The organism is Azospirillum sp. UENF 312511, assembly GCF_058780635.1.
This window is the reverse complement of record NZ_JBSNCG010000002.1, coordinates 396,739-453,760: the sequence shown is the minus strand read 5'-3', so window position 1 is coordinate 453,760 and position 57,022 is coordinate 396,739. Positions and strand designations below refer to the sequence as shown.

The 57,022-nt window shown below is 69.6% G+C and carries 47 protein-coding genes and 1 riboswitch (2 of these 48 running past the window's edge); of the genes, 17 read left to right on the top strand and 30 right to left on the bottom strand.

Annotated features, from left to right (window positions below):
• The 8 genes from ACWPN7_RS10445 to ACWPN7_RS10410 form a co-directional block, all read right to left on the bottom strand.
• Positions 1-1,198, bottom strand: partial view of a nucleobase:cation symporter-2 family protein gene (locus tag ACWPN7_RS10445; RefSeq protein ID WP_459197324.1) — the 5' portion only. Its footprint begins 164 nt before the window's first position; only the first 1,198 of its 1,362 coding nucleotides appear in the window; its start codon is at positions 1,196-1,198; its stop codon lies off the left edge, out of view.
• 296 nt (positions 1,199-1,494) lie between these two features.
• Positions 1,495-2,739, bottom strand: coding sequence for a threonine ammonia-lyase (locus tag ACWPN7_RS10440; RefSeq protein ID WP_149649434.1), 1,245 nt, complete (start codon positions 2,737-2,739; stop codon positions 1,495-1,497).
• A gap of 16 nt (positions 2,740-2,755) precedes the next feature.
• Positions 2,756-3,562 (bottom strand): carbon-nitrogen hydrolase family protein, encoded by an 807-nt coding sequence (locus ACWPN7_RS10435; RefSeq protein WP_040138109.1) that lies wholly within the window; start codon positions 3,560-3,562, stop codon positions 2,756-2,758.
• A gap of 4 nt (positions 3,563-3,566) precedes the next feature.
• The gene (speB, locus tag ACWPN7_RS10430; protein WP_459197323.1) at positions 3,567-4,622 is read right to left on the bottom strand and encodes an agmatinase; all 1,056 of its coding nucleotides are present in this window, start codon (positions 4,620-4,622) and stop codon (positions 3,567-3,569) included.
• Positions 4,623-4,673: 51 nt separating this feature from the next.
• Complete coding sequence (locus tag ACWPN7_RS10425) at positions 4,674-5,474, bottom strand: ABC transporter permease (RefSeq protein WP_014199844.1); 801 nt, start codon at positions 5,472-5,474, stop codon at positions 4,674-4,676.
• Positions 5,474-6,328, bottom strand: a complete 855-nt coding sequence (locus tag ACWPN7_RS10420; RefSeq protein WP_456522636.1) for an ABC transporter permease — start codon at positions 6,326-6,328, stop codon at positions 5,474-5,476. The genes ACWPN7_RS10425 and ACWPN7_RS10420 overlap by 1 nt, the downstream gene beginning before the upstream one ends.
• Positions 6,325-7,386 carry an ABC transporter ATP-binding protein gene (locus ACWPN7_RS10415; protein WP_040138103.1) on the bottom strand — a complete coding sequence of 354 codons (1,062 nt, stop codon included), beginning with the start codon at positions 7,384-7,386 and terminating at the stop codon, positions 6,325-6,327. The genes ACWPN7_RS10420 and ACWPN7_RS10415 overlap by 4 nt, the downstream gene beginning before the upstream one ends.
• A 178-nt stretch (positions 7,387-7,564) precedes the next feature.
• A complete protein-coding gene (locus ACWPN7_RS10410) occupies positions 7,565-8,686 on the bottom strand; it encodes an ABC transporter substrate-binding protein (protein WP_492273270.1) in 1,122 nt (373 codons plus the stop codon).
• 184 nt (positions 8,687-8,870) lie between these two features.
• On the opposite strand from ACWPN7_RS10410, the gene ACWPN7_RS10405 reads away from it, so the two are divergent.
• The 3 genes from ACWPN7_RS10405 (at position 8,871) to ACWPN7_RS10395 (ending at position 10,470) form a co-directional block, all read left to right on the top strand.
• On the top strand, positions 8,871-9,806 hold the full coding sequence (locus ACWPN7_RS10405; protein WP_456530726.1) for a LysR family transcriptional regulator: 936 nt from the start codon (positions 8,871-8,873) through the stop codon (positions 9,804-9,806).
• 98 nt (positions 9,807-9,904) lie between these two features.
• Positions 9,905-10,285: a hypothetical protein gene (locus ACWPN7_RS10400; RefSeq protein WP_459197322.1), complete on the top strand. Its 381-nt coding sequence runs from the start codon at positions 9,905-9,907 to the stop codon at positions 10,283-10,285.
• A gap of 8 nt (positions 10,286-10,293) precedes the next feature.
• Positions 10,294-10,470, top strand: a complete 177-nt coding sequence (locus ACWPN7_RS10395; protein WP_282184623.1) for a helix-turn-helix transcriptional regulator — start codon at positions 10,294-10,296, stop codon at positions 10,468-10,470.
• A 31-nt stretch (positions 10,471-10,501) separates the two neighbouring features.
• On the opposite strand, the gene cysE is transcribed toward ACWPN7_RS10395, so the two are convergent.
• Positions 10,502-11,386: a serine O-acetyltransferase gene (gene cysE / locus ACWPN7_RS10390; protein ID WP_137107179.1), complete on the bottom strand. Its 885-nt coding sequence runs from the start codon at positions 11,384-11,386 to the stop codon at positions 10,502-10,504.
• A gap of 339 nt (positions 11,387-11,725) precedes the next feature.
• Here cysE and ACWPN7_RS10385 point away from each other — a divergent pair, with 339 nt between their 5' ends.
• The gene (locus ACWPN7_RS10385) at positions 11,726-12,487 is read left to right on the top strand and encodes a transglycosylase domain-containing protein (RefSeq protein ID WP_247891553.1); all 762 of its coding nucleotides are present in this window, start codon (positions 11,726-11,728) and stop codon (positions 12,485-12,487) included.
• Between the two features lie 205 nt (positions 12,488-12,692).
• Here the strand turns inward: ACWPN7_RS10385 and ACWPN7_RS10380 are convergent, their stop codons facing one another.
• The gene (locus ACWPN7_RS10380; protein ID WP_459197321.1) at positions 12,693-13,241 is read right to left on the bottom strand and encodes an RNA polymerase sigma factor; all 549 of its coding nucleotides are present in this window, start codon (positions 13,239-13,241) and stop codon (positions 12,693-12,695) included.
• 204 nt (positions 13,242-13,445) lie between these two features.
• On the opposite strand from ACWPN7_RS10380, the gene ACWPN7_RS10375 reads away from it, so the two are divergent.
• Both ACWPN7_RS10375 and ACWPN7_RS10370 read left to right on the top strand, forming a co-directional pair.
• A complete protein-coding gene (locus ACWPN7_RS10375; protein WP_459197320.1) occupies positions 13,446-14,492 on the top strand; it encodes a FecR family protein in 1,047 nt (348 codons plus the stop codon).
• Between the two features lie 127 nt (positions 14,493-14,619).
• Positions 14,620-16,911 (top strand): TonB-dependent receptor, encoded by a 2,292-nt coding sequence (locus tag ACWPN7_RS10370; RefSeq protein WP_459197319.1) that lies wholly within the window; start codon positions 14,620-14,622, stop codon positions 16,909-16,911.
• Here ACWPN7_RS10370 and ACWPN7_RS10365 read toward each other — a convergent pair.
• The 8 genes from ACWPN7_RS10365 to ACWPN7_RS10330 all read right to left on the bottom strand — a co-directional run bounded on the left by ACWPN7_RS10365 (position 16,863) and on the right by ACWPN7_RS10330 (position 32,088).
• On the bottom strand, positions 16,863-18,413 hold the full coding sequence (locus ACWPN7_RS10365; protein WP_200475837.1) for a tetratricopeptide repeat protein: 1,551 nt from the start codon (positions 18,411-18,413) through the stop codon (positions 16,863-16,865). The two genes, ACWPN7_RS10370 and ACWPN7_RS10365, sit on opposite strands and share 49 nt — an antisense overlap.
• Positions 18,414-18,513: 100 nt before the next feature.
• Positions 18,514-20,805 (bottom strand): ATP-binding protein, encoded by a 2,292-nt coding sequence (locus ACWPN7_RS10360; RefSeq protein ID WP_459197318.1) that lies wholly within the window; start codon positions 20,803-20,805, stop codon positions 18,514-18,516.
• 185 nt (positions 20,806-20,990) lie between these two features.
• Complete coding sequence (locus tag ACWPN7_RS10355; RefSeq protein WP_459197317.1) at positions 20,991-22,829, bottom strand: PTS fructose-like transporter subunit IIB; 1,839 nt, start codon at positions 22,827-22,829, stop codon at positions 20,991-20,993.
• 26 nt (positions 22,830-22,855) lie between these two features.
• The gene (gene pfkB, locus ACWPN7_RS10350) at positions 22,856-23,827 is read right to left on the bottom strand and encodes a 1-phosphofructokinase (protein WP_459197316.1); all 972 of its coding nucleotides are present in this window, start codon (positions 23,825-23,827) and stop codon (positions 22,856-22,858) included.
• Positions 23,824-26,331: a phosphoenolpyruvate--protein phosphotransferase gene (gene ptsP, locus ACWPN7_RS10345; protein WP_459197315.1), complete on the bottom strand. Its 2,508-nt coding sequence runs from the start codon at positions 26,329-26,331 to the stop codon at positions 23,824-23,826. The genes pfkB and ptsP overlap by 4 nt, the downstream gene beginning before the upstream one ends.
• A gap of 67 nt (positions 26,332-26,398) precedes the next feature.
• Positions 26,399-29,305 (bottom strand): PAS domain S-box protein, encoded by a 2,907-nt coding sequence (locus ACWPN7_RS10340; RefSeq protein WP_459197314.1) that lies wholly within the window; start codon positions 29,303-29,305, stop codon positions 26,399-26,401.
• Between the two features lie 16 nt (positions 29,306-29,321).
• Positions 29,322-29,804, bottom strand: coding sequence for a response regulator (locus ACWPN7_RS10335; RefSeq protein WP_040138079.1), 483 nt, complete (start codon positions 29,802-29,804; stop codon positions 29,322-29,324).
• Positions 29,797-32,088 carry an ATP-binding protein gene (locus tag ACWPN7_RS10330; protein ID WP_459197313.1) on the bottom strand — a complete coding sequence of 764 codons (2,292 nt, stop codon included), beginning with the start codon at positions 32,086-32,088 and terminating at the stop codon, positions 29,797-29,799. Before ACWPN7_RS10330 ends, ACWPN7_RS10335 begins: the two co-directional genes overlap by 8 nt.
• A gap of 371 nt (positions 32,089-32,459) precedes the next feature.
• Here ACWPN7_RS10330 and ACWPN7_RS10325 point away from each other — a divergent pair, with 371 nt between their 5' ends.
• The 5 genes from ACWPN7_RS10325 (at position 32,460) to ACWPN7_RS10305 (ending at position 36,836) form a co-directional block, all read left to right on the top strand.
• Complete coding sequence (locus ACWPN7_RS10325) at positions 32,460-33,167, top strand: Crp/Fnr family transcriptional regulator (protein ID WP_459197312.1); 708 nt, start codon at positions 32,460-32,462, stop codon at positions 33,165-33,167.
• Positions 33,168-33,337: 170 nt separating this feature from the next.
• Positions 33,338-34,816: a cytochrome c oxidase accessory protein CcoG gene (gene ccoG, locus ACWPN7_RS10320; RefSeq protein WP_459197311.1), complete on the top strand. Its 1,479-nt coding sequence runs from the start codon at positions 33,338-33,340 to the stop codon at positions 34,814-34,816.
• 247 nt (positions 34,817-35,063) lie between these two features.
• Complete coding sequence (locus tag ACWPN7_RS10315; RefSeq protein WP_456530682.1) at positions 35,064-35,918, top strand: glycosyltransferase; 855 nt, start codon at positions 35,064-35,066, stop codon at positions 35,916-35,918.
• A 77-nt stretch (positions 35,919-35,995) separates the two neighbouring features.
• Positions 35,996-36,580: a GH12 family glycosyl hydrolase domain-containing protein gene (locus ACWPN7_RS10310; protein WP_492273269.1), complete on the top strand. Its 585-nt coding sequence runs from the start codon at positions 35,996-35,998 to the stop codon at positions 36,578-36,580.
• Between the two features lie 130 nt (positions 36,581-36,710).
• Entirely contained in the window at positions 36,711-36,836 is a 126-nt protein-coding gene (locus ACWPN7_RS10305) for a hypothetical protein (protein WP_492273268.1), read from the top strand.
• Between the two features lie 46 nt (positions 36,837-36,882).
• Here the strand turns inward: ACWPN7_RS10305 and fbaA are convergent, their stop codons facing one another.
• Positions 36,883-37,962 (bottom strand): class II fructose-bisphosphate aldolase, encoded by a 1,080-nt coding sequence (gene fbaA / locus ACWPN7_RS10300; protein ID WP_040138070.1) that lies wholly within the window; start codon positions 37,960-37,962, stop codon positions 36,883-36,885.
• A gap of 229 nt (positions 37,963-38,191) precedes the next feature.
• Here fbaA and ACWPN7_RS10295 point away from each other — a divergent pair, with 229 nt between their 5' ends.
• From ACWPN7_RS10295 to ccoG (ACWPN7_RS10280), 4 genes are all read left to right on the top strand, one after another.
• Positions 38,192-39,064 (top strand): SMP-30/gluconolactonase/LRE family protein, encoded by an 873-nt coding sequence (locus ACWPN7_RS10295; RefSeq protein ID WP_459197310.1) that lies wholly within the window; start codon positions 38,192-38,194, stop codon positions 39,062-39,064.
• A gap of 296 nt (positions 39,065-39,360) precedes the next feature.
• A complete protein-coding gene (ppc, locus tag ACWPN7_RS10290) occupies positions 39,361-42,180 on the top strand; it encodes a phosphoenolpyruvate carboxylase (RefSeq protein WP_492273267.1) in 2,820 nt (939 codons plus the stop codon).
• Positions 42,181-42,649: 469 nt separating this feature from the next.
• Positions 42,650-44,098, top strand: coding sequence for an aminotransferase-like domain-containing protein (locus ACWPN7_RS10285; RefSeq protein ID WP_459197308.1), 1,449 nt, complete (start codon positions 42,650-42,652; stop codon positions 44,096-44,098).
• A gap of 189 nt (positions 44,099-44,287) precedes the next feature.
• Positions 44,288-45,784, top strand: a complete 1,497-nt coding sequence (ccoG, locus tag ACWPN7_RS10280; RefSeq protein ID WP_456530678.1) for a cytochrome c oxidase accessory protein CcoG — start codon at positions 44,288-44,290, stop codon at positions 45,782-45,784.
• Positions 45,785-45,790: 6 nt separating this feature from the next.
• On the opposite strand, the gene ACWPN7_RS10275 is transcribed toward ccoG (ACWPN7_RS10280), so the two are convergent.
• The 3 genes from ACWPN7_RS10275 to ACWPN7_RS10265 all read right to left on the bottom strand — a co-directional run bounded on the left by ACWPN7_RS10275 (position 45,791) and on the right by ACWPN7_RS10265 (position 48,282).
• The gene (locus tag ACWPN7_RS10275) at positions 45,791-46,777 is read right to left on the bottom strand and encodes a potassium channel family protein (protein WP_459197307.1); all 987 of its coding nucleotides are present in this window, start codon (positions 46,775-46,777) and stop codon (positions 45,791-45,793) included.
• A 105-nt stretch (positions 46,778-46,882) separates the two neighbouring features.
• Positions 46,883-47,485: a 2-hydroxychromene-2-carboxylate isomerase gene (locus ACWPN7_RS10270; RefSeq protein WP_014199879.1), complete on the bottom strand. Its 603-nt coding sequence runs from the start codon at positions 47,483-47,485 to the stop codon at positions 46,883-46,885.
• An 83-nt stretch (positions 47,486-47,568) separates the two neighbouring features.
• Positions 47,569-48,282, bottom strand: a complete 714-nt coding sequence (locus ACWPN7_RS10265) for a response regulator (protein WP_040138062.1) — start codon at positions 48,280-48,282, stop codon at positions 47,569-47,571.
• Positions 48,283-48,512: 230 nt separating this feature from the next.
• Here ACWPN7_RS10265 and ACWPN7_RS10260 point away from each other — a divergent pair, with 230 nt between their 5' ends.
• Entirely contained in the window at positions 48,513-48,698 is a 186-nt protein-coding gene (locus ACWPN7_RS10260; RefSeq protein ID WP_035682515.1) for a hypothetical protein, read from the top strand.
• Between the two features lie 18 nt (positions 48,699-48,716).
• Here the strand turns inward: ACWPN7_RS10260 and ACWPN7_RS10255 are convergent, their stop codons facing one another.
• A complete protein-coding gene (locus tag ACWPN7_RS10255) occupies positions 48,717-49,118 on the bottom strand; it encodes a Rid family hydrolase (RefSeq protein WP_459197305.1) in 402 nt (133 codons plus the stop codon).
• A 253-nt stretch (positions 49,119-49,371) separates the two neighbouring features.
• Here ACWPN7_RS10255 and ACWPN7_RS10250 point away from each other — a divergent pair, with 253 nt between their 5' ends.
• Positions 49,372-51,489 carry a hypothetical protein gene (locus ACWPN7_RS10250; RefSeq protein ID WP_459197304.1) on the top strand — a complete coding sequence of 706 codons (2,118 nt, stop codon included), beginning with the start codon at positions 49,372-49,374 and terminating at the stop codon, positions 51,487-51,489.
• Positions 51,490-51,505: 16 nt separating this feature from the next.
• Here ACWPN7_RS10250 and ACWPN7_RS10245 read toward each other — a convergent pair whose 3' ends face one another.
• The 7 genes from ACWPN7_RS10245 to mgtE all read right to left on the bottom strand — a co-directional run.
• On the bottom strand, positions 51,506-52,204 hold the full coding sequence (locus ACWPN7_RS10245; RefSeq protein WP_040138060.1) for an NnrU family protein: 699 nt from the start codon (positions 52,202-52,204) through the stop codon (positions 51,506-51,508).
• 46 nt (positions 52,205-52,250) lie between these two features.
• Positions 52,251-52,724 carry a hypothetical protein gene (locus ACWPN7_RS10240; RefSeq protein WP_407823900.1) on the bottom strand — a complete coding sequence of 158 codons (474 nt, stop codon included), beginning with the start codon at positions 52,722-52,724 and terminating at the stop codon, positions 52,251-52,253.
• A 38-nt stretch (positions 52,725-52,762) separates the two neighbouring features.
• Entirely contained in the window at positions 52,763-53,206 is a 444-nt protein-coding gene (locus tag ACWPN7_RS10235) for a PaaI family thioesterase (protein ID WP_014199887.1), read from the bottom strand.
• 50 nt (positions 53,207-53,256) lie between these two features.
• The gene (locus ACWPN7_RS10230; RefSeq protein WP_051658760.1) at positions 53,257-54,027 is read right to left on the bottom strand and encodes a thiazole synthase; all 771 of its coding nucleotides are present in this window, start codon (positions 54,025-54,027) and stop codon (positions 53,257-53,259) included.
• A gap of 46 nt (positions 54,028-54,073) precedes the next feature.
• Positions 54,074-54,283, bottom strand: coding sequence for a sulfur carrier protein ThiS (gene thiS / locus ACWPN7_RS10225; RefSeq protein ID WP_014199889.1), 210 nt, complete (start codon positions 54,281-54,283; stop codon positions 54,074-54,076).
• A complete protein-coding gene (gene thiO, locus ACWPN7_RS10220; protein WP_456526005.1) occupies positions 54,280-55,449 on the bottom strand; it encodes a glycine oxidase ThiO in 1,170 nt (389 codons plus the stop codon). The genes thiS and thiO overlap by 4 nt, the downstream gene beginning before the upstream one ends.
• A riboswitch (TPP riboswitch) is annotated at positions 55,441-55,544 on the bottom strand. (Overlaps the previous gene by 9 nt.)
• 46 nt (positions 55,545-55,590) lie before the next feature.
• Positions 55,591-57,022 carry the 3' portion of a magnesium transporter gene (gene mgtE / locus ACWPN7_RS10215; RefSeq protein WP_103039699.1) on the bottom strand. It continues 8 nt past the right edge of the window, so the window shows 1,432 of its 1,440 coding nt (coding positions 9-1,440); its start codon lies off the right edge, out of view; it ends in the stop codon at positions 55,591-55,593.

The following is a 57,022-nucleotide window of genomic DNA, read 5'->3' as shown; positions in this document are numbered from 1 at the left end:
CGACCAGCGGCACCATGCCCAGGCTGATGCTGATGGCGACGACGTAGATGTTGCCGCGGTTGGTCGTGTAGTCGACCTTCGCCAGGATCTTGATACCGGTCGCCGCGACCATGCCGAACATCACCAGACCGGCCCCGCCCAGCACATAGGTGGGAACGGAGGCGACGACGTGCGCCAGCTTCGGGAACAGGCCGAAGGCGATCAGGATGACGCCGCCCGCCACGCAGACCCAGCGGCTGCGCACCCCGGTGATCCCGGCCAGTCCGACATTCTGCGAGAAGGAGGTGTAAGGGAAGGTGTTGAAGACGCCGCCGATCAGCGTGCCCAGCCCGTCCGTGCGCAGGCCGCGGGTCAGCTGCTCCGGTGTCACCGGGCGGCCGACCATCTCGCCGACCGCCAGGAACATGCCGGTGGATTCGATCATCACGACGATCATCACCAGCGACATGGTCAGGATCGACCAGAACTCGAACACCGGCATGCCGAACTGGAACGGGTAGATCACGTCCACCCACTTGGCCTGTCCCACCCCGTCGAAGCTGACCAGCCCCAGAACCATAGTCAGGGCGAAGCCCGCGACGATGCCAAGCAGGACCGAGATGTTGGCCCAGAAGCCCTTGGCGTACTTGGTGATCAGCAGGATCACCGCCAGCACGAACAGGGCGACGCCGAGATAGAGCGGATCGCCGAAATTCGGATTCCCGGCCCCGCCGCCGGCCCAGGTGATGCCGACCCGCATCAGCGAGATGCCGATGATGGCGATCACGGTCCCCGTCACCACCGGCGGGAACAGCGGCAGCAGGCGGCCGACCAGCGGGGCGGCCAGCGTGGCGAAGACGCCGGCCCCGATCACCGCGCCATAGATGCCGAGAAGCCCCAGCGACGGGTTCCCAGCCATGGCGACCATCGGCCCGACCGCGGCGAAGGTGACGCCCATCATCACCGGTAGGCGGATGCCGAATTTCCAGAAGCCCAGCGTCTGGATCAGCGTGACGATGCCGCAGGCGAACAGGTCGGCGTTGATGAGCAGCGCGATCTGGTCCTTGGGCAGCTTCAACGCGCCGCCGATGATGAGCGGCACGGCGATGGCGCCCGCGTACATCACCATCACGTGCTGCATGCCCAGCGCCAGCAGGCGCAGCAGCGGAAGCCTCTCGTCAACCGGGTGGGGTCGGATTGGTGATTCCAGCGACGACATGATCCATGACCTCCGCGAATGAACAGGCGCGAAATGCATGACACGTGCCACAACCGGCGGGGCAGAGGATTTTGGTCCAGCCCGCCGGAATGTGCTGCGAAAGATGGCGGTGCCAGGGAGGGATGCGCAACGATTGGGCAGATCCATATCCCCTCTCTCCTCTGGGGAGAGGGTTAGGGTGAGGGGGTTGTGCGTGTCGGTACGCTCGGCAAAAGCGCAACCCCCTCACCGGCCCTTCGGGCCACCCTCTCCCCGGAGGGGAGAGGGCTATTCCACCGCAAGCGAAGGGACTCGGCTCAGGGCCGCGCGCTGGACAGCGGCTGGGCGGCTTCCGCCACCACCGCCTTGCGGACGGGCAGCCCGGCGCCGCGCAGGGCTTCGGTGATGCGGTCGCCGTGGCCCTCGTCCTCCACCTCGATCAGCAGGGCGACCTCGGCGGACTTGACGGAAAAGGCGCCGAACAGGCGCTGGTGCTGGACGTCGATGATGTTGCCGCCGCACTCCGCCACGATGCGGGCCACCTGGGCGAGCGCGCCGGGCTGGTCGGCCACGTCGATGTCCAGGTTGATCAGGCGCCCGTCGCGGGCGAAGCCGCGCATCAGCACGTTGGCGAGTGTGCGCGTGTCGATGTTGCCGCCCGACACGATCAGGCCGACCCGCTTGCCGCGGAAGCGCTCGGGGTGGAAGAGCAGGGCGGCCAGACCGGCGGCCCCGGCGCCCTCCGCGACGGTCTTTTCCACCTCGATCAGCATGGCGATGGCGCGCTCGATCACCGCCTCGGGCACCAGCACCACGTCACAGCCGTTCTGCTTCAGGATGTCCATGGGCCGGTCGCCGACGTCGCGCACGGCGATGCCCTCGGCCACGGTCGGGCCGCCGACCTTGACCGGCTGCCCGGCGAGGCGCTGCGCCGCGGCGGGGTAGGTCTCGACTTCCACCCCGACGACCTCCAGGCCGGGCCGCAGCGCGCGGGCGGCGACCGCGGCCCCGGCGGCCAGCCCGCCGCCGCCCACCGGGATAGCCAGCGCGTCGAGGTCCGGCACCTCCGCCAGCATCTCCAGCACGACGGTGCCTTGGCCGGCGATCACCGCGTCGTCGTCGTAGGGATGGACGAAGACCAGCCCCTCCCGCTTGGCGAGGTCGTGCGCGAAGGCCGCGGCCTCGGCCAGGGATTCGCCTTCCAGGATGACGGTGGCGCCGTGGTAGCGCGTGCGCTTGACCTTCACGAAGGGAGTGAAGCGCGGCATGACGATGGTCGCCGCAATGCCCAGCCGCTTCGCGTGGTAGGCCACGGCCTGGGCATGGTTGCCGGCCGACATGGCGATCACCCCGGCCTGCCGCTCCTCCGGCGTCAGGTGGAGCAACCGGTTGGCCGCCCCGCGCTCCTTGAAGGAGGCGGTGAACTGGAGATTCTCCAGCTTGACCCAGACCTCGGCGCCGGTGATCTGCGACAGGGTTTCCGAGCGCAGGAAGGGCGTGCGGCTGATGCGTCCGGCCAGCCGTTCGGCGGCGGCGTGAATGTCGTCGATGGTGACCGGCATGTGTCCTGTTCTTCCTCTACGAACCGCCCTTCCCAGGCGCGCTGGAGACCGCACCGTACAGGTCCGGGCGGCGGTCCGCCAGATGCGTGCCGACCCGGCGCAGGGCGGGGTCCAGATCGACGGTCAGCAACGCCTCGCCGTCGCCGGCCCGCGCCAGCACCGACCCGTCCGGCGCCGCCACGCTGCTGAGCCCGCAATAAATGAGTGTTCCCTCCTGCCCGCAGCGGTTGGCGTAAGCGACGAAGATGCCGTTCTCGAAAGCGCGGGCGGGGACGATGGTGGTGGCGACGATCTCGTAGGGTGTCATCAGCGCGGTCGGCACCAGCAGCAGGTCCACCCCGGCCAGCGCGTGGCGGCGCACCAGCTCCGGAAACTCCACGTCGTAGCAGATCGCCACGCCCACCCGCATCCCGCCAACCTCCGCGGTCGGGAAGGCGTCACCGCCCGGCGCGAAGGAGCCGCGGTCGAGATCGCCATAGAGATGCGCCTTGCGCTGGTTCAGCAGGGAGCGACCGTCCGACCCGATCAGTTGCGCGGCGTTGCAAACGGCGCCGTCCGCCCCGCGCTCCGGATAGCCGTAGAGAATGGCGATGCCGTGGCGCCGGGCGATGTCGGCGACCCGCGCGGCCATCGGCCCGTCCGCCGGCTCGGCCAGGGCGCACACCACCTCCGCGCCGATGTCGTAGCCGGTCAGGCCCATTTCCGGACCGACCAGCAGGGTGGAGCCGTTCTGTGCCGCCGCCGCCGCCGCCCGCTCCAGACGGTCGAGGTTGCGGTGCGGCGCACCGGACTCCGCGTCCGCCTGGAACAGGGTCAGCCGCATGCGGTCAGCCTTGCTTCTGGCGGTTGGCGAGGGCGCGGACCGACAGGCAGAGGATTTCGAACAGCATCTGCGCGCCGGCGTGGGCGGTGTTGGTCGTGGCGTCGTACTGCGGCGCCACCTCCACCACGTCGCCGCCGATGATGTCCAGCCCGTCGAGCCCGCGCAGGATCGCCAGGGCCTCGCGCGTGGTCAGGCCGCCGACCTCCGGGGTGCCGGTGCCGGGGGCGAAGACCGGGTCCAGGCAATCCACGTCGAAGGAGACGTAGACCGGCCCGTCGCCCACCACCTTGCGCGCCGTTTCGATGACGCTGGCGATGCCGCGCTCCGGGATGTCCTCCGCGTGGATCACGGTCATGCCGCTGTCGTAGGAGAACTCCCACAGATACTCGGTGCTGCCGCGGATGCCGATCTGCACCGTGCGCTCCGGGTCGAGAACGCCGTCCAGCACCGCCTGCCGGAAGGGGCCGCCATGGTGGAACTTGGCGCCCTCGTAGGGACCGCCGGTGTCGCAATGGGCGTCGAAATGGATCATGCCCACCGGACGCTCGCGGCCCAGTGCCTTGAGGATCGAATAGGTGATGGAATGGTCGCCGCCCACCGACAGCGGGATGACGCCGGCGTCCATCACGCGGTTGTAGAAGGCCAGTATGTCGCCGTGGCAGGCCTCCAGGCTGAAGCGGCTGGACAGCGGCACGTCGCCGACGTCGGCAAGCGTGCAGGAGGCCGCCGGGACCATGCGCAGGGCGTGCTCGTAGGGGCCGATGCGCTCCATCCCGCGCACGGCGCGCGGACCGAGGCGGGCGCCGGCCCGGTTGGTGACTCCCAGGTCCATCGGCACGCCGATCAGCGCGATGTCCAGCCCGCCGAAGTCCGCGGTGTCGGCCGCGTCGGGGCGGAAGGGGGCGTCGAGCAGGGTGGACACCCCGGCGAAGGGCTGCACCCGCTTGCCGCCGGAGAACTGGAGGGCGGCCACCCGCTGGAACTCCGGATCGTGGAAGTCGTCGCCGCCGGAGCCGCTGTACTTCGTACGCAAACGATCTAGCTTCTGAGGGTCGATCATCGTCCGGATCTCTTTGAAAAAGAAGGGGTTGTCGGTCGTCGTTCTTCGACGTCAGTCGTTCTTGGCCCAGGCGCCGAGCAGGCGGGGCAGGTCGCCGAACCACGCGATCAGCCCGAAGACCACCGCGGTCAGCGACACGAACAGCACCGTCACGGCGGCCATAGTCGGCGTGTAGCCGTAGCGGAGCGCGTTGAAGATCTTGATGGGCAGCGTTTCCAGCGTGAAGCCGACCACCATGTAGGCCACGATGTACTCGTTCAGCGACAGCACGAAGGCGAAGGCGAAGCCGGAGATCACGTAGGGCCGCACCAGCGGCATCACCACCGTGCGCAGCACCGTCCGGTCGTCCGCCCCCATGGTCGCCGCCGCCTCGACGTAGGAGCGGTCCACCGCCCCGAAGCCCAGCGACAGCGTGACCAGCGGCAGCGTCACGAAGAACACCGCGTGGCTGACCACTACCGTCCAGGGCGACCCGTACTCGCCGACCGCCGCCCAGAAGCTGAGGAAGCCCAGCGCGGTGATGACCGGCGGCAGGATGAAGGGCGTCATCCCCAGCACCTCGAACGCCCGCGCCCAGGGGGCGCGCCAGCGCCACAGGAACCAGGCCAGCGGGAAGGCGATCAGCACCGCCAGCGCCGCCGACAGGGTGGCGACGACGAGGCTGGTGATCAGCGCGCCGCGCCAGCCGGGATCGGTGAAGACCTCCGCGTACCAGGCGAGCGAGAAGCCCTGCGGCGGGAAGGTCAGCGCCTTCTTCTCGTTCACCGAGACGCCGGCCACCACCAGGATGGGGGCGGCCAGAACCAGGGCGATCAGACCGGCGGCCAGGGAATTCAGCGTGCGCATCAGCATCAGGCCGTCTCCTCCCGCCGCCCGGCGAGCAGGGCCAGCCCGACGAGGGCGAGGCTGACCAGCACCAGGAAGACGGCCATGGCCGCCGCGAAGGGCATGTTGGACTGGTAGATCGCCTGATCGGTGATGAGCACCGACAGCGTCCAATGCTGGGGCCGTCCCAGAAGCTGCGGCAGCAGGTAGGAGCCGAGCGCGAAGACGAACACCATGATCGTGGTCGCCACGATGGTGTTGCGCAGCCCCGGCACCACCACCGTGAAGAAGGCGCGCAGCGGCGAGGAACCGAGCGTGCGCGCCGCCTCCTCCAGATAGGGGTCGAGGCGGGCGAGCGCCGGGTAGAGCACCAGCACCGTGTAGGGGAAGGCCTGATAGACCAGCCCGGCCAGCAGCGCGCCGAAGCTCGGGCTGAGCGATTGCGGTTCGGCCATCAGGCCCAGCGCCACGAACAGGTTGGTGATGCCCGCGGTGCGCGACAGCAGGGTGGACCAAGCGAAGCCGATGATGACTTCCGACAGCGACAGGATCGACAGCAGGAAGACCAGCCAGCGGATCTGCGCCCCGCGCGGCAGTTTGACCAGCCGATAGGTGAAGGGGAAGGCGATGCCCACCGACAACACCGCGACCAGCGCCGCCAGCCCCAGCGAGAAGGACATCACCCCGCCGAAGAAGGTGGTCAGGAAGCGCTCGTAGTTGGCGAAGACGAGGTCCGGCTCGTAGAAGCCGCCGGGCACGCGCCGGAAGACGCTGACCGCGATCATCAGGCTGAAGGGGATGACGAAGAAGACGACCAGCATCAGCGCCGGGAACAGGATCGGCGCGTGCTCGGCCAGACCGCGGGGCGCGCGGCGGATCATTGCGGGCGCTCCGCCATTGGCGGCAGCACGACGCAGGCCGCCGGGGGGAACTCCACCGACAGGGCGCCGCCGGGGGCGACCGGCGGGCGCTCCTGCGGTCGCGACAGCGCGACGATCTCCCGCCCGGCCACGTCGATGCGGAACTCCACGCTGGCGCCGAGGTCGCGCATGAAGGACAGCGTGCCGGTCAGCCGGTTCGGCCCGTCCGTCCCGGCGGGGTGGACGACCACGTCCTCCGGGCGGACGGACAGCAGGACGCGGCCGGTCGGCGGCAGGTCCGGCAGGTGCAGGGTGCCGCCGGGCACGGCGGCGGTGCCTGGGGCGGTGACCTCGCCCTCCAGCAGGTTGGTCATGCCGATGAAGTCGGCGACGAAGGCGTCGGCGGGCTGGCGGTAGACCTCCATCGGCGGGGCCGCCTGATGGATGCGGCCCTGCGACATCACCACCACGAGGTCGGCCATGGTCATCGCCTCCCGCTGGTCGTGGGTGACGACGATGGTGGTGATCCCCAGCCGCTGCTGAAGCTGCTTCAGCTCGATCTGCATGGCCTCGCGCAGCTTGGCGTCGAGCGCCGACAGCGGCTCGTCGAGCAGGAACAGCTTGGGCGACAGCGCCAGCGCGCGGGCGATGGCGACGCGCTGCCGCTGCCCGCCCGACAGCTTGGAAACCGGCCGGTCGGCCACGCCGGGCAGGCGCACCAGCTCCAGCAGCTCGTCGGCGCGCTTGCGCTGCTCGGCCTTCGTGGCGCCGCGGATGCGCAGGGGGTAGGCGATGTTCTCCCCCGCCGTCAGGTGCGGGAAGAGGGCCAGCGACTGGAACACCATCCCGAACTCCCGCGTGTGGGCGGGGGCCGTGGTGATGTCGCGTCCGTCGATGACCAGCCGTCCGCCGGAGGGGTCCTCCAGCCCGGCGATCATGCGCAGCAGCGTCGTCTTCCCGCAGCCGGACGGGCCGAGCAGGCAGACGAATTGCCCGTGCGGGATGCGCAGCGACGCGCCGTGCACCGCGGTCACGGGACCGTATCGTTTGGTGAGACCGTCGAGGACAAGAGCTGACATGGGATGGCTTTTTGACTGTCGTTCACAACGGGCTTTTTCCCCTCGCCCCTCTGGGGAGAGGGTTAGGGTGAGGGGGCGCCCGCAAGGGCGTCCACGCACTGCAATGAGCCAGCGTGGTCGGCCTGCAGCCGCCCCCTCATCCCATACCCTTCTCCCCAGAGGGGAGAAGGGCTGTCACTCACCCGACGATCATTTCCGTCCACTTCTGGTTCAGCCAGTCGGACTTGCTCGTGTACAGGTCGTAGCGCGGGATGATCGGCGCGATGTCGGAGGACACGGCGGCGAACTCCTGGTCGGTCAGGTCGGTCAGCTTGCGGTCGATGGTCGGGGCGGTGCCGACCTTGCGCGACAGCAGGGCCTGGATCGACGGCTGGCACATGTAGTCCACGAAGACATGGGCGAGATCGCCGGCCTTGGAGGCGCGGGTGACCGCCCAGCTGCCGGAGTTGAGGATGCCGCCCTCCTTCGGGAAGGTCGAGCGCACCGGCTGCCCGTCCGCGGCGGCAAGGCCGGTCACATCGTGGTAATACTGGCCCATCGGAATCTCGCCGGATTTCAGCGAGGCCTCGAACTGCGCCTCGTCGCGGTACCAGAGCTTCACGTTGGACTTCAGCTCCGCCAGCTTCTTGAAGCAGTCGAGCTGCCCCTGCTCGCTGTCCAGATGCTTGGTGCCGCCGAAGAAAGTGGCCGCCGTGACCTCCAGCAGGAAGCTGTTGCTGACCAGCGCCAGCAGGCCCAGCTTGTCCTTGTTCGCCGGGTCCCACAGCGCCGCCCAGCTGTCTGGAGCCTGCGGGTAGCTCTTGGTGTTGGTGACCAGCGTGATGTACCAGGACACCGCGCCGATGCCGCTGACCTTGCCGTCCGGGTATTTGTTGATGAGGTGCGGGACGACCTTGGCAGCGTTGGGGATCTTCGACAGGTCGAAGGGCGCCCACAGCTCCGCCGAGGCCCCCTTCAGCATCGCCACCTGCGACATCATCGAGACGTCGGCGGGCGCCTGACGGGCGCGGGCCGCCTGTTCGAGCTGGACCAGCCACGCTTCGCCGGTCGGCTCGGCAATGGCCTCCACCGCGATGCCGGTGGCCTTAGAGAATTCCGGGAAGATGTGCTTTTCGAAGGATTCCTTGAAGTAGCCGCCGTAGACGCCGACCTTCAGCGTCTTCGACTGGGCGCGGACGATGTTCGGAAAGCCGATGGCGGCCACCGTGGCCAGCGTGCCCGCTCCGGCCAGGACGGCGCGCCGGCTGATGCCGCCGGTCAAAGCGGCGTGAAGTCCCTGCTTACCCGTCGTCTCGTTCATGGATGCGACCTTTCCTTGCGGACGAGCTTATCTGTTCGTGAGGCCAACATTGCGGCCTGCGATCATTAGACCCCCGGCGCCGTTGCCCGAAAATCAGAAAGTTTTGTACCTTACTTCGATCCAGGCCGAAGTATCGGGGGGCCGGACCCGGCGGGCGGGGCAGGGGAGGGCGGGCGTCGTGGCGATGATTCAGCTGGAAACCGTGGATCTGCGCCTGTTGCGGTTGTTCATGACCATCGTCGAGGCCGGCGGATTCAGTGCGGCGCAGAGCGAACTGAACCTGTCGCTGTCCACCATCTCAACCCATTTCGCCGATCTGGAGACGCGGTTGGGCCTGCGGCTGTGCCGGCGGGGACGGTCGGGATTCCAGCTCACCCCGGAAGGGCAGGCGGTCTATGACGAGGCGCGGCGCGTGTTCGACACGCTGGAGCGGTTCCGCGGGCGGGTGCGCGGCCTGCGCGAGCGGCTGACCGGCACGCTGGCTGTCGGGCTGGTGGACAACACGCTGACCGACCCGCGCGCCCCGCTGGAGCGTGTCTTCGCCCGCTTCACCGAGGCGGCGCCGGAGGTCTCGCTGATCATCAACGTGCGCCCGCCGAACGAGCTGCTGCGCGACGTCATCGGCGGGCAGTTGCAACTCGCCATCGCCAGCTTTCCGCGCATCGTGCCCAGCCTGTCCTACCAGGACCTTTACAACGAGACGATCCACTTCTGCGTGGCGGACGGGCACCCGCTGTTCACCCTGCCGGACGAGGCCATCGACCTGGACGAAATCCGCCGCTACCGGCTGGTCGCGCGCAGCTATTGGGGATCGCGCGACCTGAAGATCTTCGCCATATCAACGCCCAAGGCGACGGTCAGCGACATGGAGGGGGCGGCGCGGCTGATCCTGTCCGGCGCCTACGCCGGCTATCTGCCGGACCATTACGCGGCCCCCTACGTCAAGGCCGGGCGGCTGCGGATTCTGCTGCCGAAGGTGCTGTCCTATCAGGCGCCCTTCCAGGTCGCCTTCGACGCCAACCGCTCCAAAAGCCCGGTGGTGGACCTGTTCATCGCCCTGACCCGCGAGGAGATGACCGCGCCGGAATTCCGAAGCGCTCCCGTTGTCCGACCGGCCTGATCGTGGCCCGGTGCGGCGCAATGTAAAGCACGCTTGACAGTGACGAGGCGTCGTGTGTAAAGCCTCCTTGTCATTGGGCGGCATGGAGGGAGCAGGGGATGTTCAGCATCAAGCGCTACGGCGTCGAATTGTCCGGGGCTCTGGCTCTCTACGTGGCGCTTCTGCTCGGTGCCAACGCGGCGGACCAGTTGCTCCAACCGGAAGGCACGATGAAAATGGCGATCGCGATTCTGCCGATCCTCGGCACGGTCGCCGTCACCTGGACAGTCTTGCGGGGGCTGCGGCGAATGGACGAGCTTCAGCGCCGCATTCAGTTTGATGCGATCGTCCTGTCCTTCACGGGAACGGCCCTGGCGACTTTCGCCTGGGGATTTGCGGAAGGTGCCGGCGCGCCGGAACTGCGGGCCTTCCATGTCTGGCCGCTCATGGCGGTGCTGTGGGTCGTCGGGGTGTGCGTAGCCCAGTGGCGCTACCGATGAGAAACGCGGTGAAAGACATCCGCACGGCCCGCGGTTGGAGCCAGAGTGAACTGGCGGAGCGCCTTCAGGTGTCCCGCCAGACCGTCAATTCGATCGAGAACGGGCGCTACGACCCCAGCCTTCCGCTGGCCTTCGCCATCGCCCGGACGTTCGGCCTGACCATCGAGGAGATTTTCTTTCCCTGAGGGATGTCCGGCCCGGAATCCGCCGGTACCGTCAGATGTGATATTCCGGCTCCGGCACCGTCTGGTCCATGGCAAGCGCCGGCACCGTGTCGCGGCACCAGCCGACGATCCGCGCCGGAACGCCGACCACGGTGGCGCAGGGCGGCACGTCCTTCAGCACCACGCTGCCGGCTCCGACCTTGGCGCGGCTGCCGATCTCGATGTTGCCGAGGATCTTGGCCCCGGCGGACAGCAGGACGCCGTCGCGCACCTTCGGGTGACGGTCGCCATGCTCCTTGCCGGTGCCGCCGAGCGTGACCTCCTGCAGGATCGAGACGTCGTTGCCGACCACCGCGGTCTCGCCGATCACCACGCCGGTGCCGTGGTCGATGAAGACGCCGCGTCCGACCGGGACCGCCGGGTGGATGTCCACCGCGAACACCTCCGACACCCGGCTTTGCAGGAAGTGGGCGAGGTCGCGCCGCTCGCGCCGCCACAGCCAGTGGCCGATGCGGTGCCATTCCAGCGCGTGGAAGCCCTTGTAGTAGAGGAAGGGCGTCAGGCAGTTGTCCGCCGCCGGGTCGCGCGTGCAGATGGCCTGGAGGTCGGAGCAGGCTTCCTCCACGATGCAAGGTGCGTCGGCGACCGCTGAGCGCACGAGCATCGCGAGCTGGTCGGCGGAGATGTAGGAGTCGCCCAGCTTGCGCGCCAGCAGGCTGCCCAGCGCCGACGGGAAGTCGTGGTGCAGCAGGATGGCGGTGTCGATGAAGGGGCGCAGCCAAGGCTCCTTGACGACGACGTTCTCCGCCTCGGCGCGCAGCATCGCCCACATGCCGTCGACGCCCTCCAGAAGGGGCGATTCCGGGCGGTCCAACCCCTTGAGGTTCTGGTCCTTAAGGCCCTGATCCTTAAAGCAGGGGGCGACGATGTGATTCATGGTAGGCTTGTCCTGATGTTCCCGACCGGTCCGGCCGTCGGTCCGGTCATGGGGCCTTCAACAGGCCGGACGAAAGCCTAGCACGCCGCTTTCCGGAAGGGGAGCCATGTTGCGGGGAATGAAGGGCCACCACGAATTTTTGCACATTTTCACACTGTGAAAATTGCCGACCCACTCAGACAGCCCCATCCGCGCAGCGGGCGGGTTTACAGATGATCACATAGTCGCCGGTGTAGGGGCTGGACACGACCTGCGTGTTCCTGGTGCCGAATTTTTCCGGCAAGGCGGTGGCGTTCACCGTGATCCACAGACGTTCCCGCCCTTTTCAGCGCGCGCTGCATGACGCTGGAAACCATCGCACCGCTCGGCAATAATGCCACAATCATAATGAACGCTTCGGCTCATACATCACGCCTTGGGAAACGACCCATGAGACGAATTTTCAAGCTCGCAGGTCTTCTTGTTGGTTTGCTTGTCGTCGCGGCCATTGCTTACGGCGGAAAAGGATATTGGGACGCTCTATCGGATGCTCCGCAATTGCGTCAGCGCGCAGACGATCTGATAGCTCAGGGGCTGGGAGGAGATTCGCTCGGCGCGGACCATCTGGCGATGTTGCTGACAGTTGAAGACCCAAATTTCGTCGATCACGCCGGAGTGGATTTTTCGACCCCTGGGGCTGGAGCGACGACAATCACGCAATCGGCTTCCAAGCGCCTTGCTTTCGAAAAATTTCAACCGGGCGTCGGAAAGATACGACAAACCGGGTACGCGATGGGCCTGGAAAGCCGACTCTCCAAGGATCAGATTCTGGCCCTTTGGCTCGATACACTGGAAATGGGTGAAGGTCCGGAAGGCTGGGTGACGGGCTTTCATAAGGCAAGTTCAGCAATCTATGGGCGACCGCCGGCTGAGTTGAGCAGTACGGAATTTGCTCGATTGGTCGCCGTTCTCATCTCGCCAGCATCCTTCAAGCTTCGTGACAATGATCCCGCGCTCAACGAGCGTGTCAGGCGGATTGAACGCTTGGTGGCAGGAGCGTGTGTTCCCGAAGGACATAGTGACGTTTGGCTCGAAGGGTGCCGACAGCATTCCAATAGCTGAGCGGCACCAGCAGCTTCATCCTGCGGGCAACGGCGTGCAGCGCAAGCCTAACTTGTTTATTTTCCATAAGATACCTTATGGGATTTATCTGCTGTTCCGAACGAAACACCATCATGCATACACCCGGCACCGGATCCGTGCATCTGCTTCCCGTGATCCGGGGTCGGACCGCCCTCCCGGTCTCGATCGGGAGCGCGGTCCGCGGCTAGGGCGTCCCGCCGGACCGGCTCCCGGTCGGTTCGGGGCGGTCGCGGCGCGCCATGGTGTCCACGAAATGGCCCATCGCCAGTTTCATGTCGTTGAAGACCGTGCCCTGCGACACACCCAGATGGGCGGCGATCTGGGGATAGGACAGGCCTTCGACCCGGTTCAGAAGCCACACCTGCCGGGCCCGCGCCGGCAGACGGTCCAGGGCGTCCATGAAGCACGACAGCCGCTCGCGGTGCAGCAGGCGTTCTTCCGCCGAAGGGCTGTCCGATGCGATGCCCAGCGCCTCGACGGTGTCCGCCGGGCCGGCCTCGAACCGCTCCTGGGTCCGGCAGCGCCGGAGATGGTCCAGCGCGAGGTTGTGGACCGTCCGGTGAAGGAAAGCCCCGATGTTGTCGATGGGGCCCCTCTCCACCGCCTTGCAGGCGCGCAGGTAGCTTTCCTGCAGCAGATCCTCGGCAACCTGAAGATCACGCACGATCTTCATCGCGCACCCGAACAACGAGCGGCGGTGATCGAGATAGATCGCAATCAGGCTTGCGGACATGATAGCCCTTGTCGGTACGGCGGCGAAAAGGACACCACCGCGGTCGGTGCGACATCGGCGGCCTTGCAACATCGAGATTGATAATGATTCTCAATTTCAGATGTCAAGCCGGTTGGACGGGCGCGGGACCGATCACCATCTGCGGGCCATGGGCTGCGGTTTGTGAATTGTGACCCGCCAAGCGATGAAACGTCTCAACTGTACGTGAGTCCGGTCAAGGAAGAGTGGAAGACCAGCGTGGAGCAGGACAAGGCAAACGGCGGACAGGATGCCGGGGCCTACCGGCATGCGGACCCGATCACGGACGAGGCGCTCACCTGGTTCGTGACGCTTCTCGACGCGCCCGTAGACCCGGACACCCGAGCCGCCTATCAGGCATGGCGGAACCGCGACCCGCGCCACGCCGCGGCGTTCGACCGCCTGTCGTCGCTTGGGAGCATGCCCGAATTGCAGGCCGCGACGCTCGCCCATCACCCGCAGACGGCCACTTCGCCGACGGCCGGCCGGTCCGCGGCGCGGCGGCGGTCCGGGCGGTTCGGCGGCTGGCGGGCCTCGCTGGCCGCCGCCGCGCTGCTGCTGGCCATCGGCGTCCATCTCCAGCCCACATTGACGCTCCGCCTGACCGCCGACCACCGCACCGCCGCCGGGGAGCGGCGGGAAATCGCCCTGCCCGACCGGTCCCTGCTGATCCTCGACACCGACTCCGCGGTCGCGCTCGATTTCGCCGAGGGTCGGCGCCATGTCCGGCTGCTGCGCGGGCAGGCCTACTTCGACGTGGTCAGCGACCCCGCCCACCCCTTCCGCGTCACCGCCGGCTTCAGCGAGGTGGAGGTGACCGGCACCGCCTTCACCGTGCGGTCGGACGGCGGGCAGGACGCCGTCTTCCTGGAGCGCGGGCGGGTGTCGGTCAGCCGGCGGGAACCGCCGGGCCAGACGGTGTCCCTCGTTCCGGGTGACCGGGTGACGGCCACGGTGGACGGCCTGTCGGCGCCCGCCCGCCCGGACCCGGCGGTTGCGCTTGCCTGGAAGGACGGGCGCTACGTGTTCCACGACCAGCCCTTCGCCGCGATCGTCGACACCATCCGGCGCTACCATGGCGCACCGATCATCCTGATCGGCGACCGGCTGGCCGGCGCGCGGGTCAGCGGAAACTACCGGCTGGACGATCCCATCGCGGCGCTCCGCTCGCTGGCCGACGTCGTGGGCGCCCGCGTGACCGAGCTTCCCGCCGGGATCATCCTGCTTCGATAGGCTTTGTCCTTCTTTCAGGATTTTTTTGTGAGACGCCACGCCCCCGCGCGTCTGCCGAAAAGAGGGGGCACGGTTCATACACCGGTAATCACGCCCCCGCCACCAGCGCAGACGGGAGTTGTGAGGCATGGAAGGCCGGACGGTTTCGACAGGCAAGTTCTTGGTGTGCGCGCGGGGAACCGCCGCCCGGCATCTGATCCTGGCCCTGATGGCGACCACCGCGCTCGGCGGCGTCCTGGCCCTCCCCTCCCCGTCCCTGGCCCAGCCAGCCGCATCCACCGCGCAGACGATGGCCTTCGCGCTGCCGGCGCAGCCCCTGCCCGCGGCGCTCGACGCCTTCGCGCGGCAGACCGGCTGGCAAATCGGCTATTCCGCCGATCTGGCCGCCGGGCGCAGCTCCCGTCCGGTGTCGGGCAGCATGACGCCGGCCCAGGCGCTCGACACTTTGCTGTCCGGAACGGGCGTCGGCTACCGCACGACCGGCACCGGCTCCGCGACGCTGGTTCCGGCCCCGACCGGCGACGTCACCATGCTGGCGCCGGTGTCGGTCACCGCCTCGACCGGAGCCGGCAGCGGAAGCGGCAACATCACCATCACCAAGGAGGACCTGGAGCGCAAGAATCCCAGCGACCTCCGCGATGTCTTCTCCGGTGAGCCGACGATCCGCGTGGGCAGTTCCGTGCCGATGTCGCAGAAGGTCTATGTGAACGGCGTCGAGGAAACCAATCTGGCCGTCACCATCGACGGCAGCCGCCAGAACAACAAGGTCTTCCACCACAACGGCACCACGCTGATCGACCCGGCGCTGCTGAAGGTGGCGCGGGTGGACGCCGGCGTTGCCCCCGCCGATGCCGGGCCGGGCGCGCTCGCCGGCTCCATCGCCTACGAGACCAAGGACGCCAGCGACTTCCTGGCGAGCGACGGCATCGGCGCCTTCGGCAAGACCACCTTCAACACCAACGGCTCCGGCCTGACCACCAACCTCGCCGGCTTCGGGCGCCACCAGGGGCTGGAGGCGCTGGGCACCGTGACCTACGGCAAGGGCGGCAAATACACCGCGGGCAACGGGCGCAAGGTGGACGGCACCGAGACGGACGTGGTCAGCGGTCTCGGCAAGGCGGCGGTGCAGACGGAGAGCGGCCACCGCTTCCAGGCCAGCTACGAGCGGGTCTACGACGACGCGCCGCGGCCCTTCCGCGCGAACATCGGGTCGCTGGCCGGCCGCCCGGCCTGGGAGCCGCGCGTGCGCGACTACTCGCTCGACCGCCAGAACATGGTCTTCACCTACACCGACGCCCTGCCGACGGAGCTGTGGAACCCCAAGCTGGTGCTCGCCTATGGCCGCACCGACGTGGAGACGCCGATCTTCACCCGCCCGGTCGGCAGCAGCACCGTGCCGGGGAGCTACCCGGGCAAGGGGGCGACCAGCTCCTTCAACGGCAAGCTGGAAAACACCTTCGGCTTCCGGTTCGGCACCGTGACGGCAGGCACCGACTTCTACGTGGACCGCGCCAACTACCGGGACCGGACGATGACCGCGACCGAGCGGGCGCGCAACAACGGCCTGTACGGTCAGGCCCGGCTGGAGCCGATGGAGCGTCTGCGCCTGTCCTTCGGCCTGCGCGGCGACCGCCAGACCTTCGAGGGGACGACCGGACGGGAATGGACCAACCACGGCCTCAGCCACAACCTCTCGGGCGAGTTCGACCTGCTGCCCCGCTACCTGACCGCCAAGGCCGGCGTGTCCCGCGGCTGGGGCGGCGTCCAGCTGGCCGAGAACTACATCATGAACCCGGCCTGGAACTACGGCGCCGGCCCGCGCCCGGTGACGGCCTACAACAGCACCGCCGGGCTGGAGGCCCGCTACGAGGGCTTCACCGCGGAAGGCCGGATCTTCCGCACCAAGCTGGACGACGCCCGCGCCGCGCGCTTCGCCGCCACGAGCGCCACCCTTGCCCGCGACGTGCGGTCGGAAGGCTATGAGCTGGGTCTCGGCTACGCCTGGACGAACGGCTTCATCCGCGCCAAATACGCCGACATCGACGTGAAGATCGACGGGCTGCCCGCGGATTCCGACACTGGGACCTACCTCGCCACGCCGATCGGGCAGGTCTTCACCGTCGGCGGCGCCCACACCGTGCAGTCCTGGAACCTGACCTTCGGCGCCGACGTGGAGTTCGTGCTCGACTACGACAAGGTCCAGGCCGGGCAGCGGCCGCTGAAGGGCTATCAGACGGCCAACCTGTTCGTGGAGCACCGGCTGCCGGAACACGCCAACCTGGCGCTGCGCCTCGACGTCCGCAACCTCTTCGACGAGACCTACGCCGACCGCGCCACCTACGGGCAGGAGTTCGGCACCGTCACCCCGCTCTACCAGCCGGGCCGGGCCTTCCTGCTCAGCGCCTCGGCGCAGTTCTGATCCCACGCCGCGGCGGCGGCGGCAAGGTCATGGCCCAGGCGGGCCATGACCGGCCCCCAGTCGCCAGGCGAGTCCTGACGGTAGAGGCGCATCGTCGGGTACCACGGGCTGTCGTCGCGCCCGCGCAACCAGCGCCAGCAGGCGTCGGCGCGCGACAGCATCCACACTGGGCGCCCAATGGCGGCGGCGAGGTGGGCGACCGACGTGTCCACGGTGACGACGAGGTCGAGATGCGCCGCGATGGCCGCGGTGTCGGCGAAGTCGGTCACGCCCGCTATGGGATCGGTGAACAGGCCCGCCGCAACGGCGGCCTGCGCCTGTTCCGCCGCGTCCCCGACCTGGAGGCTGACCGCCGCGATCCCCGGCACCGACAGCAGCGGTTCCATCAGCGCGAAGGGCACGCTGCGGCGGCGGTCCATCGCGTGCGAGGTGGGGTCGTGGCGCCGCGGGTTGCCCGACCAGACGAATCCCACGCGCAACGGGCGCTTTCCGGCGGAGTCTCCGGTCCGGTTCCAGCCGAGCCGCTTCGCCCAGGCCGCCACCAGATCGGGGGGCGGCATGATGTAGGGGACGCCGGAGGGGATCCCGTCGATGCGCGTTCCGAAGGCGAAGGGCAGGCTCATCAGCGGGCAGCACAGGTCGAAACGCGGCAGCGCCGCCGCGTCGTCGTAGGTGGCCAGACGGTCGATGCCCCGCACGGAGGCCAGAAGACGGCGCAGCTCCGGCTGGACGATCAGCAGCACCCGCGCGCCGCGATCGGCCAGCAGCGGCGCGTAGCGGACGAATTGCAAGGTGTCGCCCAAGCCTTGCTCGTAATAGAGGAGGATGGTCCTGCCGGCGATGTCCTCGCCCCGCCACACCGGCTTGCCGGACAACGCCGCGGATTGTCCGGTGTAGTCCCAGCGCCGTTCGTAAAGCGCCAGCCCCTCTTCGAAATCGCCGAGCGCCAGCTTCAGCACCGCCAGCTCGCAGACCGGGTGCGGATGGTTCGGGCGCAGGGACTTGGCGGTTTCCAGCGCCACTTCCGCCTCGTCGAACCGGCCCGCGTCGCGCAGCGCGATCCCCAGATTCAGGAGCGTCTCGAAGTGCGCCGGGTCGAGGGCGGCGGCGCGTCCCAGCCAGGGCACGGCTTCGCCGATCCGGCCATCGGCGGCCAGGGCGGAGCCGAGATTGCCCGGAACGCCGCGCGCCGCCGGCTCCAGCGCCAGGGCGCGGGCGAAATGACGGATGGCCTCGTCGTAGCGACCGGCGGCCTTCAGCGCCGCGCCCAGATTCCCGAGGAAGTCGGTGTTCAGCCCGTCCCGTGCCACCGCGGCGCCGATCAGCGCGACGGCTTCGGCGGGACGGCCCCGCTGCCCGGCGACGATGCCCAGCAGATGCGAGGCGTGGGCCTGCTCCGGATCGGCGTCCAGAATGCGCTGGTAGATGATCGCCGCCTCGTCCAGCCGCCCGGCCTGATGGTGGTCGATGGCGACCGCGTAGGCTTCCTCGATCGTCGCCATGCCCCCGCACCCCGCGCTGCAATCGTCAAACGGGAAATCGTCGAACGGACCCGCCTTGCAGTAAACCGGAACCGGCGCGGCGCGCAAGCATCCGCCGGCGTCACGCGCCTTCCCTCTCCGGCGTGGCGGAAGGCAGGCGGATGACGAAGCGCGCCCCGCCCGCCCCTTCCTCTCCCTCCTCCAAGCCAATGGTGCCGCCGAGCTGGCTGACCGCGTTGTGGACGATGTGCAGGCCGAGCCCGGCGTGCCCGCGGTCGCGGCGCGTGGTGAAGAAAGGGTCGAAGATCCGCGCCCGAAGCTCCACCGGGATGCCCCGCCCGTCGTCGGCGACGGCCAGTTCCACGACATCCGCCGCGGCCTTGCGGGCGCGGACCGTCACGGTGCCGCACCGCCCATTCCCGTCCGTCCCCTCCCCGCCCGAGAAGCCGTGGTTGACCGCGTTCAGCAACAGGTGCGAGACGATCTGCGCGATGGTCTGCGGGTAGCCGTCCATCATCAGTCCCGGCGGGCAGTCCACGACGACCCGGTGCTCCGCCGGTTCCCAGAAGGCTCCCAGCGCCTCCACCGCCTGCATCAGGCAAAGGCGAAGGTCGAAGCGCCGGCGCTTCTCGCCGGCCGGGTCCACCGCCAGCTCCTTGAAGCGCTGCACCAGTTCCGCCGCGCGGACGGTGTTGCTGACCATCAGGTCGGACACGTCGCCCATGTCGGTCAGAAAACGCTCCAGCTCGCGGCGGCGCAACTGGCCGGAATCGAGAAGGCGCTTCATCTTCGGCACCTTCTCGCGGATTAGGGTCGAGGTGGTGAGCGTGATGCCGAGCGGTGTGTTGATCTCGTGCGCCACGCCGGCCACCACCTGCCCCAGCGCGGCCAGCTTCTCCGCCTGCACCAGATGGGCCTGGGTCCGCCGCAGCTCCGCCAGGGTCGAATCCGCCTGCTCCTTGGCGCGGCGCAGTTCTTCCTCGCGGCGGTTGATCTCGGCGGCGAAGTGATGGACGGCGCGGGCCATGTCGCCCAGCTCGTCCCGCCGCTCCAGGTCGGTCACCTGCCCGTCGCGCGGGTTGTGGGCCAGCCGCCGGGTGGCGCCCTGAAGCCGGCGCAGGGGCCGGGTGATGCCGCCGGCCACCAGGAGCGCCGCACCGGCGGCGAACAGCAGGCCGATGGTCGCCCCGATGAGCAGGGTGGAGCGCAGCAGGCCGGCGCTGCGCACCGCGCTGTCCTGGAACAGGTCGTTCAGACGGCGGGCGGTGTTCATCACCGCGGCGGCGTCCATGTCCATCGCCGCGATGGCCCCGTTCTGGCGGGCCAGCCCGTCGGTGGCGCGCTCCAGCCCGTCGCGCCACGCGGTGATGGCGGCGAGCATCCCGTCCTGGATCAGCGGGGAGATGGGCAGCCCGGCCACCCGGTCGCGCAGCCGCCCGCTGTCGGTGGCGACGTCGCGCAGGCTGCGGGGGTCGCGCCGCTCCAGCGCCCTCAGGGTCCGCCCGCTGAGGGTCAGGGCGGTCATGGCGAGCGTCTGGGTCTCCTGCTCCATGGCGTGGGCCGACACGGTGTGGTGCAAAAGCTCCGCCACCTCGTCCTGGGCGACGCTGTAGCCGGTGTCGGCGGCTTTCAGGACCCGCCCGGCGAGCGCGTCGTAGCGGGGCGCCAGTTCCGGGAGCGTCGTCCGGTCCAGCCGTTCGGCCCGCAACCGGGTCAACTCGTCCAGCGCCGTCCCACGGACAATGTCGGCGGGAAGCGACGCGGCAAGACCCTCGGCGGCCCGCTCCACACGGTCCAGCCAGAGGGCCAGGGCATCGGGCCGCGCCGCCTCGTCCTTCGCGGCCAGCCGGGCGTTCAGAATCGCTTCCCGCAGCCTGTGCAGCCCGTCCACGAGATCGCGGCTGTCGCGCATCCGCCGGTCGGCCTCGGCCAGGGAGGCGACGAGCGCCGCGTTGGTGGCGTGCTGCCGCTGACGCGCCTGTTCGGCCAGACCGAGCAGCCGCGTCTCCTGCTCCGCCATGCCGCGGGCGCGGGCGTCGCTGACGGTGATCGCGTCGACCAGCTCCTCCAGCCGGGCGGCGTGACGGTCGGACGCGCGGCGGGCGGTCTCCACGGCGTCGGCCTGGATGCCCCGGTCCGCCAGCCCGCCCAGCGCGTCCAGCGCCGTCTGCGCGCCGTGGGTAGCGCGGCGGAAGGTGACCTCATGGGGGAGTCGGCTTTCCGGGGGGGAATGGATGAAGTCGTTGCGGGCCGCGGTGGCGGCAATCATCTCGCGGTAGACGGTGCCGGCCAGGACCGCGGCCTCGCGCGAACGGCCGGCGCGCTCCAGCAGAATCCAGGCGGACACCGCGATCAGCGCCGCGATGACCACCGGGATTCCACCCACCGTCGCTATGCGATACGAGATCCTCATCACGCTCCGCCGGCTGCCGTTCCTCCAGGGGACTGCGGAACAGGCCGGCGGCGGAACATCGCAAAGCTAGCGATAGCACTCTGGAGTTGTCGAGTTCTTTCAATTTTGGCGAAAATTAAAACTAATTTGTGGTAGAGCCGACAATCAGCGAGTGCGGTATCAGCGGGTGCGGTCGTCCCGCCCTTTCAGCGTCCAGCCCCGCTGGGCGCGGGGCTGGACGAGGTCGGGGCCGCCGTGTCGAGGGCCGGGGCCGCGGCCGGGTCGGCCTCGACGCGGCGCTTCAGAATCATCAGGCCGAGCGTCGTGACGATGGTCCCGGCGACGATGGCCAGGACATAGGGGCCGAGCGGCGCCACCGCGTTGGGGATGGCCAGCACGAAGACGCCGCCGTGCGGCGCCCGCAGGCCGCAGCCCAACCACATCGACAGGGCGCCGGCCACCGCCGATCCGGCCATGGCCGCGGGGATAACGCGCAGCGGGTCCTTGGCGGCGAAGGGAATCGCCCCTTCCGTGATGAAGGCGAGGCCGAGCACGCCGGCGGCCTTGCCCGCCTCGCGCTCCTGCATGGTGAACCGGCTGGGCACGACCATGGTGGCGAGCGCCAGCCCGAGCGGCGGCGTCATGCCCGCCGCCATCACCGCGGCCATCGGCGTGTAGGTGTTGGAGGCCAGAAGCCCGACCGCGAAGGTGTAGGCCGCCTTGTTGACCGGCCCGCCCATGTCCAGCGCCATCATGGCGCCGAGCAGCGCGCCCAGCGCCACCGCGTTGGCCCCGGTCATGCTCTGCAGGAAGGCGGTCAGCCCGTTCATGATCGCGGCGACCGGCGTGCCGATGACGTAGACCATCAGCAGACCGACCGCCAGCGTGCCCAGGAGCGGGATGATCAGCACCGGCTTCAGCCCCTCCAGATTCTGCGGCAGCCGGATGGTGTCGCGCAGCCAGCGGGCGATGTAGCCGGCCAGGAATCCCGCCACGATGCCACCCAGGAAGCCGGCGCCGATCTTGGCCGCCAGCATCCCGCCGATGAAGCCGGGGGCGAGGCCGGGCCGGTCGGCGATGGAATAGGCGATGTAGCCCGCCAGAACCGGCACCATCAGCCCGAAGGCGGCCTCCCCGCCGATCTGCATCAGCGCCGCCGGCAGGGTTCCCGGCTCCTTGAAGGCCTCGATGCCGAAGACGAAGGACAGTGCGATGAGCAGACCGCCGGCCACCACGAAGGGCAGCATGAAGGACACGCCGGTCAGCAGATGCTTGTAGGGGCCGGACTGCGTCTCCTTCTGCCGCGCCTTGGCACCCGACACCGCCTCGGCGTAGGCGGGCGCGGCGGTGCTCCCCGTCGCGGCCGGAGCCGGCAGGGCGAGCGCCTCGTCGATCACGCGGGCGGGCTGTTTCAGCGCCTCCCCCACCGAGGTCTTCAGCAGGCGCTTGCCGGCGAAGCGGTCGGTGGCGACGTGGGTGTCGGCGCCGATGATGACGGCCTCGGCCTCGGCGATCTCCTCCTCCGTCAGCGCGTTCTTCGCACCGACCGAGCCCTGGGTCTCGACCTTGATGCGGTAGCCCTTGGCCTGGGCGGCCTGCTTCAGCGCCTCCGCCGCCATGAAGGTGTGGGCGATGCCGGTCGGGCAGGCGGTGATGGCGACCAGCAGGCCGGGGCTGCGCACCGCGGTCGGTGTCGGCTTTGGGGCGGGCTGCGGAGCGGCGGTTTCGGGTTGCGCACCGGGAGCATGGCCCAGGGCGTTGCCAATCACCGTCTTGGTGTCACGGATGGCGGCGGCGGTGGAGGTGCGCAGGATCGGCTTGCCGACAAAGCGGGAATCGTCCACGGCGATGTCGGTGGCCAGGATCACCGCGTCGGCCGCCGCGATGTCGGCAGCGGAGAGCGGCGTCTGCACGCCGTTCGACCCCTGGGTCTCCACCGCGATGGCGTGGCCCATCAGCGCGGCGGTGCGGCGCAGCGCCTCGGCCGCCATGACGGTGTGGGCGATCCCCGTCGGGCAGGCGGTCACAGCCACGAGCTTTGCCATCGCGATCCCTCCGGCGCTGAAACCCTTTAGAGTTCTTCCACCCGAACGACCCGCATCAGCTCGGCGAGACGCTCCGACGGCGGCAGTTCGGGGCCGAGGCGGGACAGCGTGCCGGCAGCGAAGGCGGTGCCGCGCCGCGCGCAGTCCTCCAACCCCATCCCCTCCAGCCGGGCGGCGACGACCCCGGCCACCATGGCGTCCCCGGCGCCGACCGTGCTGGCGACCTCCACGGGCGGCGGCACGGCGAGCAGGGCGCGGCCGCCCTCCACGAAGACGGCGCCCTCGGCGCCCAGCGACACGACGACGAGCGCGATGCCGGACTCCGACAGCTCGCGCGCCGCGCGCACCACCTCGGCCCGATCCTTCAGCGGGCGGCCCAGCAGCTCGGCCAGTTCCGCCGCGTTCGGCTTCACCATGTCGGGGCGGGCAGCCACGGCGTGGCGCAGCGGCGGGCCGCTGGCGTCCACCACCACGAAGGCGCCGCGCCGGTGCAGGGCGGTGACCATCTCGGCGTAGGCGGTGTCCGGCACGCCCGCCGGGACGCTGCCCGACAGAACGAAGGTCCGGTTGGTGACGGCGAGGTCGTCCACCACGGTCAGCAACCCCCGCCAGCTTTCCGCCGGGACATGCAGGCCCGGCAGGTTGATGTCGGTGACGGAGCGGCCCTCGCGGTCCACCAGCTTGATGTTCACCCGGCTGCGGCCCGGCAGGCGCAGGCAGCGGTCGCGGATGCCCCGGCGGCGGAACAGCGTGTCGAACACGGCGATGTTCTCTTCACCCAGAATGCCGGTGGCGGTGACCGGTACGGCACCGCCCGCCAAGGACGCTCCGGCCAGGAAGGCAGCGACGTTGATGCCCTTGCCGCCGGCGGTCCGCGTCTCGGCGACCGCCCGGTTGACCGCTCCCGCGGCGAAACCCGGCACGTCGAGCGTCTGGTCTATGGCGGCGTTCAGCGTCACAGTGACGACGCCGGGGCGTGGGGTGGACAGTGCGCTCATGACACGCCTCCGGCGTCGGCGAAACGTTGACGGACCAGCGCCCGAACCTCGCCAGCGTCGGCGCAGTCCAGCGCGTCGCGGGCCGTGCGCTCGGCGTCGGCCATGGCGATGGCGCGCAGCCGCGCCTTGACCGAGGGAACGGCGGGAATGGCCACGCTCAACTCGGCGACGCCCAGCCCGGACAGCAGCACGGCCCCGGCCGGGTCGCCGGCCACACCACCGCAGGCGCCGACCCAGATTCCGGCGCGGCGGGCGGCGTCCACCGTCCGCTCCACCATGCGCAGGACGGCGGGGTGCAGCCCGTCCGCCTGCGGGGCCAGGACCGGGTGCAGCCGGTCCATCGCCAGCACATACTGCGTCAGGTCGTTGGTGCCGATGGAGAAGAAGGACACCTCCCGCGCCAGCCGGTCGGCCATCATCACGGCGGACGGCACCTCGATCATGATGCCAAGCTCGACCGGCGGCACGTTCAGTTCCTGCCGCACCGCCTCGGTGATCGCCTTGGCGCGCTCCAGTTCGGCGGGCGCGGCAATCATCGGGTACATGATGCGCACCGGCCCCTCCACCGAGGCCCGCAGCATGGCGCGGAGCTGGGTACGGAACAGGTCCTCCCGCTCGAAGCACAGGCGGATGCCGCGCACGCCCAGGAAGGGGTTGCCCTCCGCCGGCATGCGCAGATAGGGGACGTTCTTGTCGCCGCCGATGTCCAGCGTCCGCAGGATGATCGGCAGCCCGTTCATCGCCCGCACCATGGTCTGGTAGGCGGCGAACTGCTCCTCCTCGTCCGGCGGCAGGTCGCGCTGAAGGAACAGGAACTCCGTGCGCATCAGTCCGACGCCCTCGCCGCCCGCCTCCACGGCCTGCACCGCCTCCGCCGGGTCGGAGATGTTGGCGGCGACCTCGACGCGCCGGCCATCCGTGGTGATGGCCGGCTTGTAGCGGTCGAGCCGCTCGGCCTCGCGCCGCTCGCCCACCTTGATGCGGGCCTCGGCGGCGCGGCCGCGGTCGCGCTCGCTGGGGTCGGCGACCAGAACGCCGCCATCGCCGTCGAGGATCGCCGTGCGCCCGTTCTCCAGATCCAGCACCGACGGCCCGGCGGCGACCACCGCGGGGATGTCCAGCGAGCGCGCGATGATCGCCGTGTGGGAGGTGGCGCCGCCCCCCGCCGTGCACAGCCCCAGCACCTTGGCCGGGTCGAGCTTCGCCGTGTCGGACGGCTCCAGATCCTCGGCCAGCAGAATAACGGGGTGCTCCGGTAGGGCCGCCATGGTTTCCGTCACCACGGCGAGCAGGCGCAGCACGCGGCGCCCGACGTCACTGAGATCGGCGGCCCGTCCGGCCAGCAGCGGATCGGCGAGTTGGGCCAGCGTGCCGGCGCGCTCCTCATAGACGGCGCGCCACGCCCAGCCGGCGCTCTTGCCCTGGCCGATCAGGGCGTGGGCTTCGGCGACCATCTCCGGATCGTCGAGAAGCTCCTGATGCGCCTTGAAAATGGCCGCCTTGGCGGCGCCGGCCTTCTTCCAGAACTCCTCGTGCAGGTTGCGCAGGTCAGCGGCGGCGGCGGCAAGCGCCTGATCGAGCCGGCGGTGCTGCGCCGCAGGATCGGGGGCGGTCTCGGCGACCGTCAACTCCTCGCGCTGGAACTTCCAGACCGGGCCGGTGGAGACGCCGGGGGAAGCGGAGATGCCGGCGATCACCCGCCCGTCGTAATCGAGATCGGCCGGGACGGCCCGCGGGGCAGGTTCCTCCGCGGGCGCCGCCGTGGAGACCGGCTCGTCCAGCCCTGCCTCGAAAGCGGCGCGGATGGCCTGGAGCGCCGCCGCCGCGTCCTCGCCCGCAGCGGTGACGGTCAGCGGCTGGCCGCCGGACGCGCCGAGGCGCAGCAGGGAAATCAGGCTCTTGGCGTTGGCCGTGGTGCCGCCGTGCCGGACAGCGATCTCGGCGCGGAAGCGTTTGGCGACCTCGACCAGCGCCGTCGCCGGGCGGGCGTGCAGCCCGTGAGGTGACGGCGCGGTGACCGCTATGGAGTCGCCATCGATGGGAGCCGCGACCGGCTCACTCGCGGGCGCGGCGGGTGCCTCGCCGTTCAGAACGGCCATGATGGCGCGCGGGTCGCTCGTATTGCCCAGCCGCGCGGCCTCCGCGGGATCGCCCAGCACGCCGGTCAGCCGTTGCAGCACGGCGATGTGCTCGTCCGACTTGGCGGCGATGCCGACAACCAGCCGCGCCGGTTCCCCGCCACCCCAATCGACGCCCTGCGGAAACTGGACCACCACCACGCCGGTCCACCGCACCAGATCGCGCGCCTCGGGAAGCCCGTGGGGGATGGCGATGCCGCTGCCGAGATAGGTGCCGGACACCGCCTCGCGGCCCAGCATGCTGTCGATGTAGCCGGGGTCGATCAGGCCGTTGTCGACCATCGCCCGCCCGGCGATGCGGATGGCCTCCGTCTTGTCCGGCGCCGAGAGACCAAGGCGCACCTGCGATTCGGAGACCTGAAGCATCGCCCGTCCTCCCCCCGCGTGGAGTCCGTGCGCGGGGCCGGACTCGTCCTTGGAGGAGAGTAACGCATCAATCGCAGTGGCGTTCCGGGACAGATTCGCGCAGGACGCCACCCCCGCCGCCGCCACCCCGCGTGTGGGCCAGCATGCCGGTGACGCGGGCGACCAGGGCCGTCGTCTCGAAGGGCTTCTGGAGCACCTCGCAACCCGGCTCCAGAATGCCGGTGCCGAGCGTCGCGTCGTAGGCGTAGCCGGTCATGAACAGCACGCCCAGCTCGGGCCGCCGCTCATGCACCGCCTCGGCCAGTTGCCGCCCGTTCATGCCGGGAAGCCCGACGTCGGTCACCACCAGATCGGCGCGCAGCCCGCCGTCCAGCAGCTCCAGCGCCTCCGTCCCATCCGACGCCTCGACCACGTCCAGACCGGCGTCCTCCAGCGCCTGAACCGCAACCATGCGAACCAGCGCCTCGTCCTCGACCAGCAGCACGGTTCCGGCGGTGTTGTCCACCGCGCCGTCCACCGCACCGTCGGCGACAGGCGCCGCAGCGGCCCCCGGCGCAAGGCTGGTGCCCTCCTCCCCGTCGCAGCGCGGCAGGTAGAGGCGCACGGCGGTGCCCCGCCCGGCCTCGCTGTCGATGCGCACCAGCCCGTGCGACTGGCTGACGAAGCCATAAACCTGCGACAGCCCCAGCCCGGTCCCCTGCCCGATCGGCTTGGTGGTGAAGAACGGGTCGAAGGCGCGCTTGATGATGTCGGGCGGCATCCCCATGCCGGTGTCGGCGACGGTCAGGACCACATAATCGCCGGGCGCCGCACCGGAGGCATCGCCCGCCACGTCGGCCGCCGTCAGATGGGCGTTGGCGGCGGTGATGGTGATGCGCCCGCCGTCCGGCATGGCGTCGCGGGCGTTCACCACCAGATTCAGCAGGGCGATCTCCAGCTGGTTGGAATCGCACCAGGCCGCCCAAGCGTCCGGCGGACAGTCGGTCGCGATGGACACCTGCTCGCCCACCGTGCGGCGCAGCAGGTCCTCCATCCCCTGGACCAGCACGCAGGGCTCCGTCGCGTCGGGGCGCAACGGCTGCCGCCGGGCGAAGGCGAGGAGGCGCTGCGTCAGCCCGGCGGCGCGGGTTGCCCCGACCTTGGCGTGGCTGGCGTAGTCGCGCAGGTCCGCCCGCTCCGCCGTGTCCAGCCGGGACAGCAGCAGGTCCAGATTGCCGGAGATCGCCGTCAGCAGGTTGTTGAAGTCATGGGCGATGCCGCCGGTGAGCTGGCCCAGCGCGTCCATCTTCTGGGAATGGCGCAGCGCCTCCTCGGCCCGCTCGCGCTCCGCCTCGGCGCGCAGGCGGGCGGAGACGTCGACCACCGCGGCCATGGTGCGCAGGAAACCGCCCCACCCGTCCCGCTCGACCCGGGCGGACACCAGCACGTCGGCGACCTCCCCCGACCGCTTGACCAGCCGGTAGGGCATGTCCTGGAACGCGCCGAGCCGCAGCAGCTCCGGCCAGTGGTGCTCCCGGTGCTCCCGCACGACGTCCGGCGGCATGAACTCCGTGATGTTGCGGCCGAGCACCTGGCCCCGGCTCTCGTAACCCATGAATTCCAGCCAGCGGTCGCTGACGCTCAGCAGCCGCCCCTCGGCGTCCAGGGAGTGCAGCGGCACCGGGGTCTTGGCGTAGAGCGCGCTGAGGTCGGCCTGGGCGCGCTGCCGCTCCGCCACCTCGCCCAGCAGCCGGCGGTTGGCGGCCACCAGCTCCGCCGTGCGCTCGGCCACCTGCCGCTCCAGATCCTCGCGGGCGTCGGCCTGGGCGGCGCGGGCCTTCACCGCGTCGTCGATGTCGGTGCAGGTGCCGAACCAGCGGGTGATCCGCCCGTCCCCATCGCGCAGCGGCACCGCCCGCCCCAGGAACCAGCGGTACCGGCCCCCGGCCTCGCGCAGCCGGTACTCGACCTCGTAGAAATCGCCCGACCGCACCGCGGCGGTCCACAGGGCGGCAGTCCGCGCCCGGTCGTCCGGATGGACCACATCCATCCAGGCCGCGCCGGTCATCGCCTCCGGCCGGGTGCCGGTGTAGGCGAACCAGTGCAGGTTGTAGTAGTCGGGGAGACCATCCGGCGGGGCCGACCAGACGAGCTGCGGCATGCTTTCCGCGATGGCGCGGAACTTGGCCTCGCTGTCGCGCAGCGCGATTTCCGAGGCGCGGCGATCGGTGATGTCGCGCACCACCACCGAATAGGCGGCCGGCGCGCCCGTGGCGTCGCGCGCCACGGTCAGCACGGTGGAGCCGAAGAAGCGCCGCCCATCGCGCGCCGCATGGATCCATTCGACCTCGCAGCGCTCCTTCTCCGCCACCCCGGCCAGCAGGCCGCGGATGTTCTCCGCGCAGCGTTCCTCCGGCGCGAAGAGCAGGGACAGCGGGTGGCCCAGCGCCTCCCCCTCGGTGTGGCCGAACAGGCGGCGGCTGCCCTCGTTCCACGAGGTGATGCGGCCCTCCAGGTCCAGCGTGACGATGGCGTAGTCGCGGATGTCGTCGATGGCCTGCCGCAGCCGGCGCAGGTTCTCCTCGGCCAGCCGCCGCTCGGCCAGGGTGCGCGCCTCGACGATCGCCCGCTCCACCGCAGCGGGGAGGTGGGCCAGCCGCTGCTTCAGCACATAGTCGCGCGCGCCCATCTTCAGCGCCGACACCGCCGTCTCCTCCCCCATGCGCCCGGACAGGAACAGGAAGGGGGTTTCCGGGGCACGGGCCTTGGCGATCTCCAGAGCCGCCAGCCCGTCGAAGTCCGGCAGGGAGAAATCGGCCAGGATCAAGTCGAAGCGCTGACCTCCCACCGCCTTGACCAGCGCCGCCTCGAAGGCCGCGCGGGTGTCCACGCGGGTCACGTCGCAGGAGATTCCCGCCTTCCGCAGGCGCGCGCAGGCCAACTCGCAGTCCAGCGGGCTGTCTTCCAGATGCAGGATGGTCACGGCAGCGGGCATTCCGGCGGGCATTCCTTCAGGCGCCTTTTCCCGCGGGCGGGATTCCCGCCGGGCGGCGGGTGCAGCCGACCGGGGGTTCGTTCAGGATCGCCCAGAAGGCGCCCAGGTCGCGGATCGCCTGGAAGAACGCCTTGAAATCCACCGGCTTCACCACGAAGGCGTTCACGCCCAGCTTGTAGCTGCGCACGAGGTCGCTTTCCTCGCGCGACGCGGTGAGCATCACGATGGGGACGTGCCGGGTCTCCGGATCGCTCTTCACCCGCTCCAGCACCTCCAGCCCGTCGATCTTCGGCAGCTTGAGGTCGAGCAGGACGACGGCGGGAAGCTGGGTCGGCTTTCCGGTTTCCGGATCGCGGCGGGTCAGCATACCCAACGCCTCCTCGCCGTCGCGGGCGACGATCACGTCGTTGGCGAGCTGGCATTTCTCCAGCGCCGCCAGGGTCAGTTCCAGGTCCCGCGGGTTGTCTTCGACCAGCAGGATGGGTTTCAGGTCACTCATCGAGGTCTCGCAGATCGGGTTTCGCCGTCCCGGCCTTCGGCAGCGTGAAGTAGAAGATGGCCCCCTTGTCGAGCCGCCCATCGGCCCAGGTCCGTCCGCCATGGCGGTCCACGGCGCGACGCACATTGGCCAGACCGATGCCGATGCCTTCGAACTCCTCGTTGCGGTGCAGCCGTTGAAAGACCCCGAACAGCTTCTTCTCGTAAGCCTGATTGAAGCCGACCCCGTTGTCCCTGACGAAGAAGATGGTTTCGGTGGGCCGGTCTTCGCAACCCACGGCGATGCGCGCCGGTTCCCGGTTGCGGGAATATTTGATGGCGTTCGACAAAAGATTTTGCAGAACCAGCCGCATCATCACGGGATCGCCGCGCACCGTGGGCAACGGGGCGATGTCCCACTCGATGGCCCGCCCGGCGGTGTCGGGTGCCAGCGTCTCCCGCACCTCCGCCACCAGGGTGTTCATGTCCACCGAGACGGGGGTCAGCTCGCTGCGCCCCATCTGGGAGAAGTGCAGCAGGTTGTCCACCAGGGTGCCGGCGCTGTTGGCCGCGTCCACGATGACGTTCAGATAGCGCTTTCCGGTGTCGCTCAACCGGTCCGATTCCAGCTCCTGCAACAGTTCGGCGTAGCCGACGATGTGGCGGAACGGGGCGCGCAGGTCGTGGGAGACGGAGTAGGAGAAGGACTCCAGCTCCTTGTTGGAGCGCGCCAGCTCCCGCGACAGGGCGGCCAGCTCCTCCGCCTTGCGCAGGACGATGCCGATGACGGCGTGGCGCAGCGCCGCGGCGGTGTCGCGCTCCGCCGCGGTCCAGGGCAGCGCGCGGTGGCGCACCGTCTCCTTCCAGGTCTCGAAGGAAGCGCGCGGACTCAACCCCTGTCCCTGCCCCCGCCCGTCGCGGGCGAGCGGCTTGCGCGGATCGCCGCCCCAGCGGACGGTGCGCACCACCTCGGGCCGGAACCACAGCACGTAGCTGGCGTGCAGCTTCGACACGGCGATGGCCAGCAGCCCCGCCGCCTTGCCTTCGAAGTCCGCCGCGGCCGGGTAGAGGGCGGGCAGGCTGTCGGTCTCGAACTGCTCCGGCTCGCCCTGGGCGGCCAGCCAGTCCACGAGGCCGCGCACCTGCTCTTCCGTCGGGGTGTCGCCGACCAGCGTGCAGCGCCGTTCGAAGACGACGGCGGCCCCGCTGGCGTTGGCGAAGCGCAGCAGGTCGTCGGGATGCTCGGTCAGGCCGGCGATGAAGGGATCGGCCTGGGCCATGGCGGCGAGCAACCGCGCCTGGATGGCCTGCAGGGCGATGCGGTGCTCCGCGTCGCGCCGGTCCTCAACCGCGGCGATGCGCACCGACAGGATCTGGGCGATCAGGTCGCAGGCCGAGCGCACGGCGTAGGACACCGCCTTCGGCTTGTGGTGATGGCAGGAAACCAGCCCCCACAGGGCCCCGTGCAGCAGGATCGACACCGACATGGAGGAGGCGGTTTCCATGTTCCGCATGTATTGCACATGCACCGGCGACACGCTGCGCAGGACGGAAAAGCTGAGGTCCAGCGGCGGCGCTCCTTCGGGGACCGGCGGCAGCGCGACCAGCGGCACCGGGGCGTAGCCGGCGTCGGGGATCAGCCGCTGGCGGTTCAGCCGGTACAGCTCGCGCGCCTGGGTGGGGATGTCGGAGGCGGGAAAGCGCAGGTCCATGTAGGAGGGCAGCCGCCCGTTCCCGTCCTCCGCCACCACCGTGCCGTGCCAGTCGGCGTCGAAGCGGTAGATCAGCACGCGGTCGAAGCCGGTCAGCGCGCGGACCTCCTGCGCGGCGCAGCTCAGAAGATCCGTCGGCGCGTTCAGCGCGTCCAGCCGTTCCAGCGCCTCGCGCATGCGCGGGTAGACGTGGTCGAGGAGGTCGGTCTCCAGCCCGTCCAGCCGCTCCAGCTCCAGGATCACCACGCGGTTGCCCGCCGCGTCATCGACGGCGTGTGCAAGAAGCTGGTGACGGCCGGCACCGGGCAGTTCGGTCAAGATGACCGGCACCGGGCGGGAGGGAACCGGGCCGGCGGCGAGGAAGGAGCGGACGGCGGTGGCGATCTGCGGGTGCAGCGCCCGTTCCAGCGGCTGACCCAACGCCTGCGCCAGCGGCAGGGACAGCGCCGGCGCGGCGTTGGCGCTGGCCTGGATCAGGGGGGCGCCGGCGTCGCTTCCGGAGAAGGCCAACAGCATGCCGTGGGGCTGGATGCTGCCGGGGCGATGGATCGGTTCCCGGCTGCAGGCGTCGAGGTCCAAATCACCAACGGTCATGGCGCTGATCCTCGCGGCAGCGATCACTCCGAAAACAAAGACAATCCAATAGGTCGCTCCTTAATGCCCTGCTCGCCGTCCGGTCTATTCGATGATTTCAGATAATGTCGAATGTTTGACGTGGCGGGCATCTCTTTGGTTATCAACGGCGGGGGAGTGAGACAATACCACTTCAGAACAAGGGCATAAGCGATTGGTCATATAGATTGCCTTTCGCTGCGCGCAACGTGGGAAGAGGGGGTAGGACAGGATACGGGAGATCGCCCGGGGCGGATCCACGCGGTTGGAACTTTTCGACCGGATCGCGTAAAATTCGCTCCGGAGCTTCGGGCGGAACCGGAACGGGTCCGGCGGACGGAAGGCGGGCAGAGGTGCATCGGAACGGAATCGACGCCGCGCGGCTGGGCACCGCGCGCTGCAGCAGTTGCGCCATCCGGGACCTCGTCCTGTTCGGCGATCTGCGCGACCAGGATTTCGACCTGATCCACATTCCCATCGACGAGTTGCGCTTCCAGCCCGGCGCCACGCTTTACAGCGCGGGGGACGAGGGCGGCTCCCTCTACACGATCCGCGGCGGGCTGGTGAAGCTGGTCCAGTTCCTCCCCGACGGCACGCAGCGCATCGTCCGGCTGCTCCGCCGGGGCGCCGTGGCCGGGCTGGAGGTCCTGGTCGGCAAACCCTACGAGCACACCGCCGTCGTGCTTCAGGAGGCCGAGACCTGCCGCCTGCCGGGGGCCGTGGTCGAGCGGCTGAGCAAGGAGACGCCGCGCCTGCACGCCCGCCTGATGGAGCGCTGGTACCAATCCCTGCACCAGGCCGACGAGTGGCTGACCGAGCTGTCCACCGGCAGCGCCCGCCGGCGGCTGGCCCGGCTGTTCCTGAAGCTCGCCGCCGACGCTCCGAACGAGCCGGTCCTGCTGTCGGGCCGCGAGGATCTGGGCGCCATGCTCGGCGTCGGGATGGAGACGGCCAGCCGCACCATCGCCGAGTTCAAGCGCGCGGGTCTGGTGGTCGAGCAGGCGCCGAACGTCTTCGTCTGCGACCTGTCCGCGCTGGAGGCGGTGGCGCTGGATGGGTAGAGGAGCTTGCCCCCACCCCAGCGCCCCTTCCGACAAAATCGCCACCCAACCCCCGTCCGTTTGCGGATTCGCAAAGGCGGCGCCGCGTCGTCTCCCTAGCCTGCGGGGATGGCCCGCCCCCTGCCCCGCCCCTGCCCATTTGTCCGCGGGCCGAACCACGGACGAGCATGATGAGCGTTTCCACCACCGAACCGCAAACCGCCTCCCATGCCGCGGAATCCGCGCGCAAGAGCAGCCTCTACGCCAAGCACAACAAGATCTACCCGAAGTCGGTCGCCGGCACCTTCCGCCGGCTGAAATGGCTGACGCTGATCCTTCTGCTCGGCCTCTACTACGTCACCCCCTGGATTCGCTGGGACCGCGGCCCCAACGCGCCGGGTCAGGCGGTGCTGGTGGATATGCCGGGCCGCCGCCTGTATTTTTTCTTCATCGAGCTGTGGCCGCAGCAGGTCTATTACCTGACCGGCGCGCTGATCCTGGGGGCCATCGGCCTGTTCCTGGCCACCGCGCTCGCCGGCCGTGTCTGGTGCGGCTACGCCTGCCCGCAGACGGTGTGGAGCGACCTGTTCCTCTGGGTGGAGCGCCGGATCGAGGGCGACCGCGGCGACCGCATCCGCCTCGATCACGCCCCCTGGTCGCCGGCCAAGCTGGGCAAGAAGGCGGCCAAGCATGCCGCGTGGCTGCTGATCGCTCTGCTGACCGGCGGGGCCTGGGTCTTCTACTTCAACGACGCCCCGACCCTGGCGCTGGAGATGCTGCGGTTCGAGGCGTCCTCGTCCGTGCTGCTGTTCATCGGGCTGTTCACAGCGACCACCTATCTGCTGGCCGGTCACGCGCGCGAGCAGGTGTGCATCTACATGTGCCCCTGGCCGCGCTTCCAGGCGGCGATGCAGGACGAGGAGAGCCTGACCGTCACCTATGAGGACTGGCGCGGCGAGGGCCGCGGCCACCTGAAACGCTCGCAAAGCTGGGAGGAGCGCAAGGTGATGGGGCTGGGCGATTGCATCGATTGCGGGGCCTGCGTCCATGTCTGCCCGACCGGGGTGGACATCCGCAACGGCCCGCAGCTCGCCTGCATCGGTTGCGGCCTGTGCGTGGACGCCTGCAACGACGTGATGGCGAAGATCGGGCGGCCCGGATATCTGGTCCGCTTCGATTCCCTGAACGCCCAGATCGCGCGGGCCAACGGCGCCAAGCCGGCGTTCAAGCCGATCCGCCCGCGCACCATCATCTACACGCTGCTGCTGACCGTCGTCGGCGGGATGATGGCCGCCGGGCTGGTGCTGAAGCCGAAGGTCGACGTGAGCATCCTGCGCGACCGCGCGCCGCTGTTCGTCACCCTATCCAACGGCGACATCCAGAACGCCTACACGGTCAAGGTGCTGAACATGACGCGGGCGGCCCAGACCTACCGCCTGTCCGTCACCGGGCTTCCCGGCGCCGCCCTGTCGGTGGCCGGCGGCGGGGGCGAGGCGGCGGACGGCGCCGTCCCGGTCCAGGCCGATCCCGACAGCGTGGCGACCCACCGCGTGCTGGTCCGCGTGACGAAGGAGGCGCTGCGCCAGCCGTCGACTCCCATGGCCTTCGTCATCACCCGCCAGCCGGACGGGCTGACCGTCCAGCATGAGAGCGTCTTCCTCGCCCCCTGATCCTGCCTGTCTCTTCAACCGATGGAGGTTTCGCCATGAACTTCGACACCACCACCTACATCGCCCTGGTCGGCGCCGTCAGCGTGTTCGTCGTGACCATCGGCGTCTTCGCCTTCCTGCTGACCCGCAAGGGCAAGTGAGGGCGCCCGCTTTCCATCAGGGGTGAGGTTGCCCGCCGCGCCGGACCTGTTGCATAACGGCTTCGGCGGGAGATCCCCCCAAGAACGGCGTCGTGAAGGGTCCATCGATGGAAGTGCTGACGTTCTCGCCGGAGGATTTCTCCCATGAGCTTCTGGCGCTGGAGGTCGCCAAGCTCATCAAGGACGAAACGCCCCCGCCCGAGCCGCTCACCTTCCACGCCTATTGGGACGGCGCGCTGAACGAGAAGCACCTCATTTCGGTGAAAAGCTGCCATCTGTTCAACGCGCGCGGCAACGGAAACAGGATCATCGTCTGGACCCAGAACGGCGTCGACAACGACTGTTTGAGCGAAATCGGAAAATACGCCGAAATACGCGCCTTTTCCGAGCGTGACGAGTGCCGCGGCACCTTTCTTGAGGGGAACGATTTCGGGCGGTCGCTCGACGCGTCCTTCTATTCCGACATCGTCCGCTACATCCTGCTCTACAAATACGGCGGCGTCTGGTTCGACCTCGACTGCCTGTTCCTGAGAAGCGTCACACCCCTCCTGAACCAGTTTCCCGGCAAGATCCTGGCTTACCGGTGGGAGCGGCAGAACTATCCCAACGGCGCCATCTACATCTCCCCCACGCCGCGGTCGGAGGAGATGAGGGGCAACATCGCGTTCATCCGGAACCGCGGCCGCGGCTGGGGTTTCCAGCAGGCCGGCCTGGTCTACGACACGCCGATGGACATTCTCGTGCTGCCGTGCCCCTGGTTCGACGCCGGATGGATCGACAATCCGGTGCTTCACTTCAACGACTTCATGAAGGCGTCGCCGGTCGATCACACCCTCGACAGCTTCTTCCCCGGTGCCTTCTGCTTTCACTGGCACAACAAGTGGCGCGACACGATCGAGCCGTCGAGCCCGATGGATCGGCTCGCCCGCGACATCGACCGCCGGCTGTCCATGGAGCGCTGAGCGCCGCCGCAATCATCCCCCCACGCCTCTGTTGAAGCCGCGACGCCGGACGGAACAGGACGGAGCGGGACCTCATCATGACCACCACGCTGAAGGGAAGCGCCGACCGGCTGGAGGTCGGCGGCTGGGCGGCCAGCAGCAACGTCTGGAATCCCGGCGGTTACCGCAACGGCAAGGACTTCACCCAGTCCATCGCCATCGACGAGGCGACTTTTCCCAACGGCACGGTGATCAGCTGGAGCTGGCCCTACGACAGCCGCCGTACCCTGACCTACGAGAATTACCCGGTGCGGGCCTATCCGGAGCTGACGCACGGCGTCAATCCATGGAACGGCGCGCCGTCCACCAGCATGGACCTGCCGGCGCGGATCGCCGACCTGCCGAATTTCGACGTGACCTACAAGGTCGGCCTGACCGGTGCGACGAACCTCTACAACGTCGCCGTCAGCCTATGGATCGGCGACGACCCGAAGAAGGGGATCGAGGGTGTGACCGACGAGGTGATGGTCTGGCTGCACAGCGGCTTTTTCACGCCCGCCGGGGAGCCGATCGCCAAGCTGACCGACGCGCAGGGCGACGCCACCCTGTGGAACAAGCCGGTGTTCAGCGGCGGGGTGGACGGCAACCCGATCGACTGGGAATACAGTCCTGCAATACGGTGACGACCGGCTGGCCGGGACGCTGGACCTGGACGGGCTGCTCGACGAGCTTCAGACCCGCGGGATCGTCAGCGAGACGGACTGGATTCTGGGCTTCCAGTTCGGCGCGGAGGTGGCGGCGGGCGGCGGTTCGATGACGATCGAGCAACTGTCCGTGGATTTCACGGCGCCTCCGGCGCCGGTCCTGACTCCAACCCCGGCTCCGGCGGCAGTCGCGACGCCACCGGAGCCGGTGATCGGGATGGTCCCGTCGGTGTAGGGGGGAGAGCGGCCATGCCAACCCTCCGCCCCTACATCCCGACGGATCAGCCGGCCAGCGACTTGCCGGCGGCGCCCAGATCGGCGAAGGCCTCGTCCAGGCGGCGGACCATGCCCTGCTCGCCCAGGCGCAGCCACTTGCGCGGGTCGTACAGCTTCTTCAGCGGCTTGCCCGACTGCGGGTCGATCTGATGGCGGAAGGCCGCCTCGTTCTCCAGCACGAAGCCGCCGATGGACTCGGCGAAGGCGAACTGGGTGTCGGTGTCGATGTTCATCTTGAACACGCCGAAGCCGACCGCCTGGGCGATCTTCTCCTTCTCCGAGCCCGAACCGCCGTGGAACACCAGGGCCAGCGGCTTGGCGCCGCCGCCGTGACGCTCCGCCACCAGGGCCTGCGAGGCGCCGAGGATCTCCGGACGCAGCTTCACGTTGCCCGGCGCATAGACGCCGTGGACGTTGCCGAAGGAGGCCGCGACCGAGAAGTGGCCGATGGGCGACAACTCCTCATAGGCACGCAGCACGTCTTCCGGCTGGGTGTAGAGGTGGGCGTTGTTGGCGGCGTCCAGGTCCTCCGACCCGATGCCGTCCTCCTCGCCGCCGGTCACGCCCAGCTCGATCTCCAGGCTCATGCCCAGCGGGGCGAGGCGCTTGAGGACGCGGGCGCATTCCGACAGGTTGAAGTCCAGCGACTCCTCCGACAGGTCGAGCATGTGCGAGCTGAACAGCGGACGGCCGGTGCGGCGGAAATGCTCCTCGCCGTGGCCGATCATGCCCTCGACCCAGGGAATCAGGCCCTTGTTGGCGTGGTCGGTGTGCAGGACGACGCAGACGCCGTACTGCTCGGCCAGCAGATGGACGTGCTGGGCCGCCGACACGGCGCCGAGGATGCGCGCCTGGAGCGCGTCCTTCATGCCCTCGCCGGCGTAGAAGCGGGCGCCGCCGTTGGACAGCTGCACGATCACGTCGGAGCGGTTCTTCGCCGCCGCCTCGAGGACGGCGTTGATGCCGTTGGTGCCGACCACGTTGACCGCCGGCAGAGCATAACCGCCGTCCTGGCAGGCGGCGATCAGCGCGCGGTAGTCCTCTCCGGTCACGACGCCGGGCTTCAGTCGGGTCGGGGCAGACATGGGTGAATTCCTCCCTCGGAAAAATACTGCCTTGAAACGTTGGTTCGAACTTCGGTTCGATCGTTCGGTCAAGCCCCATATGGGCATGGGACCGGCGAACGCCACGCGCTCTTTTTGCCACTTCCCGCGCCGGAACGCTGCAAAAGACTTGCCGCGAAAGTCACCCCGGGCCTGTGACGAAAAGACCCGCGGCATCCCGCAGGACAGCAATAGTAAGGAGATCGGGACCATGGACGCCCACTGTGTCTGGGAGGCGGGCGCAAGGCTCGGCGAGGGGCCGGTCTGGTCGCCGTCGCGCAACGCCCTGTTCGCCGTGGACATCCGCGGGTCGCGCCTGCTGCGCTACAGCCCCGCCGACGGCCGGGGCCGCGACTGGCCGCTGGAGGAAGCCGCCTGCTGGCTGGTCGAGCGGGCGGACGGCGCCGGCTTCGTCGCCGGGCTGCGCTCGCGCCGGCTGGTCTGCCTGACGCTCGATGGCGACCGGCTCTCGATGGGGCCCGAACTGCTGCGGCTGGAGGAGGACACACCCGGCAACCGGCTGAACGACGCCATGGCCGACACCGCGGGCCGGCTGTGGGTGGGCAGCATGGACGACGCGGAGCAGGATGCCTTGGGCGCGCTGTACCGCGTCGAGCCGGACGGATCCCCGGCGCGGGTGGACGAGGGCTACACAGTCAGCAACGGCCCCGCTTTGTCCCCGGACGGGCGGACGCTCTACCACACCGACAGCCCGTCCCGGACCATCTTCGCCTTCACCCTGGCCGCGGACGGCACCCTGTCCGGCAAGCGCGTCCACCTCCGCTTCGGCGAAGAGGACGGCTATCCCGACGGCATGACCTGCGACGCCGAGGGCCACCTCTGGGTCGCCCACTGGAGCGGCGGGCGGGTCAGCCGCTTCCGGCCGGACGGGACTTTGGATCGGGTGGTGCGGCTGCCGGTGTCCAACGTCACCTCCTGCGCCTTCGGTGGGCCGGGGCTGGACCAGCTGTTCATCACCACCGCCACTCAGGGCGCGCCGGACGGAGAACCGCTGGCCGGCGGGCTGTTCGCCTGCACGCCCGGCGTCGTCGGGCTGGCGCCGGGACGGTTCGGCGCCCCCTAAACAGGCTGCGAGTCTTGCCAGCGGATTTGATATACTAGTATAACTTTGGTGCTGAACAGCAGCCGTCACCGCATGGCGGAAGGATCACGCGCCGCCGTGGCGAGCCCTTCGGCCAAGTGATAGATCTGTGCGGACACCGCAGCGCAACCGGCACCCCCGGGTGGCGGCGTCCGCAACCGTGCCGAAGCCGTTCTCCCACAAGGGAAAAAGGGCTTTAGCGGGTGCAGCAAACTGCTTTACAGTTGCACGCCGATCCTTTCGACGGTTCCACCTTCGCACAGCCGGAGCGACCCACGATGACCACCGACGCCGCCCTCCATTCCACCGCTCCGGTCAGCGACACCGAAACCGGCACCGATACCGGCACCGACGACAAGGATTTCCCGCTGCGCGAGGACATCCGCCTGCTCGGCCGCCTGCTTGGCGACACGGTGCGCGAGCAGGAGGGCGACGGCGTCTACGGCGTCATCGAGAGCGTGCGCCAGGCGTCGGTGCGCTTCAACCGCGACGACGACAACTCCGCCCGCCGCGAGATGGCCGAGATTTTGAACGGCCTGCCGCGCGACACGATGATGTCGGTGGTGCGCGCCTTCTCCTACTTCCTGCACCTCGCCAACATCGCCGAGGACCAGCACCACATCCGGCGCACCCGCGACCACGCCATCGCCGGCTCGCCGGCGCGCGAAGGCACCCTGCCATACGCGCTGGAGCGGCTGGAGGCCGCCGGCGTCGCCCCGGACCGGCTGGCCGGCGTGCTGGACATCGCACAGGTCAGCCCGGTGCTGACCGCCCACCCGACCGAGGTCCAGCGCAAGAGCATCCTGGCGCTGGAGCACAAGGTGGCGTCCCTGCTCGACACCCGCGACCGTTCGCGCCTGACGCCGGAGGAGGCGGAGGCCAACATGGACGCGCTCCAGGAGGCCATCCTGACCCTGTGGCGCACCCGCATGCTGCGCCCGCAGCGCCTCGCCGTGATCGACGAGGTGAAGAACGGTATTTCCTACTACACCGACACCTTCTTCTCCGAGTTGCCGAAGCTGTTCTGCCGCTTCGAGGATCTGCTGGCCAAGCGCTTCCCCGACCGGCAGTGGTCGCTGCCGCCCTATTTCCGCATCGGTTCCTGGATCGGCGGCGACCGCGACGGCAACCCCTTCGTCACGGCACCGATCCTGCGCGAGGCGATGCGCCTGCAATCGACCGCCGCGCTCGACCACTATCTGACCGAAATCCACGAGTTGGGCGGCGAGCTGCCGCTGTCCGAGCTGCTGCTCGGCACCTCGCCGGAACTGGAGGAGCTGGCCAAGCGCTCGCCCGACCACTCGCCGCACCGCGCCGACGAGCCGTTCCGCCGCGCCCTGACCGGCATCTACGCCCGTCTGGCGGCGACCTCGCGCACGCTCGACCAGCATGAGGCGCTGCGCAACGCGGTCGGCAAAGGCGATCCCTACCCGACCAGCGCCGAACTGCTGGCCGACCTGGAGGTGCTGGCCGCCTCGCTGAAGGCCCACGGGGCGGGGCGTCTGGCCGCCGGGCGGCTGCGCCGCCTGATCATCGCGGTGAAGACCTTCGGCTTCCATCTGGCGCCCATCGACCTGCGCCAGAACTCCGACGTGCACCAGCGCACGGTGGCGGAGCTGCTGGCCGTGGCCGGGCGCTGCGCCGACTACGCCGCCCTGTCGGAGGACGAGCGCATCGCCCTGCTGGCCGAGGAAATCCAGAGCCCGCGCCCGCTCCATTCGCCCTACCACGCCTATTCGGAGGAGACGGCGGGCGAGCTGGCGATCTTCTTCGCCGCCCGCCAGCTCCGCGAGACCTACGGACCCGCCGCCCTGCCGAACAGCATCATCTCCAAGACGGACGGCGCGTCCGACTTGCTGGAGGTGGCGCTGCTGCTCAAGGAATCCGGCCTGCTGCGTCCGGGGGCGGAGGGCGCCCCGGCGCTCGGCCTCAACATCGTCCCGCTGTTCGAGACCATCGAGGATCTCCGGCAGGCCCCGGCGACCATGGAGCGGCTGTTCACCCTGCCCGCCTACCGCGCCCTGGTCACCTCGCGCGGGGACGAGCAGGAGGTCATGCTCGGCTATTCGGACAGCAACAAGGACGGCGGTTTCCTGACCTCCGGCTGGGAGCTGTACAAGGCGGAGATCGAGCTGGCGAAGCTGTTCGACCGGCACGGCGTGCGCATGCGGCTGTTCCACGGCCGCGGCGGCTCGGTCGGCCGCGGCGGCGGCCCCAGCTATCAGGCGATCCTGGCCCAGCCGACCGGCGCGGTGTCCGGCCAGATCCGCATCACCGAGCAGGGCGAGGTCATCGCGTCGAAGTACGGGCGCCCCGAGGTCGGGCAGCGCAACCTGGAGGTCCTGACCGCGGCGACGCTGGAGGCCACCCTGCTCGACCTGGAGAACCGCGTCGAGCCGGCGGAAGCCTTCTACGCGGCCATGGAGCGGCTGTCGGAGCTGGCCTTCGGCGCCTACCGCGGGCTGGTCTATGAGACGCCGGGCTTCACCCAGTATTTCCGCACGGCCACGCCGATCTCGGAAATCGCCACGCTGAACATCGGCAGCCGCCCGGCCTCGCGCACCAAGTCGGACCGCATCGAGGACCTGCGCGCCATTCCCTGGGTCTTCTCCTGGGCGCAGTGCCGCCTGATGCTGCCGGGCTGGTACGGCTTCGGCAGCGCCGTGGAGGCTTGGCTGAAGGAGGAGCCGGACGGGCTCGCCCTGCTCCAGCGCATGAACCGCGCTTGGCCCTTCTTCAAGTCGCTGCTGTCCAACATGGACATGGTGCTGGCCAAGAGCGACCTCGCCATAGCCTCGCGCTACGCGGAGCTGGTGGAGGACGTCGAGCTGCGCGAGCGCATCTTCGGCCGCATCCGCGAGGAGTGGCAGCGCACCCGCCGCCATCTGCTGGCCATCGCCGGCCATGACGAGCTGCTGGGCGAGAACCCGCTGCTGGCGCGGTCGATCCGCAACCGCTTCCCCTACATGGACCCGCTGAACCATGTCCAGGTCGAGCTTCTGCGGCGCCACCGCGCCGGCAGCAGCGACGAGCGGGTGCGGCGCGGCATCCTGATGTCGATCAACGGCGTCGCCGCCGGCCTGCGCAACAGCGGCTGACCTCTACGATTGCCGCTTCCGTCCCGTCGCTCCGGCGGGACGGAAGCGGAAGCGGCAAAACCGTGGAACGGCATCGAAAATGGGTTGCCACCCCCGATTTCCCGCTTGCTTTCATATTAATATATTAGTATGCTTCTTCTTGTGTTCAAGCGTTGTGGGCCGCCGGTGCGGCGGCCGGTGCGACGTCCTGGACGTTTCCTCCCTAGAACTCGAAGGCCATCGGGGTCCACCCCGGTGGCCTTTTTTCTGCGCACGCTTCGGCTGTGGAGCCTGTTGTCCCCGGTGGGAGGAAAGGAGGTTCCTATGCATCCGATCCCGCGCGACACCAGCCCGGACAGCCCGCCGGCCCTGCTGTCGATGCGGCGGCGGACCCGGCCGGTCGCGCTTCCCCGACGCGCACATTGACAATCCATACAATCACGGGTCTTATGTCTGGAAGGGAGCGCCCCGCCTCCCTACAAGGATCGCCATGCCGCCGCTTCCCGCCCCCCAAACAGCTTCCCAACCCATCGACTGGGCACCCTCGCTGGAGGACCGCAGCCGGCCCGTCTACATCGCCATCGCGGACGCCATCGCGGCGGACATCGGGTCGGGGCGGCTGAGGCCCGGCGACCGGCTGCCGCCGCAGCGGATCCTGGCCGACCGGCTGGGCATCGACTTCACCACCGTCAGCCGCGCCTATGGGGAGGCGCGCCACCGCGGGCTGGTCGACGCGCGGGTCGGGCAGGGAACCTTCGTGCGCAAGTCGGGCCATGTCCTCCCGCCCTTCGCCGCGGAGCCGCACACCACCGTTGCGACGGTGCCGCTGGCCGTCAGCATGGCGATGAACCAGCCGCCGCAGCCGGAGAATTCCACAACCCTGACCGCCCGCATGAACCGCGGAATCGCCGCGGCCACCGCGGCTCTGGGACTGCCGGACCTGCTGCGCTACCCGGACGGGGCCGACAGCCCGGACGACCGCGAGGCGGCGGTCCATTGGCTGCGCCATCGCCTGCCCGGCCTGACGGCGGAGCGGGTGCTGGTGGCGCCCGGCACGCAGGCCGCCCTGCTCGCCCTGCTGTCCGCCCTGGCCCGTCCCGGCGACACGGTCTGCGCGGAGGCGCTGACCTATCCCGGCTTCCGCGCCGCCGCGGCCCAACTCGGGCTGCGGGTGGTCGGCGTTCCGATGGACGCGGACGGCATCGACCCCGACGCGCTGCGCGCCACGCTCGCCGAGCACCGGCCCAAGGCGCTCTACTGCATCCCGACCTTCCACAACCCGACCACCGCGACCATGCCGGAGGAGCGGCGGCAGGCGGTCGCCGCGGCGATGCGCGACCACAACGTGCCGATCATCGAGGACGACATCTACGGCCCGCTGCCGGAAACGGCGCCGCCGCCGTTGGCCGCCTTCGCGCCGGAGCTGACCTACCACGTCGCCGGGCTTGCCAAATGCGTGTCCCCGGCGCTGCGCATCGCCTATGTGGCAGCGCCCGACGCCCGGCAGGCCCGCCGGGTGGCGGTGGCGCAGCGGGCGACCACGCTGATCGCCGCCCCGCTGTCCGCCACCATCGCCCGGCTGTGGATCGCCGACGGCACCGCCGAGGCCGTGCGCGACGCCATCCGGGCGGAGGCCATGGCCCGCCGGGCGCTCGCCGAATCGCTGCTGCCGGCGGAGCGGATCGTCACCAAGCGGGAGGCCTTCCATCTCTGGCTCACCCTGCCGGACGGCTGGACCGGCGGGGAGTTCACCGCCCACCTGCGCAGCCGGGGCATCTCGGCGGTGGCCGCGGAGGCCTTCGCCACCACCCCGGACGTGCCCGCGGCCCTGCGCTTCTGCCTGGGCGCCCCGCTGGACCGCGACGAGACCCGCCGCGCGCTGGAGATCCTGGCCGACGCCCTGGTCCTGCCCCCCGCCACCGCGGGCGTCATCATCTGAGGCCCATCAAAGCCTGCTTCAGAGTGTCGCATTGCTGGGATCGACCCCCGAAGAATCAGGATTTTCCATACACAGCCTTTATTGAATGCATTCAATCGCGCTTGCGGAGTCGGCGATTGAAGGCATACAGTCGGCGCCATGCCGCAGGCCACCGCTCGGGTGGTGCGGATGTTTGCGCAGAGGCACGCCATGCAGAATCTCGCCCGCTCGTCCAGCCTTCCCCCGCCGCCCTCCGCTCCGGCCCCGTCCAGCCCGGCTTCCTCGACCCCGGCTCCGTTCTACGCTTCGCACCAGAAGATCTACCCGAAGGCGGCACGCGGCCGGTTCCGCCGCATCAAGTCGGCGCTGATGGTGGGCCTGCTGGCGCTGTTCATGCTGCTGCCCTGGCTGCGCTGGGATCGCGGCGCCGGCCTGCCGAACCAGGCGATCCTCTTCGATCTGGACAGCCAGCGCTTCTACCTGTTCGCCCTCGAACTCTGGCCGCAGCACATCTACTACCTGACGGGCGCGATGATCCTGGCGGCGGTCGGCCTGTTCCTGGCGACCGCGCTGGCCGGCCGCGTCTGGTGCGGCTACACCTGCCCGCAGACGGTGTGGACCGACCTCTACGTGAAGGTGGAGGAGTGGATCGAGGGCGACCGCGGCGCCCGCATCCGCCTGGACAAGGGCCCGCGCGACGCCGGCTGGCTGGCCAAGAAGACGGCCAAGCACGCGGTCTGGCTGCTGATCGCCCTGGCGACCGGGGCCTCGGCCCTCTTCTACTTCGTGGACGCTCCGGGCTACGTCACGGACCTGCTGCGCTTCCAGCCGGGGCCGGTGGCGACCGGCTGGATCCTGTTCATGACCGCCTGCACCTACGCCATGGCCGGTTTCATGCGGGAGCAGATGTGCGTCTATGTCTGCCCCTGGCCGCGCATCCAGGCCGCGCTGCTGGACGACGAGAGCCTCACCGTCACCTATCAGGACTGGCGCGGCGACGGCCGGGCGCCGCTGCGCAAGGAGCAGAGCTGGGCGGGGCGCTCCGCCGAGGGGCTGGGCGACTGCATTGACTGCAAGGCCTGTGTCCAGGTCTGCCCGACCGGTATCGACATCCGCGACGGCCTGCAGATGGACTGCATCAGCTGCGGCCTGTGCATCGACGCCTGCGACGACGTGATGGGCCGCATCGGGCGCCCCGGCGGGCTGATCCGCTACGACACCCAGTCCGCCCAGGAGGCCAAGGCCGTGGCCCGCAAGCCGGAGCCCTACCGGCTGGTCCGCCCGCGCACCATCATCTACTCGCTGGTGATGCTGGTGGTCGGCGGGATGATGACGCTGGGCGTGCTGCTGGAGCCGACGGTGGACGTCTCCGTCCTGCGCGACCGGGCGCCGCTCTACGTCACCCTGTCCGACGGCGCGATCCAGAACAGCTACACGGTCAAGATCTCCAACATGACCCGCGCCCCGCAGGGCTACCGCCTGACGGTTTCCGGCCCCCGCGGCGCCACGGTGACGGCGGCCGGCGGGAATGCCGACGGGGCGGCGCCGGTGCTGGGCGCCGAGCCCGACACGGTGCAGACCCACCGCGTCCATGTCCGCGCCCCCGCTGGCGCCGCGGTGGCCGGCTCCATGCCGCTGACCCTCACCCTGACCCGCCTGTCGGACGGGGTGGTTCATCAGGCCGAAACGGTGTTCCTCGCGCCCTGACGCGGTTCACAGGGGACCGTCGCGGTCGCGGCGGTCCCGCGGGGCGGCGTGGCCGATGATGGCGCTGAAGCCGAACAGCAGAAGCAGGACGCCCATCACGATCTCGATCCCGCAGACCAGCCGCACCGCCCCCGTCACCGGGTGGATGTCGCCGTAGCCGACCGTGGCGAAGGTGACCAGCGAGAAGTACAGCCCCTCCGGAAAGGTCAGGTCGCGGCGCACGCCGTCGATGATGAAGTTCGGCTCCACCATGAAGCGGTCGAGGATGGTGTAGAAGGCGCCGAACATGATGATGCACAGGGAATAGAAGGTCAGGAAGGCGAAGGCCGGCAGCACCAGCCGGGAGGCCTGCTGGAAGAAGCCCTCGAACAGCAGCCCGGCGTCGAGCAGGAAGACGGCGATGTCGCGGGCGACGAGCGCGACGACGACTCCGATGGCCGACATCGACAGCAGGAAGATCGCCGTCAGCATCTCCGGCGACACCTCCCGCCCCGGCAGCAGGAAGGTCAACGCGCCGATGCCCCAGACCGGGGCCATCCACAGGAAGATGCGGTCGAAATGCCCGCCGTCGCGCAGGCGCCGCGACATCACGATGCTGCGGATCGTGTCGGCCCGCCACCACGCGCCCCCCAGGAAGGCGATCAGCGGGATCGCGAAGGCGGCGGCCTGGATGTGCGACGGGATGCTGTGGAAGTTGCTTTCCAGGAAGAAGACGAAGACGCAGGCGTAGACGCCGATGAAGTTCGCCAAGGCCAGGCTGAAGAACTGGCTGCCCGGAAACAGATAGTGGAAGGCCCCGACGACGAGGCCGACCGACCCCAGCAGGGCGAAGGCCAGATCGCCCGACACCGAGCGGATGGACAGGGCGATCATCCCCTGCATCAGTGCGGTCAGCACCGCGCCGGTCAGCCAAGACCGGCGGACGCGCGGCCGGGACGTATGGGCGGAGCCGGCGGCCTTGCTGGAGCGGCGGTCGGGGAGGATCTGGTCCATGCGCGAACCGGTTGTCGGTGATGCCCACCTTATAGCGCCATGGCCGGTCCCGATGGCAGGACTTTCAACCACCCTCCCCCAACGGGCCTTGCTGTGCGGCGGGCCTTACCAGCCGCCGGTGGACAGCCAGCGCTCCACCATGTCCAGACGGTCCCAGCCCCAGAAGGGCTCGTCATCGACGATGACGAAGGGGGACCCGAAGACGCCGCGGTCCACCGCCGCGTCGTTCTCGGCGCGCAGGCGGTCCTTGACGGTCTGGTCCTGCAGGGCCGCGGCCACCGCCGCCCGGTCGTGGCCGAGCGTGCCGGCGATCTCCACCACCGTCTCGGCGGGGCCGATGTCGCGCCCCTCCCCCCAATGGGCATGGTAGAGGGTGCGGGCCAGCAGCTTCGCCTGCTCGGGATGCTCGTCGGTCAGCCAGTAGAAGGCGCGCGACGCCGCGACGCTGTTGGCGGGGGCCGAATCGGGGTAGGTGAAGGGCGCGTTGGTCAGCCGGGCGATCCGGCCCACGTCATGGACCAGATACTCGCCGCGCAACGGCTGCTGAAGGTTCGGCTTCATCCCCGTCACCTTGAAGATGGCGCCGAGCAGGATGGGGCGCCACGTGACGGTGCGGCCATGCGCCGCAGCCAGCTCCTCAATGCGGCGGCTGGCGAAATAGCCGTAGGGCGAGGCGAAGTCGAAGTAGAAATCGATGGGGTCGGCCATCCGCGCATCCTCCCGGTTCTGCTTTTCCGGAAAGGCTAGCGCGCGCCGAAGGTTCCGTCCAGCCGCCGACGGCCGGACGGGCTTCAGACCGTCTTCACCTTGGCGTCGAAGACGTAGCCGGCGCCGCGCTCGGTCTTGATGATCCGCGGCTCCTTCGGATTCGACTCGATCTTGCGGCGCAGCCGCAGGATCAGCACGTCAATGGAGCGGTCGAACACCTCCGCCCCGTCGGCGCGGGTCAGGTCCAGAAGCTGGTCGCGGGTCAGCACGCGCTGCGGGCGCTTCACGAAGGCCGCGAGCAGGCCGAACTCGGCCTTGGTCAGCTCGACCTCGCGCCCGTCCTGGCTGCGCAGGCGCTGGGCGGTCAGGTCCAGTTCCCAATTGGCGAACTGCACCACGGCGCGCAGGTCGTCGGGGCTGCGCGGCGGGCGCCCCTCGCCGGAGACGCGGCGCAGCACGGCCTTGATGCGGGCCAATAATTCGCGCGGGTTGAACGGCTTGGTCAGATAATCGTCGGCGCCCAGTTCCAGCCCGACGATGCGGTCCACATCCTGGTCCTTCGACGACAGGATGATGACGGGAATGTGCGATTCGGTGCGGATCTGGCGGACCAGCCCCAGCCCGTCGCCGTCGGGAAGCCGCAGGTCGCAGACCACCAGATCGACGGGTTCGCTCTCCAACGCCTTCTTCGCCGCGGCCGTGTCCGGTGCGGTGGTCACACGGTAGCCTTCCGAAGCCAGATAGGACTCCAGAAGTTCGCGCACCGGCTCATCATCATCGACCGCGAGAATGTGCATGGCCGTTACCTCCCGTCCTCTTCATAGCTCACCGCCATGGGTGCACGCAATCGGTTACAACCCCGTAACAGGCACTCGTTGCACGACCGATGGGTGAATCGGCTGAAACATCCTGCCGTGCGATCGAAACGAAAAAGCCAGTTTCCTGAAATCACGCGGTCATCACAGGTTGGTTTATTCCTCTCAGCCGCGAGGCGAAAGGCAAAAGCCCGCACCGAAGGGGAACAACGATGCTCGTGCTCGACCACTGCCTGGAACGGATGGCCCATCTCGACCGCGCCGACCGCCTGCTGAACGAGGTGCGCGTCTACAACAGCCGCCTGCCGATCCGCGAAGCGCTGGCCCAGCACCGCGCGCTGCTGAGCGAGGCCCGCCGCCACATCGAATCGGCGCGCACGCTGATCGGCGAGGCATGAGCCTGCAGCACGAAACGCTCAGCAGCGGGCGGTGACCTCGATCTCGATCCTCACGCGCGGGTCGGCCAACGGGCAGACCATGGTCGTGCCGACGGGCGGCCGGTCGCGGAACTCCTCCGCCAGGACCGGCTGAACCCGAGGGAAATCGGCGGCATCGGCCAGATAGACCCGCATCCGCACCACATCCGACAAATCCGCATCCGATCGCCGCAGCGTCCGGCGGATGTTGCGCAGGGTCTGGCGCGCCTGCTCCTCCACATCGCCGGCCATCGTCCGGCGCTCCGCGTCGAAGCCGGAGGTGCCGGACACGAACACCCAGCGCCGGTCCGGGGCGCCCGCACTCCCGGCCAAAAGGGTCCGCGCACCGTTGCCCCACCAGCCGCCGGGGTCCCCTTCGCCGTTGCTCCCGTCACGATCCATGGCGCTTCCATCCCTTATTGTTCGCGTTCTTTACAGTCAGCAAAACCGCCTTGACGCCTTTATGTCACAGAGCGCCGAACCCGCACAAAGCCTGACCGGCGGCGGTTCCGCGGCATGTCGGCGCGGTTTGCGTCTTTTCGCCCGCCCAAATCTTTCCCAAATCCAAGCGTAAGCCGGGCCAGGAAGCCGGGTCCGGTCAATCGGGTCCAGTCAGGCCAAGAACGCCCAATCGTCCATAACGGGAGAAACCCGCATGTCCGGGATCACGAAAGCCGCCCTCTTCACCCTTGCCGTGCCGCTGCTGGCCGCGCCCGCCCTGGCGGCGGACCAGCCGCCGGGAGCGCTGGCGCTGAAGCGGGTGCTGCTGTCCACCGGCGGCGTCGGCTATTTCGAGCATGAGGCGCGCGTGTCCGGCGACGCGGCGCTTACCCTGGAGGTGCGCCGCGACCAGGTGGACGACGTGCTGAAGAGCATCGTGGTCTACGACGACCGCGGCGGCATCGGCACGGTGGACCTGCCAGGCCAGGAACCGCTGGAGACCGCCTTCCGCGAGTTGCCCTTCACGCCGGGGGATCTCGCCTCCCCCACCGCCCTGCTGAACGCCATGAAGGGGGCGGAGGTGCAGACCAGCGGCTCCCGCGCGGTGTCGGGCCGGCTGCTCTCGGTGACGGAGGAATACACCCAGCTTCCCAACGGCGGCGGCACCGTCACCCGCAACCGCGTCAGCCTGATGACCGCGGAGGGGCTGCGCCAGCTCGTCCTGGAGGAGACCGATTCCCTGCGCTTCGCCGACCCGCGGGTGCAGGCGCAGCTCGATTCCGCGCTGGCCGCCGTCGCCGGTGCGGCGGGCAAGGAGCGGCGGCGCCTGACCATCCGCACCACCGCCCCGCAGGCGGACGCGGGCGCCGAGCGGACCGTGCGCGTCGCCTATGTGGTCGCCGCCCCGCTGTGGAAGGCGACCTACCGCCTGACCCTGCCCGAATCGGCGAAGGGGAGCGAGGGCGGCACCGGCGACCTGCAGGGCTGGGCCGTGCTGGAGAATCTTAGCGGCGACGATTGGAAGGGGGTGGAGCTGTCGGTGGCGTCGGGCAACCCGGTCACCTTCCGGCAGGCGCTCTACTCCGCCTATTTCGTGAACCGCCCGGAGGTGCCGGTGGAGGTTCTGGGCCGCGTCCTGCCGCCCCCCGACGAGGGCTCCGTGGTCGCCGACGTGATGGCGAAGGCGCAGGATTCGGCTGTCCGCTCGCGCGCCGCCGCCGAGTCCGGCGCCCCCACCGCCATGGCCGCCCCGCCCTCGCCGGCCCCCGCGCCAGCCATGAGCGCGCCCTTCGCCGGGGCGATGCCCCAACGCGCGGCGGAGACCACCCCCGCCGAGAGCACGGAGGCGACGGCGCAGGTGCTGTTCCGCTATCCGCAGCCGGTGACCCTGGCCAACGGCGGCACGATGATGATGCCGATCACCGCCCGCGCCATCCCAGCGGAGCGGCTGTCGCTCTACCAGCCCAACACCCAGCCGCGCCATCCGCTGGCCGCACTGCGCCTCAGCAACGGCGACTCGGGCGAGACCGGCCTGCCGCCGGGCGTGCTGACGCTCTATGAGCGGCTGGGCGGGGCCACCGCCTATGTGGGCGACGCACGGCTGGCCACTCTTCCGGCGGGCGAGAGCCGAATCCTCAGCTTCGCGGTGGATCAGGCGGTGACGGTGGACCGCTCCGAGCAGCCGAGCCGCACCCTGTCCCGCGCCACCCTGGCCGACGGGGTGCTGCAGCTGACCGTGACCGACCGCCAGACCACCACCTATCGAATCGCCGGCGCGGCGGGCGAGGACCGCACCGTCATCGTCGAGCATCCGCGGCGTTCCGGCTGGGAGCTGGTGCCGCCTTCGGGTGGGGCCACCGGCGGGGCCGCTCCCGACCTGACGGCCGACGCCTACCGTCTGCCCGTGGCGGTGCCCGCCGGCCAGACGGTGACCCTTGCGGTCGCGCTGGAGCGCCCACGGATCGAACGCTTCGGCATCTCGGAGATGTCGCCGGAGCAGGTGCGGGCCTACGCCTCCTCCACGGAGCTGCCGCCCGCGGCCCGCGAGGCCCTGGCCAAGGTCGCGACCCTGCGCGGCGCCGTCGCCGACAAGGAGCGCCGCGTCGGCGAGTTGGAGCGTGAACAGGCGGAGATCGGCAAGGAGCAGGAGCGGCTGCGCCAGAATCTCGCCACGCTGCCGCGCGACAGCGACCTGTTCAAGCGGACCATCGCCAAGATGGGCGAGCAGGAAACCCGCCTGGACGGCCTGTCCCGCGAGCTGGCCACCGCCCGCAAGGAGGCCGACACCGCCCGCAACACGCTGCGCGATCAGGTGCGCGGCATGACGTTCTGAGTGTAAAGGCGGAGCGTCACCAGGGCAGCGGCGACACGCCGAACAGCATCCGGTGCAGGTGCAGCAGCCCGCCATAGACCAGAAGAGCCACCGCCGGGCGCCACCAGCCGATCTCTCGCCAGACGAGGCTTTGGCGCCCGGCCAGGATCGCCGCGAAGGGCAGGTTGGACGTCCGCGCAGCGTAGCGGTCCCAATCGGCCCCCAACCGCCGCGCCAGCTTCGCGTCGATCAGGACGCTGCCGCCCAGCGCCAGCAGGGCGAGCGTGCCGAACAGGATCAACGAGGCGAGATCCCCGTTCGGCACCATATGGGCGACCGCCCACAGCCCGACGCCCCACAGGAACGGGTTGCGCGTCACCCGCAGGATGCCGCGGACCGGCTCCCGGTCGCCGGCCAGCAGCCTCTCCTGCCCGACCGAGGTCGGGTTCGGGGTGGAGAGGCCGGCGACGAGCAGGAACAGCGCCACCGGCACCAGCAGGACCGGCACCCAGGCCAGCCCGCCGACGGGCGGCCACACCGGCACATGGGGCGCCGCGTTGTAGGCCGCCACCAGCCACCAGAAGGCCAGCGCCGAGACCAGCGAATAGAGGCCGAGATAGGGCTTCTCGCCCAGCCGTCCGACCAGGGCCGCGCGCAGCGGCGTGCTGGAAATGCCGAAATGCGTCAGCAGCAGGAACAGCCCCGCGGCGGACAGATGGGCAATGGTCCCGGTCATGAGCGGTCTCCCGGTCGCGTCCTACAACCCTCGTCAGGCGCCCTCGTCAGGCGCCCTTTTCCAGCGTCGTGCCGCTGCAATAGGCCCAATCGTCGCCGTGCAGGCCGAAGAACAGGGCCACCGGCTGCTTGCCGGAGCGGTCGATGACCACGCGGAAGCGGTTGCCGGTGCAGGCGCCCGCCGCCTGCTTCTGGTAGGGCAGCTTGACGCTCTTGGATTTCAGGCAGGAATCGGCGGCCTTGGGCGGGTTGGCCGACGCGTCGATGCGCTTGCCGTTCAGCACCATGTAGTAGTTGGTGGCCTGCCCGCCCTTGACCTCGGCCTTCACCTCGATCTTGCCGAATCGGGACTTGTAGAGGCCGGCGTCGGTTTCCCCGTCCGGCGCGCCGGGGGCGATGGCGCGGAAGGACACGGCGCCGCAGGCCGGCGGCTCCTTCTTCTGGGCAAGGGCCGGCTGGGCAAGCGCAATGGTGGCGATGCCCGCGACCAACGCGGCACCGAAAAGACGCGACAGCGGCATGCGAACCTCCTGGATCGGATGGAAGGGGTTGGGACGGGTCAGGCGGGAGCTTGGCAGAACAGGGTCTGCTGCATGATGGCGCAGTCCTTTTCCACCCCGCCGTCGAGCATCGAGATCTCGACGCTGGTGACGGTCAGGGTGCGGCCCGGCTTCAACACGCGGGCGCGGGCGATCATCACCTCGCCCTTGGCCGGCGACATCAGATTGACCTTGAACTCCACCGCCAGGACCTCGCTGCCCGCCGGCATCAGCGTGTAGCCGGCGTAGCCCCCGGCGTTGTCGGCCAGCGTGCTGACCATGCCCGCGTGGAAGAAGCCGTGCTGCTGCGTCAGGTCGGCGCGGAACGGCAGGCGCATCTCGCAGAAGCCAGGCTCCAGCCGCGTCAGCTCGATCCCCAGCGTCTTGCAGATCGGCTGGCGTTCGAAGCCGGCGCGGCAGCGCGCCTCCCAGTCCGGATCGCGCGGTTCGAAGGTCTTGGGCACGTCTCGGGTCTCTCTGATTGTGTTCGGGCGGCCCTTACCCTGCGCCAGCCTTACGTTCCGATCAAGCCGAGCTGCGGGCTCGACGCCTCCGCGAAGGCCCGTTTCGGCATGCGCCCGGCCAGACGGGCCGCCCGCCCCGCCGCCACCGCGTCGCGCATCGCCGCCGCCATGCGCACCGGATCGCGCGCCTTCGACACCGCAGTGTTCAGCAGGACGGCGGCGCAGCCCAGCTCCATCGCCAGCGCGGCGTCCGACGCCGTGCCGATTCCGGCGTCCAGGACCACCGGCACCGGGCTGCGCGCGCAGATCGTCTCGATGGCGTGCGGGTTGCGGATGCCCAACCCCGAGCCGATGAAGGCGCCCAGCGGCATCACCGCCGCAGCACCCAGATCGGCGAGCTTGCGGCAGGTCACCGGATCGTCGTTGCAGTAGGGCAGAACGGTGAAGCCATCGGCCACCAGCTCCTCCGTCGCGCGCAGCAGCTCCTCGACGTCGGGGTAGAGCAGCTCGCGGTCGCCGATGACCTCCAGCTTGATCCAGTCCACATCCAGCGCCTCGCGGGCGAGCTGCGCAGTCAGCACCGCCTCCTTGGCGGTCAGGCAGCCGGCGGTGTTGGGCAGCAGTCCGGCGCGGTCCCCGATGACGTCGACGAGGCTTTCCGAATAGCCGTCCAGGCTGATGCGGCGGATGGCCAGAGTGACCAGTTCGCTGCCGCTGGCCGCCAGCGCGTCAAGCATGACCTGCTGGTTCGGATAGCCAGCGGTGCCGAGAAACAGGCGCGAGCGGAACTCACGGCCCGCTATGGTGAGCGTGTCGTTCATGGGTGTTTCCTTGAATGTCGGACCCGCGCTCCGGCGGGTGAGAATTTCAGCCGCCCTGCACGGGGCGGATGATCTCCAGGGCGTCGCCCGCGGACAGCGGCGTCTCGTCCCAGCGGCGGGACGGCAGGACGGCGCCGTTGAGGGCGACCGCGACCCCGCGGGTGCCCGCGGCGATTCCCCGCCCGGCCAGCAGGGCGGCGACGGTGGGGGCGGCGAGATCCTCCTCCCGCCCGTTGACGCGGATGCGCGCGCTCATGCCGCGGCTCCTCTGGGCTGGGCGAAGCGGTCGAGCGCGAAGGGGCGGATCACCGGATCAGCCTCCCCGGTCAGGATCAGCCGCGCGATCGAATCCGCGGTGACCGGGGTCAGCAGGATGCCGTTGCGGTGGTGCCCGGTGGCGTAGACCAGCCCCTCCACCTCCGAGAGGCCGAGGATCGGGGCGTCGTCGCGGGTGCCGGGGCGGAAACCGGCCCACGCCTCTTCGATGGGCAGTTCGGCGATACCCGGTAGGGCACGCCACGCCCCTTCCAGCAGGGCGAACTGGCCCCCCGCGGTCAGCCGGTCGTCGAATCCGCGCTCCTCCGTCGTGGCGCCGACCAACAGCCGCCCGTCCAGCCGCGGGATCAGGTAGGTGCCGGGGGTCCACACCACATGGCGCAGCAGCGGCAGGCGGGCGTCCATGCGCAGGCAGAGCATCTGCCCCTTCACCGGACGCACGGGCGGACGCACCGCCGGGGACAGCCCGTCTATCCAGCCCGACCACGCCCCGGCGGCCAGGACCACATGGTCGGCCTCGACCAGCCGGTCACCAACCTGGACGCCAACGGCGCGACCACCACGGACCTCGATGCGGCCGATCTCTGCATACTCGTGCACCACGGCACCAGCCCGCAAAGCAGCGGCGTGCAGGGCGGCGGCGACCTTGCGGTTGTCCACCTGATGGTCGCCGGCGCAGAAGAGCGCGCCGGCCACGCCCGGCTGGAGGTAGGGCTCGCGCCGCCGCACCTCCGCCCCGCTCAACCACTCGACCGGCAGGCCGAGCTTGGTCTGGAAATCGTGCAGGAAGCGCACCTTGGCGGCGTCGTCGGCGTTCAGCGCGATGACCATGGTGCCTTCGTCGCGCAGGTCCACCGCCATGCCGGAGGCGGCCTCCAGCTCCGCCGCGAAGGCGGGCCACAGGTTCTGCGAGGCGCGGGTCAGCGGCAGAAGGCTCTCTTCGCCGGGTTCGGTCTCCACGCAGGCGGCGAGCATGCCGCCCGCGGCGTGGCTGGCGCCCCGGCCGGCAGCGCCACGGTCGAAGACCTCCACCCGGCAGCCGGCGGCGGCCAGCCTCCAGGCGATGGACAGGCCGATCACCCCAGCGCCGACCACGGCGACGGTGGGCTTTGCGGAATCGGAATGAAATAAGGGCGCGGATACCATGCGGCGGCTCCCTTCGCTGGCATTATCCAGACAGGTTCGATGGGTGTGATCTCAGCCGCGCGAGCGCATCCCGCACGGCACCCCAGCCAATGCGCGGATCATCCGGAAGAGAGCCGCCTTTGGCAAGCCCCTTTTCGTTGGTCACAACAACAAAAGCGACGCCAGCCCCAGGAAGGACAGGAATCCGATGACGTCGGTCATGGTGGTCAGGAAGACCGAACTCGCCACCGCCGGATCGACGCCCAGCCGGTCCAGCCCGATGGGAATCAGCACCCCGCACAGCCCGGCGACGAACAGGTTGATGACCATGGCGCAGCCGATCACGAGGCCGATCATCGGCTCGAACCACGTCGCGGCGATGGCCCCCACCAGCGTGGCGAAGACGGCGCCGTTGAGCAGCCCGACCAGAACCTCCTTGCCCACCACGCGGGGCGCGTTGGAGGACGACAACTCGCGCGTCGCCAGGGCGCGCACCGCCACGGTCAGGGTCTGGGTCCCGGCGTTGCCGCCCATCGAGGCGGTGATCGGCATCAGCACCGCCAGCGCCACGATCTGCTCGATGGTCGCCTCGAACAGCGAGATGACGCCCGCCGCCGCGAAGGCGGTGAACAGGTTCAGCCCCAGCCAGGAAATGCGCGAGCGCGAGGTTTCCAGAACCGAGCGGTAGATGGAGGTGTCGCCGACGCCGCCCAGCTTGCCGATGTCGTCCTCGGCCTCCTCGTCGATGATGTGGACCACGTCGTCGACGGTGATGACGCCGATCAGCCGCCCGCCAGCGTCCACCACGGGGGCGGAGACCAGGGCGTATTGGCGGAACAGGTTCGCCACCTCCTCCTGGTCCATGGTGGCGGGGATGGTGTCCACCTCCCCCGTCACCAGATCGGCGATGCGGACCGACCGCTTCTGGCGCAGCAGGCGCGACAGCGGCACCGCCCCGACCACCCGGTGCATCGGATCGACGACGAAGATGTCGTAGAAATCCTCCGGCAGCTCGTCGGTGGCGGCGCGGACATAGTCAATGGTCTTGCCCACCGTCCAGAACTGCGGCACCGCCACCAGATCGCGCTGCATCAGGCGGCCGGCGGTGTACTCGTCGTAGGTCAGGTTCTCCTGGACCAGCGCGCGGTCGGCGGCCGGCAGATTCTCCAAAACCTCGCGCCGGGTGTCCTCGTCCAGATCCTCGATGACGTCGACGGCGTCGTCGGTGTCCAGCTCCGCGACGGCGGCGGCCAGTTCCTTCGGCTCGAACAGCTCGACGATCTCCTCGCGGAGATCTGGGTTGAGGTAGCTCAGCACCTCGCCGTCGAAGTCGGGGCGCAGGACGCCGATCAGCGACTCCCGGTCATCGTGGCCCAGCTGCTCGATCAGGTCGGCGATGTCGGCGGGATGAAGCGTGTCCAGCTCGGCCCGCAGCTCGTCGCGCCGTCCGGCGTGCAGCCGTTCGACGACCTCCTCGACGAACTCGGGCTCCACACCATAGGCGCGCTCCTCCTCGCCGTCCTCGCGGGGCGGGTCGGGGCGTTCGGCCGGGTGCGGCACATCGTCCTGGATACGATCCGGTTCCTGGCGGTCG

Coding starts and splice junctions, on each gene's coding strand:
- ACWPN7_RS10315 (WP_456530682.1), top strand. CDS start 35,064: ATGGAAGTGCTGACGTTCTCGCCGGAGGATTTCTCCCATGAGCTTCTG.
- ACWPN7_RS10370 (WP_459197319.1), top strand. CDS start 14,620: ATGGAAGGCCGGACGGTTTCGACAGGCAAGTTCTTGGTGTGCGCGCGG.
- ppc (WP_492273267.1), top strand. CDS start 39,361: ATGACCACCGACGCCGCCCTCCATTCCACCGCTCCGGTCAGCGACACC.
- ACWPN7_RS10295 (WP_459197310.1), top strand. CDS start 38,192: ATGGACGCCCACTGTGTCTGGGAGGCGGGCGCAAGGCTCGGCGAGGGG.
- ACWPN7_RS10285 (WP_459197308.1), top strand. CDS start 42,650: ATGCCGCCGCTTCCCGCCCCCCAAACAGCTTCCCAACCCATCGACTGG.
- cysE (WP_137107179.1), bottom strand. CDS start 11,386: ATGAATCACATCGTCGCCCCCTGCTTTAAGGATCAGGGCCTTAAGGAC.
- ACWPN7_RS10425 (WP_014199844.1), bottom strand. CDS start 5,474: ATGCTGATGCGCACGCTGAATTCCCTGGCCGCCGGTCTGATCGCCCTG.
- ACWPN7_RS10330 (WP_459197313.1), bottom strand. CDS start 32,088: ATGACCGTTGGTGATTTGGACCTCGACGCCTGCAGCCGGGAACCGATC.
- thiO (WP_456526005.1), bottom strand. CDS start 55,449: ATGGTATCCGCGCCCTTATTTCATTCCGATTCCGCAAAGCCCACCGTC.
- fbaA (WP_040138070.1), bottom strand. CDS start 37,962: ATGTCTGCCCCGACCCGACTGAAGCCCGGCGTCGTGACCGGAGAGGAC.
- ACWPN7_RS10360 (WP_459197318.1), bottom strand. CDS start 20,805: ATGAGGATCTCGTATCGCATAGCGACGGTGGGTGGAATCCCGGTGGTC.
- ACWPN7_RS10255 (WP_459197305.1), bottom strand. CDS start 49,118: ATGGATCGTGACGGGAGCAACGGCGAAGGGGACCCCGGCGGCTGGTGG.
- ACWPN7_RS10305 (WP_492273268.1), top strand. CDS start 36,711: ATGACGATCGAGCAACTGTCCGTGGATTTCACGGCGCCTCCGGCGCCG.
- ptsP (WP_459197315.1), bottom strand. CDS start 26,331: ATGCTTCAGGTCTCCGAATCGCAGGTGCGCCTTGGTCTCTCGGCGCCG.
- ACWPN7_RS10240 (WP_407823900.1), bottom strand. CDS start 52,724: ATGCCGCTGTCGCGTCTTTTCGGTGCCGCGTTGGTCGCGGGCATCGCC.
- ACWPN7_RS10335 (WP_040138079.1), bottom strand. CDS start 29,804: ATGAGTGACCTGAAACCCATCCTGCTGGTCGAAGACAACCCGCGGGAC.
- ACWPN7_RS10415 (WP_040138103.1), bottom strand. CDS start 7,386: ATGTCAGCTCTTGTCCTCGACGGTCTCACCAAACGATACGGTCCCGTG.
- ACWPN7_RS10440 (WP_149649434.1), bottom strand. CDS start 2,739: ATGCCGGTCACCATCGACGACATTCACGCCGCCGCCGAACGGCTGGCC.
- ACWPN7_RS10420 (WP_456522636.1), bottom strand. CDS start 6,328: ATGATCCGCCGCGCGCCCCGCGGTCTGGCCGAGCACGCGCCGATCCTG.
- ACWPN7_RS10365 (WP_200475837.1), bottom strand. CDS start 18,413: ATGGCGACGATCGAGGAAGCCTACGCGGTCGCCATCGACCACCATCAG.
- ACWPN7_RS10380 (WP_459197321.1), bottom strand. CDS start 13,241: ATGTCCGCAAGCCTGATTGCGATCTATCTCGATCACCGCCGCTCGTTG.
- ACWPN7_RS10310 (WP_492273269.1), top strand. CDS start 35,996: ATGACCACCACGCTGAAGGGAAGCGCCGACCGGCTGGAGGTCGGCGGC.
- ACWPN7_RS10385 (WP_247891553.1), top strand. CDS start 11,726: ATGACGCTGGAAACCATCGCACCGCTCGGCAATAATGCCACAATCATA.
- thiS (WP_014199889.1), bottom strand. CDS start 54,283: ATGAGCGCGCGCATCCGCGTCAACGGGCGGGAGGAGGATCTCGCCGCC.
- ACWPN7_RS10435 (WP_040138109.1), bottom strand. CDS start 3,562: ATGCGGCTGACCCTGTTCCAGGCGGACGCGGAGTCCGGTGCGCCGCAC.
- ccoG (WP_459197311.1), top strand. CDS start 33,338: ATGAGCGTTTCCACCACCGAACCGCAAACCGCCTCCCATGCCGCGGAA.
- ACWPN7_RS10355 (WP_459197317.1), bottom strand. CDS start 22,829: ATGGCAAAGCTCGTGGCTGTGACCGCCTGCCCGACGGGGATCGCCCAC.
- ACWPN7_RS10260 (WP_035682515.1), top strand. CDS start 48,513: ATGCTCGTGCTCGACCACTGCCTGGAACGGATGGCCCATCTCGACCGC.
- ACWPN7_RS10340 (WP_459197314.1), bottom strand. CDS start 29,305: ATGCCCGCTGCCGTGACCATCCTGCATCTGGAAGACAGCCCGCTGGAC.
- ACWPN7_RS10245 (WP_040138060.1), bottom strand. CDS start 52,204: ATGACCGGGACCATTGCCCATCTGTCCGCCGCGGGGCTGTTCCTGCTG.
- ACWPN7_RS10405 (WP_456530726.1), top strand. CDS start 8,871: ATGATTCAGCTGGAAACCGTGGATCTGCGCCTGTTGCGGTTGTTCATG.
- speB (WP_459197323.1), bottom strand. CDS start 4,622: ATGATCGACCCTCAGAAGCTAGATCGTTTGCGTACGAAGTACAGCGGC.
- pfkB (WP_459197316.1), bottom strand. CDS start 23,827: ATGAGCGCACTGTCCACCCCACGCCCCGGCGTCGTCACTGTGACGCTG.
- ACWPN7_RS10410 (WP_492273270.1), bottom strand. CDS start 8,686: ATGAACGAGACGACGGGTAAGCAGGGACTTCACGCCGCTTTGACCGGC.
- ACWPN7_RS10265 (WP_040138062.1), bottom strand. CDS start 48,282: ATGCACATTCTCGCGGTCGATGATGATGAGCCGGTGCGCGAACTTCTG.
- ACWPN7_RS10275 (WP_459197307.1), bottom strand. CDS start 46,777: ATGGACCAGATCCTCCCCGACCGCCGCTCCAGCAAGGCCGCCGGCTCC.
- ccoG (WP_456530678.1), top strand. CDS start 44,288: ATGCAGAATCTCGCCCGCTCGTCCAGCCTTCCCCCGCCGCCCTCCGCT.
- ACWPN7_RS10250 (WP_459197304.1), top strand. CDS start 49,372: ATGTCCGGGATCACGAAAGCCGCCCTCTTCACCCTTGCCGTGCCGCTG.
- ACWPN7_RS10270 (WP_014199879.1), bottom strand. CDS start 47,485: ATGGCCGACCCCATCGATTTCTACTTCGACTTCGCCTCGCCCTACGGC.
- ACWPN7_RS10400 (WP_459197322.1), top strand. CDS start 9,905: ATGTTCAGCATCAAGCGCTACGGCGTCGAATTGTCCGGGGCTCTGGCT.
- ACWPN7_RS10230 (WP_051658760.1), bottom strand. CDS start 54,027: ATGAACGACACGCTCACCATAGCGGGCCGTGAGTTCCGCTCGCGCCTG.